Genomic DNA, 56,683 nt, shown 5'->3' with positions numbered 1-56,683 from the left:
TTTTCCGGAATGGAAAATAGCTTCCATACTATCTTCTGCTTCGTTCTGAACCAGTGGCCAACCGCCAAGACGTTTTAGACGATTTACCATTTCACAGAAGAGTTCTGCGGTTTTTTCTGTATCGTATTTGGCAGAATGCGCTTCTGCGTTACTAAACGGAATAGACGCCGCTTCACACGCTTTTGCTAAAACCGTTTGCCCAAACACCAAGCCTGCTAAGCTGGCGGTGTCAAAGCTAGAAAACGGATGGAATGGATTGCGTTTTATATCCACTCGCTCGATGGCCGCGTTTAAAAATCCGTGGTCAAAGGCGGCATTATGACCAACCAAAATGGCACGTTTACAACCAACAGATTTAAGCTCTTTTCGCACCTTGCTAAACATTTGGCCAAGCGCTTCGCTTTCTGGCATGTCTTGTCTATCTGGTGCAAAAGGGTCTATGCCTGTGAATTCTAGCGCTGCTTTTTCAAGGTTTGCGCCTTCAAACGGCTTAATCAAAAATTCTAGTGTTTCATGGATATATAAGTCGCCATTTTCATCCATTCTTAGGATACTGGCAGCCATTTCTAACAAAGCATCTGTTTTTTGATTAAAGCCTGCGGTCTCTACGTCGATAACAACAGGTAGGAAGCCGCGGAATCTATCTTTGATTTCATGGTTTGACAAAAGAAGGTCCTTAATTCTGCCGCTTGATCAACAGTAACGGTGTACAATAGGATCTGATCATAACACATTTGATAATGCTTGAACGAGATGTCTAAATGGGAATTCCCCAACAACTTCTAATTCGCACCACTTTTTTATTGCTAGCTTGTGCTCCCTTTGTACAAGCCAATGCCATAACCCATTACCAATCCGGAATTACCGATTCCGAATGGTTGCTTTCGGGTGATATTTTTTCGTGCAGTTTAACGCACCCTGTTCCTAATTATGGGGAAGGCCATTTTATTAAAGAAGCGGGCGAGCCGATGAAGTTTATTCTTCAGCCGCGCAATGAAAAGCTGGGACCGGGTCAAGTGTATATCCTTTCACAAGCTCCAGACTGGGCTCCAGGGTCTAAACCAGAAACGTTGGATATTTTGCCTTATCCTGGATACGGGTTAACGGTTGAAGTGGGTGGCAAGGTAGCTGAGCGTATGCTTAGCAGTTTGGATCGAGGTCGGCACCCTGTGGTGGCTGGAACCGCATGGGAAAATAACCGTGAAACAGTGGAAGTGGGCCTGTCCAATATCAACTTTGCCCCTGCTTACAATGAATTTAGACGTTGTTTGGCAAGCTTGTTACCGGTGAATTATGATCAAATTGCCAGAACAGCGGCACTGTTTCCAACCAATGGCGTTAACCTTACGGATCGTATCAAAGCGCGTTTGGATCTGGTGGCTTTGTACGTATCGTCTGATCCAAGTGTCGAGTACATTTATATTGATGGTCATACGGACATTGTTGGTTCTCGTCGAGATAACCGTGAATTGTCAAAGGAAAGAGCTGAAAAAGTCACCGCGTATTTATTAGAGAAGGGCGTGCCTGCAGCTAAAATCATTTCTCGATATCATGGTGAACGCTATCCATCAGCAAGTAATAATACGAGCCAAGGCCGAGAGCGTAACCGTCGTGTGACTATTCGTTTGGAAAAAATTGACGCAAGTTGATTGATAAATTTTCAGAACGCCTCAAATTTATTAAAAGAGCCTCGTTTCGCGGAATTATCTGCGTGAAACGGGGCTTTTTACTTGCTAAGCAAGAATCGAAATCTTACACTTACAGCCCCTTTTTTAAATTATTTGCGCCGCCATGTACTGGTTTGAAAGCATTGGCGTGGGAGCGCGAGCTCGTTGAGGAGAATAGAGATAATGTCTGACGTGAAGAAGGTAGTGCTTGCCTATTCTGGCGGCCTAGACACTTCGGTAATCGTGAAGTGGCTTCAAGAAGAGTATAACTGTGAAGTGGTTACATTTACCGCTGATTTGGGTCAGGGTGAGGAAGTTGAACCAGCTCGCGCTAAAGCTCAAGCGTTGGGTATTAAGGAAATCTACATTGAAGATTTGCGCGAAGAGTTTGTTCGTGACTTCGTTTTCCCAATGTTCCGTGCTAACACTATTTACGAAGGCGAATACCTATTGGGTACGTCTATTGCGCGTCCTCTGATCGCTAAGCGATTGATTGAGATTGCCAACGAAACAGGCGCTGATGCCATTTCTCACGGCGCAACTGGTAAAGGTAACGACCAAGTACGTTTCGAACTTGGCGCATACGCATTGAAACCAGGTGTTAAAGTGATTGCTCCTTGGCGTGAATGGGATCTAACGTCTCGTGAAACCTTGATGGCATACTGTGAGAAACACAACATCCCAGTGGATTTTTCTACTAAGAAGAAAAAATCTCCTTACTCTATGGACGCTAACCTACTGCACATCTCTTTTGAGGGTGATCAGTTGGAAGATCCATGGACAGAGCCAGAAGATGATATGTGGCGTTGGTCTGTATCTCCTGAAGATGCGCCAAATGAAGCAACCTACATTGAAATTGGTTACGAAAAAGGTGACCCAGTTTCTATCAACGGTGAAGCAATGTCACCTGCAACTATCTTGGAAACATTGAACAAGATTGGTGGCGCGAACGGCATTGGCCGTGTCGACATCGTTGAAAACCGTTTTGTTGGTATGAAAGCTCGTGGTTGTTACGAAACACCTGGTGGCACTATCATGATGCGAGCTCACCGTGCGATCGAGTCTATTACTCTTGACCGTGAAGCTATGCATTTGAAAGATGAAATGATGCCGCGTTACGCTAAATTGATTTACAACGGTTTCTGGTGGTCTGAAGAGCGTCGCATGATGCAAGCAATGATCGATACATCTCAGAAATACGTTAACGGTACGGTTCGTCTTAAATTGTACAAAGGCAACGTAACGGTTGTTGGTCGTAAATCGGATAACAGCTTGTTCGATAGCTCTATCGCTACTTTTGAAGACGATGCAGGTGCTTACGATCAGAAAGATGCAGCTGGCTTTATTAAGCTGAATGCACTTCGTATGCGTATCGCTGCTCAAAAAGGCCGTGGCTTTCTAGATAACAACAAGTAATTACGTGTTGTTATAGAAAAATAAGCTTTTAAAAAACGCTCCGTTCTTGCAGAATTGGAGCGTTTTTTATTTTTGTACGCTTGGTCAATGTTTATTAAGAATGTGTATTGAAAAGCATGTTCGCAATGAAGGAATGGAATAATGGCAATTTATAACGTGGGCTCGATTAACCTCGACCATCTTTATCGACTTGATCACTTTGTTCGACCTGGCGAGACAATGGCTTCTGATAGTTATCAGTGTTTATTGGGTGGTAAAGGCGCGAATCAATCTGTGGCTTTAGCGAAGGCTGGTGCGGATGTAAAACATGTCGGTGCAATTCATCACAGCGAGCAAGCGGTTATTGATCAGCTTGAGTCTCTTGGTGTCGACACTGGGTTAATTAAGCGCGTAGATGTGCCAACGGGTCATGCGATTATTCAATTAACTAAAGAAGCAGAAAATTCAATTATTTTGTACCAAGGTGCGAACCACGCGCTAACAGAAGAGCAAATCGATAACGTGCTTTCTAAGGCGAGTGAAGGGGATTGGGTTTTGTTGCAAAATGAAACCAACTTGATCGAATACACTATGCGTAAAGCGCAAGAAAACAAGGTTAAGGTTGCCTTTAATCCTGCGCCTATGGACGCAGAACTTACCAAGAAAGTACTTGGTTTTGTTGATTTGTTAATTGTTAACGAAGTTGAAGCCATGGATTTGATTGGTACATCAGACATAGATAGCACGATTGAGGCGTTTCCAAAAGCTTATCCTGAGCTTGCTGTGCTCATGACGCTTGGTAAAGCGGGTGTCTGCTATTTTGATGGGGAAGAGCACCTATCTGTAAAAGCATTTTCCGTTGACGCGGTGGATACCACCGCGGCGGGTGATACCTTTATTGGCTTTTGCTTGTCCTCTTTAATGAAGGGGGAAGATATGAAACAGGCGATTACTCGTGCTTGTGCAGCATCTGCAATTTGCGTGACGCGTTTAGGCGCTGCGCCTTCGATCCCAACACAGGATGAAGTGACGACCTTTCTTGCCAAGAACAGTTAGCCAAAATACATAGCCAACAACGAATAGTTAAAAGAGGAATTGAAACATGGCTCGTAAAATTATTATTGATACGGATCCAGGTATAGATGATGCAATGGCGATTTTTTTCGCCTTTCAAGCGCCACAGCTTGAAGTATTGGGGTTAACGACAACGTTTGGTAATGTGTCGGTAGAGTTGGCAACGCAAAATGCCATCACTTTGACTGAGATTGCGAAAGTGAATGTGCCTGTTGCCAAAGGCGTTGCCGTACCAAGCAAGATAGCACCTCGTCCGCACCCTGATTTTGTGCATGGCGCTGATGGCTTCGGTAATATCAACTGGCCAGCACCGCAGGGTAAGGCAATCGAGAAAAGTGCGGCGCAGTTTATCGTTGATACTGTACGTGAATACCCTGGTGAAGTAACCATTATTGCTCTTGGTCCATTGGGTAACTTGGCAAAAGCGCTTGAGATTGATCCAGAAGTGGCCAACTTGGTAGATGAAGTGGTTCTAATGGGCGGAACCGCGATTGAGTACGGGAATGTATCTCCTGTCGCAGAAGCCAACATTATGAACGACCCTCACGCGGCGGATAAAGTATTCACTGCGCCTTGGCAAGTCACCATGATTGGCCTGGATGTAACGCACCAAGTATTGCTGGATAACAGTGTGTTGGATCGTATCAAGCAAGCGAACCCAACCGAAGGTGGTTTCTTGTATGACTGTGCTCAGTATTATATTGATTTCTACAGCAGCCGTTTTGATATGGATGGTTGTTATTTCCATGATGCATCGACAATTGCTTATCTAATAGATCCAAGCATTTTTGGTGTAGAGTTGGGTGCTGTGCGTGTTGCTTGCGAAGGCATCGGCATTGGTCAAACGATTTTTGCGCCACAAGGTATGACTTTCCCTGAGCCACATTGGACAGATGTACCAATGACACAGGTTTGTATGGAAGTAGATAGTGAAAAATTATTAACCTTGTTTGAGACAACCCTGTCTTAAATCGTTAGAATGACACAATCAAACTTGAAGGCATGGTAAGTAACTTCCATGCCTTTTTTATTTATAAAGAGAAATATATGAAATTATTAGTTAGAAATCTTGCCCGTAATACAACAGAAGAAGAGCTAAGAAGCTTGTTTGCTGTTCATGGGACTTTGCAGTCTTGCACTATTGTAATGGACAAGGAAACGGGTGAGTCAAAAGGTTTTGCCTTTGTTGAGATGCCAAAAGTTGGCGAAGCCAAAGTAGCGATCAAAACGCTAAACGGTATGGATGTAGATGGTTCTAAAATTCGCGTGAAGAAAGCGGAAGACGCAGCGAAAAAATCAGCAGGCGACTCTGAATAACTCAAGATATATAAAGAGTAGATCGGCTGCTGTCCTAGCTTGTCTTTGTTATAAGCTAGGAGTGAGCGTCAGCAAATTCTTTGATAAATTCCCGATCTTTGTTTGAAATCGTATGATAAGACAGTTTTATGTAGTGCTTATTATGCTCGTTAAAGACATCCAGTTGTGGGTCGCACAATATTTTTAGTGTGGCTGTCTTCCCTTCATGAATTGCCTTCAGCTCTAGCTTTACTAATTTTGACCCTTGCAAACCTTCTGGGGCTTCCACTTCTATCATTTGTGTTGAAATGTGTGTGCAATGGATTGGCATTACTTTGCCGTTGGTTAAATACAGTGTGCCTGTCCAAAAACAACGGACATAAGGCGAATGTGAAATAGACATTGGTGTATCCTTTACTGAGTGAAGATCCAAGGTCGTATGACTCTTCTAGGGTAGCCATTATAGTGCAAGATAACAGGGAAGTGATAGCTAGATAAAAATGATATGAATCAAGATGTTGCCTATATCAGACGGACAACATCTTGATTAAAGAAGCATGGCTAAGGTAGGTTTTTTTAGCTTTGCTGCTGAATGGTTTCGCCCAATGCGTTGATTAGGCTATCTATTTCAGCTTGTTCGGTTGTAAAAGGTGGCGCTAGTTGAATGGTGTCGGCACCATAGCGTACATAGTAACCTTTTTCCCACATGGCCATGGCGATTTGGAACGGACGCTTAGCGGGTTCTCCATCAATAGGTGCAATGGTGATGCCTGCGGCAAAACCGTAGTTGCGAATGTCGGTAATGATTGAGCTGGCGTCTTTTAGCTGATGCACGCTGTTTTCCCAGGCTGAACTCATACTGTTTACTCGTTCAATCAATCCTTGTTGCTTGATTTCATTAAGGGAAGCCAAACCTGCTGCACAGGCAATAGGGTGAGCGGAATAGGTGTAGCCATGGGGAATTTCCAACATATAATCTGGACCACCGTTATCCATGAAGGTGTCGTAGATCTCTTGTTTGAAGGCCACAGCGCCCATTGGGATAACACCATTGGTTACTTGCTTTGCCATGGTAATCACATCAGGCGTCACCCCAAAAGCTTCTGCACCGGTTTTTGCGCCCATGCGACCAAAAGCGGTAATTACTTCATCAAAGATAAGTAAAATATTGTGCTGATCACAGATTTCACGCAAACGCTGCAAGTAGCCTTTTGGTGGCACAATGACACCAGCAGAACCTGACATGGGTTCAACAATCACCGCAGCAATGTTAGAAGCGTCATGCATCATAATGAGATTCAGCAAGTCCTCTGCGCGCTCTTTACCTTGTTCTGCCATGCCTTTAGAGAACTCACTGCCAGGTACTTGAGTATGAGGTAAGTGATAAGACTCTAAGCCTTGACCATAAAGCGTACGGTTTGCAGGAATACCGCCAACGCTGAAACCTGAAATCCCTGCGCCATGATAGCCTTTAGCTCGGCCGATAAACTTGGTCTTAGTGCCCATGCCTTTTTTACGCCAATAAGCGCGCGCAACTTTTAATGCGGTATCGACAGATTCAGAACCAGAGCCGGTAAAGAAAACACGGTTTAGTCCCTTGGGCATAAATTCAGTAATCTGCTCAGCCAGTAAGAAAGATTTTTCGTGACCAAATTGAAACGCAGGGGAGTAATCGAGAGTCTTAACTTGCTGTGCCACCGCTTCATTAATTGCTGGATTGCTATGTCCCAAGCCACAAGTCCATAAGCCAGACAAACCGTCAAAAATCTTTCTGCCATCACTGTCGGTGTAATAGTTGCCCGCAGCAGAAGTGATAATACGAGGATCTTTTTTGAATTGACGATTGCCTGTGTAGGCCATCCAATGGGCATCAAGTTGAGCTTGGGTTAAACGGTGACTCATGGCATTTTCCCTCTAAAAAATAAAATCTTAATAGGGTAAGAATGCCGAGCTGAAAAGGTTTAATAAATTCGATGTTATTTAAACTTAGGCTAGCCTTTAGTTAACTAAATCAGCTTGATTAGATTAGTTTGAAGTTTTGTCTTTGTACTCACACAAATCTTCGATAATGCAGGCATCACACTTGGGCTTGCGTGCCACGCAGATATAACGACCGTGAAGTATCATCCAATGGTGTGCATCCAAAAGAAACTCTTTCGGGACAAACTTTAGCAGTTTCATTTCAACTTCTAAGACGTTTTTACCTGGTGCAACTTTAGTGCGGTTGCTAAAACGAAAGATGTGCGTGTCGACAGCCATAGCGACTTGTCGAAAGGCCGTGTTCAAAACAACATTAGCGGTTTTACGGCCTACGCCAGGAAGGGCTTCAAGTTCTTCTCTTGTTTCGGGAACAACGCTGTTGTGTTTCTCGATAAGGATTTGGCAAGTCTTGATGGCGTTTTCGGCTTTGGCGTTAAATAAGCCAATGGTTTTGATGTACTCTTTGAGACCATCAACACCGAGTGCGAGCATGGTTTCTGGCGTGTTGGCAACAGGGAAAAGCTTTCGCGTGGCTTTGTTGACACTCACGTCCGTGGCTTGTGCTGAAAATAGCACCGCAATCAAAAGCTCAAAAGGCGAGCTGTATTCCAACTCGGTTACGGGATTTGGGTTTTCAGCTCGCAAGCGAGAAAAAATCTCGTAGCGTTTGTCTTTGTTCACTTTAAATAGCCTTTGTTCAAAATAAATTGCCTTTGTTTATTTTAATATTCCCTCCCCTTATGTCTTTGAAGGGGAGGGCTAGGGTGGGGTTATTTGGACCCCCTCCCAGCCTCCCCCTTGGCAGGGGGAGGAGTTTAAAGCTTTTTTATTCCTTCCCCTTATCTTCAAGGTTAGGATGGGGTTGTCTTGATCTTGGTGTAAAAGTTAACTTACTTGCCCGGTCACACGAACACGCTTTGATGCACTTGGGCCGTCTTTGGCTTTTTGTGCTGCGATGCGTTTTTTCTCACGTTCGTCTAGGTAGTTTTTACCGGCAATCAACAAACCTAAGCCAATAAAAGCACCCGGTGGTAAGACTGCGAATAAGACATTTGGATAGTCGTTAAAAACAACGATTTTCCAATGGGTTGCCATATCACCGAACAATAACGGCATATCGGAAAACAGTGTGCCTTGCCCGATGAGCTCGCGCATTGCGCCCAAGGTAACAAGGATAAACATGAAGCCCAAGCCCATCATAAAGCCATCCAATGCAGAAGGCAGAACAGGGTTGCGGCTGGCAAAGGCGTCAGCACGACCAAGAATCGCACAGTTAGTCACGATAAGTGGAATGAAAATCCCTAGAATTTGATACAGCTCGTATGTATAAGCCTGCATGATTAATTCGATACAGGTTGTGAACGAAGCGATGATCATCACAAAGGCTGGTAGGCGAACTGCATCCGCCACGTAATTACGAATGATAGACACCGCAATGTTGGAACCGACTAATACCACCAGAGTCGCTAAGCCAAGACCTAAGGCGTTAACGACGGTACTGGTTACCGCCAACATTGGGCATAAGCCAAGTAATTGAACTAGGGCAGGGTTGTTTTTCCAGATGCCGTTATAAATGATTTCAGCGTAATTGGCGCTTGGCTTGCTCTCTTCTTGAGTAGCGTCGCTTGCGGCTGTTTCTGCGCTCATTTTCATTAGTCTGTCCTAATACGCTAATAGCGTATCTTTGTGTTGATCAAAATAAATAAGAGTATTTTTTACGGCGCGAACCACAGCGCGAGGGGTAATGGTCGCACCGGTAAATTGGTCAAAGTCGCCACCGTCTTTTTTCACGCCCCAGCCTTTTAAACTAGGATTGTCTAACGACTTGTTGGCAAAGCTTAAAATCCATTTGGATTTCTTTAGGTCTACTTTGTCGCCAAGTCCTGGTGTTTCTTTGTGGCTAATTACTCGGCTGCCAGTTACTACGCCATTTTTGTCGATGGCGACCAGCATGTCTAAATTGCCGTTATAGCCACGAGGCGCAATGGTTTCGAAAATGATGCCAGAGACTTCACCATTTTTACGAGCGATATGGATTTTAATGCCTTCGTCGCTCCCCAATAAAGGATCTGCTGGCAGAATCGCGGTGTCTTTGGTTAAGTCGTTATCATACAGATTGGCTGGCAGTATTTCGTTGAAGGCTGAAATTTGCGCATCCAAAATATTGTTCTTAATGGTGTTATCAGTCAGCTGGTGGGTAATGGCAATAAGCCCCGCTGTCAGTACCGCGAAGATGCCCAGACCAAGACTGTTACGACGAATAGAGGCTAATAATTCCATTAGTTATCTTCCCCAATTTTTAAGCCTGTCTTAGCTTTTTTATGGCCATACGTTCTCGGTTGTGTGTAGTAGTCGATTAGCGGTGCGGCGAAGTTCATCAGCAAGACACCAAACGCCACACCATCAGGATAACCGCCCCAAGAGCGAATAATGTAAATCAAAATACCAATGCCCGCGCCATAAATCAGTTTGCCGCGATTACTGGTGCAAGAAGACACAGGATCGGTAGCAATAAAGAACGCGCCAAACATGGCTGCGCCAGTGGTTAGGTGAAAGAAAGGCGTTGCTGTATTGCTTGGGTCAAACAGATGAAAAACACCCGCCATGACCAGTAATGCACCCAACATGGCTGCTGGCGTGTGCCAAGTGATAATGCGTAACCAGATCAGTCCAAGACCACCTACCAGATAGGCTGCATTCACCCAAAGCCAGCTGTTTAAGCTTGGTCCTTGAAGTGCGGCAATGCTGCTGAATGCGGCTTGTGAATCTAAAAGATCTTTGTGTTTGAAGCCATCTAAGGGCGTTGCCATTGTGTAGCTATCGATCACTGGCAGCTGGTGAAAAATGGCTTGTAAGCTTTGCATGAAAGACAATGTCTCGCCTGCAGGAATCATGCTTTGTACGCCAAGCCATTGGCTCATAGGCACAGGAAAAGACACCAGTACAATGGCATAGCCGACCATCGCCGGGTTGAACGGGTTATTGCCCAAGCCACCATAGAGTTGTTTGGCAAAGATAATCGCAAAGGCGACAGCGGTGACTGTCACCCACCAAGGCACCACAGGCGGTAGGGCAACACCTAATAGTACGGCGGTTAATAGGGCGCTGTAATCTTTCAAGAAGAAACCAACAGCACGACGACGAATCGCTAAAATAGCGGCTTCACTTAATAACGCAGTGACGCAGGCAATCATTAGGTTGATTAGCGTGCCCCAGCCAAATAGCCAAGTCTGTACGACTATGCCAGGAACGGTCGCTAAAATGACCATCTGCATCACCCAAGAGGTGCGACGTCCTGCACGTTGTGTGTGGGGGGAGGTAATCCTCAATAATGCCATTTAACGATTCTCTTGCATGTTGGTTTGCGAATGAATAAGTTTTTCTAACAAGGCTTCGGCGCTCTGCAGACGTTGCTCGGTAGCCGCAATCTCTTGTTTAATGCTGTCTGCTTCTTCTGGCGTGCTTTCTAAACGCTTATTCAGTTTATTTATTTGCGCTTTGGCTAAGGCAACGGCGACTTTCTCTTTTTTAATCTGCGTTGCCAAATCCATTTCTGGTTCGGCTTTGGTTTCGTTGTTCGCAACCGGCTCCGCCGTTTTTTCTACTGGAGCAGGCGCGCCTTCTTCAGCTTCAAGAGCGGCTAGCTTTTGTTGTGCCTCAATAAGCTTTTTAGGCCATTCTGATGCCTCTATCTCGCTTTCCTCTTTGCCTTGGTCTTTTAAAAGCTGAATGTTTTTCTCTGCTTTTTTGATACCGGCTTTGGCGATAGCGAGATCGATTTTGCGTTTCTTCGCGGCCTCGGCATCCGTATTTTCAGCGGTTGGTGCTGCTTTTTCTGGAGCCGCCTTGGGCGCTGCTGTTTCTGGATTGGCTAACGCTTTTTCCAGTTCGTCGGCGCGCTGTTGTGCTTCTTTTAGCTGTTGGCGAATAGCGTCGGCTTCAGGTGCTTTAATCTCTTCCGCTTTTTTAAGGGCTTTTTCGACTTTCTTTACCGCGGCTTTCGCGATGGCTGCATCGATTTTTAGCTTTTTCAATTCATCGCTCATTGCGGCTTTTGGTTCAGCTGCTGCCGTATTTGTGCTGGGTTGAGCATTGCTGCTGAGCTTGCTGACTATGTCTTGAGCGGCTTTCAGGTCAGCTTCAAAAGCTGCAATCTTGTCTTTCAGTTCCTGATCATCAGGCGTCTCGACAAGTTGCTTCTGTAGTTTTTTCAGTTTTACGCCAATTAAAGCCACATCGACTTTGGCTTTTTTCAGCTCGTCACTTACTGGCGCTGGAGCGGCTTTTTCTGTGTTGGCGGCTGGAGCAGCTGGTGCTGCGCTAGGCGTTTTAGCCAATTGTTCTTCAAGTGCGGCAATGGCTTTTTCTTGATCAGTCACTTGCAGCTGCAAGTTGCTGATCTCTTCCACGTGTTCGTTTTCTTGTGCTTCAAGAAGCTGTTTTTGTAGCTTCTTCAATTTGGATTTGCCAATGGCGATATCCACTTTGAGCTTTTTCGATTCGTCGTTAGTTGCAGGCGCAGTGGCAGCCGTAGGAGCCGCTTTTGCAGGTGCGGCTTTTTTCGCATCGGTAGCCTTGTTGGTCGTTGCTTTCTGACGAGCAAGGCGCTTCGCTTCTTTTTCCGCGGCTTCTGCGTCTTGGCGAGCTTTACGTGCTTCAAAGCGTTGCTTGGCTAAGTCTGCTTTTACATTGGCTTCACGGGCTTCACGAATGCTGCTCTTGGAGTGGCGATAATACTGCACTAAAGGAATGCTACTTGGGCAAACATAAGAACAAGCACCACATTCGATGCAGTCGAATAAGTTGTGGTGTTCGGCTTTTTCGAACTCTTGGCTTTTACTGAACCAAAGCAGTTGCTGAGGCAATAAGCTCGCAGGGCAGGCTTGTTCGCACATTCCACAACGGATGCAAGCTTGTTCGGGTGCTGGCGCAGGCAGCTCTTTTTTGCTGGCGGCCAAGATGCAGTTACTGGTTTTCACTATTGGCACCGCAGCTGAATCTAAGGTGTATCCCATCATTGGACCACCCATGATTAAGCGGCTGAGCTTTTTAGATTCATAATCGGCGTATTCTAATAGGTGCGCGACGGGCGTACCGAACAGCACTTCGACGTTTTGTGGGCTTTTTAGCGCGTCGCCAGTCAATGTGGTAAAGCGTGAAATTAACGGTTTACCCTGAGTAATGGCATCGTGAATTGCGACACAAGTACCGACGTTTTGACATAGCACGCCGATGTCGGCTGGATATTGTCCACTTGGAACTTCTTTGCCTGTTAACAGCTGAATTAACTGCTTTTCACCGCCAGAAGGGTATTTTGTCGGTACAACGGCTAATTGAATGTCGCTATTGCGCTGAGTAAGTACAGTTTTTAAAGCAGCAATGGCAGTGGGCTTATTGTCTTCAATGCCAATGATTACATTTTCAGCTTCAACAAGGTGTTGCAGTATCTCGATGCCAGCAACCAGTTCTAAGGTCTTTTCACGGATCAGCATGTCATCAGCAGTGATGTAAGGCTCACATTCTGCCGCGTTAATAATAAAATGCGTGAGAGGGTTCTTGTGTGCGCCTTGCAGTTTGACTTGTGTCGGGAAGCCCGCACCGCCCATGCCAACAATGCCCATTTCAGACAGATAAGCCAGAACGTCTGTTTTACTGATGTCTTGCCAATTGTTTAGTGGCTCGAGGTCGGTCCATGTTTCGTTACCATCTGGCGTAAGGACAATACAAAGGTCACTTAACCCTGATGGGTGAGCAATCAGGCGTTCTTCTATCGCAGTAATGGTGCCAGAGGTTGGCGCGTGTAAAAAGCTGCTTAAAAAGCCATTATTAATGGCGATGGTTTCGCCTTTTAGTACCTTATCGCCGACTTTGACTAATGGTCGAGAGCTTTGGCCTATGTGTTGCCCAAGGGGTAAAATAAGCTCGCTCGGTAAACTTGGTTTGCCTAAGGGTAATTGCAAAGATTGCGCTTTATTTTCTGGCGGATGAATGCCGCCATGAAAAGAGAAAACTTTCGCTGTTTGTGGTTTTTCTGTTCGCATCAGTGTGCAACCTCCGCTTGGCGGTCGGTGGCAATAATATCTAATGAAGTCGCCGCAATACCCTGCGGTTTGTCCCAAGACCAAGTTTTCGCTGTCACGCCGATTTCTACCATATCAATACAATCTACCGGGCAAGGTTCGACACACAGGTCACAGCCTGTGCATTCATCTGCAATAACAGTGTGCATTTGTTTTGCTGCGCCTAAAATCGCATCCACAGGACACGCCTGAATGCACTTGGTGCAACCGATGCACTCGTCTTCACGAATAACCGCAACGCGTTTTGCGCTTTCTGTGCCGTGATCGCCGTCTAGTGGCACCGCTTCCACATCTAATAAATCGGCCAAGGCCTGGATGGTGCTTTGTCCGCCAGGAGGACAATGGTTGATCGCTTCGCCGTTAGCGATGGCCTCGGCGTAAGGGCGACAACCCGGATGACCACATTGACCACACTGTGTTTGTGGTAGAAGGGCGTCGATCTGATCGACGATTGGGTCGCCTTCCACGTGAAAACGTACATTGGCATAACCCAAAATAGCGCCAAAGATAAGCGAAAGAAGTACTAAGATTCCGATAGCGAGCAAAACAGTCAACATGGCCAGCTCCTAAATCTGTACAAGGGCGGTAAAGCCCATGAAAGCAAGTGCCATCAAGCCAGCGGTAACCATGCCAATCGCAGAGCCTTTAAAGACAATTGGCACGTCCGCCACGTTAATGCGTTCACGCATGGCAGAGAATAGAATCAGTACGAAAGAGAAACCAACGGCCGCACCAAAACCATAAAGAATCGATTCAACAAAGCCATTCTGTTTGCTGATGTTTTGTAATGCCACCCCTAATACCGCGCAGTTTGTGGTGATAAGAGGTAAGAAAATCCCCAATACTCTATAAAGCAGAGGGCTGGTTTTATGAACCACCATTTCAGTGAACTGTACAACAACAGCGATGACCAAGATAAAAGAAATAGTTTGTAGGTATTCAAGACCAAATGGCTGAAGTATGTAGGTATAAGTCAGGTAACTGCATAGGCTCGACAAGGTTAAAACAAAGGTTGTCGCCATTGCCATGCCAATCGAGGTTTCTAGTTTCCCGGACACGCCCATAAAAGGGCACAGGCCCAAAAACTGCACCAGTACAAAGTTGTTAACCAGAATAGTACTGACCAGTATCAGGAGATATTCAGTCATCTCAAATCCAAAGTATGCGGTGAATATTATGTGGTTTTAGATACCTTAAGAGAAAAAGCATCTGTGAGCGTAACTATACCAATCTGCTTATAACTAACAAAGCTAAAAATCTCGCATTTTTAGTCCGATTAAGTATATAGATAATAGGTTACGCTTATATAATTTCGATTTATGTTTCTATATTAATGCCAATGCTCACCTTATTAAGAATCTTTCTTATTTACTAAGGTGAGCATTGGTTTGCATTGCTTGTTTTGGCTGTTTAAGCCGGTATTTTGTGGCTTACATTACTCGTTGGCCAGGTTTTGCGCCAGCGTGAGGCTCTAGTAGGTAAATTTCTTCACCGCCTGGACCGGCCGCCAATACCATGCCTTCGGACATGCCAAACTTCATCTTGCGTGGTGCAAGGTTCGCCACCATCACCGTGTGCTTGCCTTCTAAGTCTTCTGGCTTATAAGCTGACTTAATGCCAGAGAATACAGTGCGTGTTTCACCACCAATGTCTAACGTCAGTTTTAGCAGCTTATTGGCTTTTTCAACGTGCTCGGCTTTAACGATTAAAGCAATGCGCAAATCTACTTTGGCGAAATCATCAAAGTTAATTTCCGCTTCAATAGGTTCTTTGCTTAGTTCCGTTTCTACTTGAGTCGGTTGCGCTGCTTCTTTTGCTGCTGCTTCCGCCGCGGCTTCTAGCTTGCCTTCTTCGATAATGGCATCGATTTGAGTTTGCTCAATACGACCCATTAACGGTTTGAACTTATTCACAGTTCGACCAAACAACAATTCGCTGCGGTTGTCCCATGTTAGCTCTTTATCAAGGAAAGCTTCTGCGTCAGCAACCATGTTTGGTAGAACCGGTTTTAGGTAAGTTGCCAATATGCTGAATAGGTTCAAGGCAACGGTACAAACATCCTGAACTTTCGGTAAAGTTGCTTCGTCTTTTGCCAATACCCAAGGTGCTTGAAGTGCAATGTATTCGTTCGCTACGTCAGCAAGACGCATGATTTCACGAATGGCTTTACCGTATTCGCGGCTTTCAAAGTGCTCAGCAATAACATCGCCTGCATCAACGAAAGATTGAATCATTTGCGCTTCGCTCACTTCGCTGGCTAATTGGCCATCGAACTTCTTGTTGATGAAGCTGGCTGTACGGCTAGCAATGTTAACGACTTTACCAACCACGTCAGAGTTCACGCGTTGCAAGAAATCACTTAGGCTCAGATCGATATCGTCAACACGAGAGTTCAGCTTGGCAGCGTAGTAGTAACGCAAGTATTGCGGATCCAAATGCTTCAAGTAAGTGCGCGCTTTAATAAAGGTGCCGCGCGATTTAGACATTTTCTCACCGTCAACGGTTACATAACCGTGTGCGTTGACCGCTGTTGGTGTGCGGTAGCCAGCACAATCTAACATGGCAGGCCAGAACAACGCGTGGAAGTTGATAATGTCTTTACCGATAAAATGGTAAAGCTCGGCGTCGGAATCTTTCGCCCAGTAATCATCAAACTCTAGACCTTCAGTGCGATCACACAGGTTTTTAAAGCTCGCCATGTAACCGATTGGTGCATCTAGCCAAACATAGAAATACTTGCCCGGCGCATCTGGGATTTCAAAACCAAAATAAGGTGCGTCGCGGCTGATGTCCCATTCTTTCAAACCAGAATCTAACCACTCAGATAGCTTGTTAGCTACTTGGTCCTGTAAGGTGCCGCTGCGGGTCCATTTTGCTAGGAAATCTTGGAAATCTGGCAATTTAAAGAAATAGTGCTCAGAGTCTTTTTCGATCGGTGTCGCGCCAGAGTAGACAGAGCGAGGATTGATCATTTCCATTGGCGTGTAAGTCGCAGAACAGACTTCACAGTTGTCGCCGTATTGGTCTTCTGCTTTACACTTAGGACACGTTCCTTTGATGAAACGGTCAGCTAGGAACATTTCTTTTTCTGGATCGTACGCTTGTACGATAGAGCGAACAGCGATTTTGCCATTATCACGAAGGGCTTTGTAAATGCTGTTTGAGAACTCACGGTTTTCTTCAGAATGCGTGGAATGATAGTTATCATAACCAATCAAGAAGTCGTTAAAGTCCGTCATGTGTTCTTGGCGAACACCCTCGATTAACTCTTCTGATGTAATGCCATTTTGCGCGGCTTTAATCATAATCGCCGTGCCGTGTGCATCATCCGCACACACTGCTGTACAAATATGGCCGCGCATTTTTTGAAAACGCACCCAGATATCGGTTTGGATGTGCTCCAGCATATGCCCTAAATGGATAGAGCCATTTGCATAAGGAAGGGCGCTGGTGACTAAAATTTTGCGTTGCGTTTGTGCCATTTTTGATAAGCCTACTGGATTAAAAAAGGTCGGGTATTCTATCAATAAATAGGCACAGATGACGAATGAATAAAGCGCCTAAAGGATAGATAGTCTTAGAAAAGCGACATTATAAGTCCCAATCCCGCGTGTGCAAGCGCTAGTCTGCTTTCCAAGTCTTGCTTTTCTGCAATTTGCCCCCACACTTGGCGTAACGTTATAAATTAAACTCTCTTTAATATTACCGCCTTACAAGGATTCCCCGATGCTAACTGATGCCCAACTACAGGCGACTTTAGAAACCCTTATTGATGAAAACAGCGGCCAACCTTATGGCGCTGCTTGGCAAGTGGTAAGTGACGACAATCGCGTACATGTTACTTTGACGCTTGGTTATCCAGCGCAAAAGCAACAAGCAGAATTAGAAGCCAAAATAAAAGACCTAATGGCAGATGCCCGTAATTTGGTGTTAGACATCGACTTTAAAGTCGAAAGCCAAGCCACACAAGGCAGCATCGCAGGGTTACAAGGCGTAAAGAACATCATCGCTGTGGCCTCTGGTAAAGGTGGTGTGGGGAAATCCACGACCACAGTTAACCTTGCACTTGCCATGGCAAAAGAGGGTGCTCGCGTGGGTATCTTGGATGCCGACATTTATGGCCCTAGCCAAGGCATGTTATTGGGCTTTGAAGAGGGTACTCGCCCGCAGGTACGTGAAGACAAATTCTTCGTGCCGCCTACGGCCTTTGGTGTACAAGTGATGTCCATGGCCTTCCTGACCACCAAAGACACACCTGTTGCGTGGCGAGGACCAATGGTAACTGGCGCGCTCATGCAAATCTTGACGCAAACTGACTGGGATAATCTGGATTACCTTTTCATCGACATGCCACCGGGCACAGGCGACATTCAATTAACGCTTGCACAAAAAGTACCAGTGGCGGGTTCTGTTATTGTTACCACGCCTCAAGACATCGCACTGCTTGATGCTCGTCGTGGTATAGAAATGTTCAACAAGGTGAAAATCCCAGTGTTGGGCGTGGTTGAAAACATGTCGACGCATATTTGTTCTAATTGCGGTCATCATGAAGCCATTTTTGGCGACGAAGGCGGCGCGAGCCTAGCCAAAGAATACGATGTCAATGTATTAGGTAAACTGCCACTAAGCCTAGCGATCCGTGAACAGAGCGATGCAGGCCGACCAATCGTGGTAAATGCTCCCGAAAGTGATACTGCAGGCATTTATCAGTCGATTGCTCGCAAGCTTGGTGCTACCCTTGCATCCCAGAAAAATGAACAAACAGCGATGCCTATTATTGGCATGAGTGACGATTGAGGAAAAGTAATGCGTTTGTGTGACCGAGATATAATTAAAGCCCTAGACGAAGGTTCCATTGTGATCGAACCGCGCCCTGACAACAGCGTTATCAGCGGTGTTTCTGTTGATTTACGATTGGGCAACTCGTTCCGTGTTTTCCAAGGTCACCCAGCGCCTTACCTTGACCTAAGCAGCTCAAAGGCTGATTTAAGCAAAGTCATCGAATCTGTCATGAGTGAAGAAATTCTTGTCGAAGACGGCAAACCTTTCTTCATCCACCCGGGTGAACTTGTACTTGGCGTGACCAAAGAATCTGTTACTGTGCCAGACAACCTAGTTGGCTGGCTCGATGGTCGTTCTTCCTTGGCGCGCCTTGGCTTAATGGTCCATGTTACCGCGCACCGCATCGACCCAGGTTGGAGCGGCGGCATCGTATTAGAGTTCCTTAACGGCGGCAAACTGCCTATCGCCCTAAGTCCGGGCATGACTATTGGTGCCATCAACTTCGAAACCATGTCGGGCTCTGCGGATCGTCCTTATAACAAGCGTGATAACGCTAAATATAAAGACCAGACCTCAGCGGTGGGTAGCCGGATTTCCGGTGACAAATCCTAGATCTTTTTTAAGATCGACTAGAAAGAGGCTTCGGCCTCTTTTTTTGTGCCTAAATTCCCTCCCTTTATGTCTTCCAAGGGGAGGGCTAGGGAGGGGTTATTTTTTAGATCTTCAAGCCTGTTTGCTGCTTCTCAGTGTTTCCTAGTTTGCAAGCTTGGTTCCGCTCTGCTGAGCGGGTAGCTTTTGTCTAGCGACACAAAAGTAACCAAAAGGTCGCTTTATCAGGCTATCGCCCAAACGTCTCATTCATATTATTTATTACAGGTTAAGCAAGACGATTTTTATCGTAAGGCATAGATTGTTTTTGATGATGTTAGGAAAGGTATTCTTAACTGACTCTGAAACGCCATAAAGTCGCGCAACTTCGTCGCGTCGAACTGACTTCATATGTGATGCTGGTTTTTGTAGGGCGGATGAGGAAGGTGCGACCGCTTTCTGTAATATAAGAGTGCCGGAGAAAGCGAAGCTTTCATTGTGTAGTCGTTGTTTTTGTAGCTTGATTTCGTATGTTTTTAGGTTGATAAATGTACAGTTTGTTGACATCAACGTCTGAGATAGTGATACTAAGCGTGTAGATGACGTGGCGGTAGAGGCATCCCCACATTAAAAACACCAACCTCATTTGAAGTCGCGGCGGTAGAGGTATCCCCGCAATAAATAGCATCAACCTCAATGGAAGTTCTACTCGAAAAGCCCTTATGTTATAAGGGCTTTTTGTTTTTTATAACAAGGATAGTTATGAAAATCAGGCTGTTAACAGAAGCTGCTTATAATCGAATAATTACACTTAAAGAAACCATGAGTAAAAAAGATCGTGGCTATGGTGTGATTCCAATCAAGATTCAAAATATCACCTTTGCGATTCCATTCAGAAGTAATATGGCTCATAAACATGGGTTTAAAACTATATTCCACAATGGCGTATGGAATGGTGTTGACTACTCCAAAGCCATCATCATTACAGAAGACGATCTACAACCCAAATCATTTAAGCTTCGTAGCGAGGCGGAATACCAAAAAGTAAAAAATAACAAAGACAAAATTCAACGGCAATTTGAGAAGTACGTAAACGACTATGTCTCACAGGCCAAATTGGGAAAGCTCCCAAATCTTCAACGCTTTGGCTATACCACGTTGGTAAATTACCATGACGAGCTTGGGGTAGGGGGATAGCAGCTGATAGATGTTCATTATAAGTAAACGTTATCAGTAAAATGGAACAGATCGTGAGATCTAAAAGACGAGTATTGCTTAATGCTCAGGATTCCAGTAAAAAAGTAAAAATAAAGGCAAATCCCCGATAGATAACGCGCCGTTCAACAGGCGATTATAGTCATGGCTTCGCCATTGTATAACCGCTTAGTAGTTATTAGGTGTAAAAGCTCCAATACTATCCACATGGAAAAGAATCATGAGTATAAATAGTAAGGCAAAGCGTGATAAGAAGAAAAAGGAATCACAGAAAAAGTCAAATCTCTCAAAAAACAATCGTTCATCGCGTAAATCAATTCAATCACTGGACGACATTTTTGACCCTGCAAAACTCACGACTCCACAAACAATAAATGAAGACATTCTTAAATTTTGTAGGAAAATCAGTGATACTTCGCCGACTTTTATTGAAATAACTCCAGAGCTTTGGTCTCGACAGTCCTGCTGTGACTTGAATGTGCATGAATACATAAAACTCAATGGAGGCTCGATTGTTTGTGGGTACAAGCTTTGGTATAACGAGCCAGTTTATATTGAGGGCGAAAGGCACGCTGTCTGGTACGGCGATGGGGAATACAGAGATATAACATTCAATAGTGATGGCGAGGAAAAAATTCTTTTCATCCCTGATATTCCAGAAAAACAAAGCTCGCTTGAACTCAACGAAAGAAAAATTCGCTGGTGCAAAGATGAGGCAACAAGAGCTCTAATTAGTCAGCATGAGTTTTTTGAGCGCATGACTCCATTTCAAAACATGAGCGACACAACAGCATGGAATACCATGCTGACATATGAAAATTGGAAAGCGGGCGAACGAATGTCGAGTCTTGTACCTGTTATTGCTTAAAAAGTGGTTTAGCATTAACAACCAGTTCAAACCGTTCGCTACGCTCACTGGTACTGGTTAAAGCCCCGCCCCTTAACCAAACGTTAAGTTTCTAGGTGAATTATGGACGATAAACTGAAGCAATTGACTGCGCTAGCAAGTCATTTTGTAGGTGAGCATTTTGATTACTGTAAACCTTTACTTGATCAAGACTATCAAGGTATGCATCCAGTTGTCAGGTTTATAAGTACTCAACTTTACCTATCCTGCCAGTTTAGCACTGAGAGTTCACTTCTATTATTGCGACATGGACAAGAGTGGGATTCTGAAATTATCAATAGATCTATCATTGAGGGAGTCGTAAAATACATATTCATGCTTCAAGGTACAGAAGATGAAACTATTGAAAAGGTGAAAGAATATTGGGAAATATTACCTAGTTATTCTGCAATAAAAAGAAGTGATAGGGTTAGTAGTTTACTAAAAACAGTAAGCTCTAATGAATTACATAATTGGAAATCAATTGACGACTTAAAACTTGAAGACTCCGATATAGACTCAATTCGTGAAGGTACAAATAAGCAGCAGAGAAAACTACTTGAGCAAAAGTGGTCATTTAGCAATATCATTCAAGGTTTTAGCAAGTCTGGTGATGAAAGGTTAATGCCTTTAGTTCATTTAGCTTATAACTTTGGTATGAGCAGTCATTTAATTCACAAGGATGGTGATGGCGTAGCAATGATTTGGGAGCGCTGTACTAGAGAGATCGAGCGCCAAGAAGCAGTTAAGCTCGCTCATATTGCTAGAGCTATTTCTGACCTTTGTTCTTTTGCAGAAGCTAGAACTGTTATTTTGCATCAACATTGTAATACTAAGTATGACTTTATAGATAAATTAAGAGATTCGTACTCTCCTTTATTTTCTGAATTGAAGGATTTGTTAAAAGAGTTCAACAAAGTCGAATACGAAACTTAATAAGGTATTTAAACAGAAGGATTGGTAATGCAAAAAGTTAAAGAATGGATGTGCACCAATGCCATTAGGCTTACTTCGCTAATAATTGCAGGGTATTTTTTCTATGTTTTTCACTTGAGTGTTGGTTTTCCACCTAATACAGAGATAAATTCGTCATCTCTAGCATATTTAATAATATCTATATTTTTCTTTTTATTACCGTTAGCCAAGAAACTTAAGATAGGTACTCTTCTAGAGTATGAAGTAAAGGTTGCAGAGCTTAAGAGTGAAGTTAAAGAATTCAAAGACGAAACACGCCAGATATTATCAATGCAAAACATGATGATAAATACAGTCAGCAATACTATTAGCCAAAATATAAATATTACTCTTCCAGGGCATGGTGAAATAGAAGAAGCTAAAGAGGAGTTAGATAGCACTATTAAAGAACCTACACCCAAAGAAGAGTTGGAAGCAGAAATTGAAGCTTATCTTGCTTCTGAAGGTTCAGACCTTAATTTTGCACTTGCAAAATTAAGGATAGATATTGAGAAAGAGTTACGACGAATATTAATTAAACGATTGGACACAGACGATCCAACGAAGTTGAAAGGAAAGTTTTTATCTAACCGTTCTCTTTTTCGTGAGTTCACAAAACTTTATCCTCAATATAGTGGTATGCATAGCTCATTCGATTACATTCTAAAAATCTGTAATGCTGCAATACATGGTCAAAATATTTCGCAAAATCATGCTCATGAGGCCATGGAAATGGGGTTCAAAATTCTAGATGAGTTTAAAAAAGTTGAGAGTTGGTTATAACAAAGTAATCTTGCGGAACTCCGTGAACTCTCATCTGGTTTGCAAAAACACGCAAACAAGCCGTCATCCCACTCCGTCGCGAAAATTGCGGCGTTAATAATTAATTCGACGCAATCCCAATTGCGCGATCCTATGGAGTTTCAGAGTCATTAACGAAAAGATCTTCCCCAGCAGCATAACCAATCTATGCCTTACGATAAAAGTCGTGTTGCTAGGAGTGATGTTAAGCAAAATAAATGAGACGTTTGTGGCGATATCCCGAGAAAGATATCTTTTGGTTACTTCTGATTTTCATCTATAAAAAATTCTCTTTTGGTAATTGCATACCTAGTTTTAGTCGGCTATTTTATTGCCCCTAAAAATGGATTAAAGTGCAAGGTGGTATAATGGAGCGTTTTTTAGCTATTTTGATGTTATTTTCAGCATCAGCATCAGATTTTTTGGGTTTTTTTACCACTGACTTGTATCCAGTGGATGGGTGTAAAGTTATAAAAACTGATTCAATGTATTCAATGAGTCAAGTTGGCACTTATAACCAATATAATGATGGACGGCATTCATATCTAAATGAGATCGACGCAAGGCCGCTTAAATCTGATACACTCAAAAAAGCAGTTGGAAATGGTTTTAATGCAATTTTGGGTTATCAGTTTAATGTTTACGGCGGCTTTTCTGGAAATCAAGGACAGCTTGTTAATGGGTCTTTAGGTGTTGGTGTTTAGACTGCTACAGCACGTGGAGTTCCAGTAAACATTATTTGTAAATAATATAAATGAGACTTTTGGTCGAAAGCCACGATCTCCCTTTAAATGAAAGCTTCGCTTTCAGCGGCACATTACGCTGCGCTTATGATGCCCTACATTTGGTTTAAGAGAACAACCCCATCCTAATCTTCCCTTTGGAAGACAAAAGGGGAAGGGACGAACCTACTAGTAGGATGGGCTCTGATATTTATTCCATTTCGTTTAGCAGTTTGCGCCAGCCAACCACATTGGCTGGGCCTTTTAGGCGAATCATGGTGTTGCGAATAAATCGTCCTATAGGGGATCGACCTAAGCCAGCGAGCTTGATGATTTTATTGGACTCTTTTACCGTCCAAGTCACTCTGGCTGTGCGTTGTTGCTGATAGTGTTTTAGTGCTTCGGCTAGTTCATATTGCTCCAGTGCATCGGCTAAACAGTTGATGTCTTCTAAGGACATGCCAGCGCCTTGCTGCAAACTTGGCGGACAACCGTGTAAGGCATCGCCCACCAACACAACGCGATTAAACAAAGATTCTGTGTTTTTCACTGTTTTTAACTGACCTAGAACGATGGGCTGCTCTGGCGTTAGGTTGTTAATACAGTCTGATACTGGCGAAGCGTAATTGGCAAAGATGTCTTGAATGACTTTATAGCTGGGCAAGGACGCGAATTTACCATCTTCATCGATAATCTGACCGTAACAATAGACTTCCTCCTCACTGATTGGGTAAATCATGAAGGCAGAGTCATTACCTACGTAGTAAGTCGGCTGAATGCCAGCGACAGGTTTTTTCGTGATGTATCGCCAGTTTGTTACCTTGTGAGAAAGGGGAGCCGAGTCGACTTGTACCATTTGTCTAACCGCAGAGTTAATACCATCCGCAGCGACTACTAAATCATACGAGGTCGTCTCACCAGATTGGAACGTAACCAGTACTTCATTGTTGTCTTGTTTAATATCTTCAGGCCAAGAGTTTAGCTGTACATCTGCCGCCATGTCTTTTCTTAATATAGACATAAGGTCATCGCGCTTTAACGCCACAAATGGCGCTTTATTTAATGGCGCTGTATGCAACGACGCGGAAGCCAAAGTCTTGCTGGATGGCAGGGCATACTCAACTTGATCAACCTGATATGCAAGATCAAGCACGGGTTTACTTAAACCAAGTTTTTTCAAAGCCAGCATAGCATTAGCCGGTAAACAGATTGCTGCACCTTCACTACCCAGCATTGATGACTTTTCAATGATATCGACAGTGAACCCCAATGGTTTCAAACGACGATACAATGCACAACCTGCTACCCCAGCACCGACAATTAACACTCGCATTCAATTACACTCTTTGTTGACTTAAATTGCATGTATTTTATAACTAGTCGTAACCAAGTATCGAGGGGGAAGCGTAATGAAATTATATATGCGAGAAGGAAAGAACCGCGCTTTATGAGAAAGTCAGACCGTTTATTTCAACTCACTAATATTTTAAGAACACATCAACCGATTACCGCTAAGGCATTAGCGGAAAAGCTGTCGGTTAGCGAACGCACGATTTACCGCTACATGGATGATCTTTCAGTCGCTGGGATTCCTGTCTATGGCGAGGCGGGGGTTGGTTATTTTCTTGATGAAGGGTTTGAATTACCGCCTTTGACGTTATCCGAGAAAGAGCTGGAAGCGCTCATATCCGGTGTCAACTTTGTCGCAGCGCTAACCACGGATTCGCTTTCTCAAAGTGCTAAATCACTTCTCGCAAAAATAGAGGTCGTTTTGCCCGAGCGCCGCGCTCAGCAGGATGATAAACGTATCATTCGCGTTCCTACCGTAGGGCAAAAGCAGATTGAACGAAGCATTTGGGGTGCGATTCATGAGGCCATTCAACAACAAGCTCAACTAAGCATGTGCTATCTCAATGTAGATGGCGATGTCACGCAAAGAGAGATTCATCCATTGGGACTATTTTATTGGGGCGGTAAATGGACGCTTGGGGGTTGGTGTTTTAAACGCGATGAATACCGCGACTTTCGTATTGATCGCATTCTGTCTCTAGCACCTGCGATGGGTGGAAATATACTACCGAGCCATGTTTCCCTATCGGATTATATAAAACTGCGACAAAGCCAAAGTTACTGACACAAGGCTGTCAGTAGGGTTGATCTACAGTGAACGTTCAATCAAACGAGGGCGTTAATTATGATTAATCCAATGACTTTTTCTAATATGGGCGGCGTCGAAATCGCTTTTTTTAAACTGAAAGCAGGCGTTACTGAAGCTGACTTGGTCGTGCTTTCTCACCGTGTTGAAGCCGAATTTCTCTCACAGCAATCAGAGCTGGTGGCCCACTGCCTTTTAAAAGGCGCAGATGGGATTTTTGCCGACATTGCTATGGCCACTAGCCAAGCAAAGGCCGAAGAATATTGCCAGCAATGGTTAACTCATCCTGTTGCACTGGAGTATTTGGAACTCATTGATCAAGCCTCAGTAGAGATGACTTTTTGGACACGTATTAACTAGTTAGATTGGGGCTTAAGTCCATTTACGATGTCACTTTTTGCCCCATAAAATGCCGTGTTTTGGCCTATGAGTGATCATGGGCCAACTCATAAAATACTCCCTATTCAGTCAGCTAAGCATGACATCAATAGGGAGTAGGCAGTGTTGAATAAACAAATGGTGGTCATTGTCATTGGGGTTTTGATTACATTTTGGGCGTCTTCTATTAAGGGCAGTTACCAAGTGTATTTTCTCGACTTGGTGCAATTAAGTGGTGTGAGTCGAGGGCAGTTTGCCTTAAGTAGTTCTATTTTTGGGTTGGCAATAGGTGTGTTTTCGCCGTTTGTTGGCTGGGTGAGCGATCGTCTTGGTCCGGCATTGACCATCTTGTCTGGCGGGCTGACGGCTTCTGTTGCTTTTCTTTTGATGGCGTTGCCATTTCATTTTTGGTCGTTTGTTTTGCTATTTGGCGTGCTGGCGGCTTATTCCTTGTGTGCCATGACATTTGTGCCATTAGCGGTATTAGTCGATCGCATTTTTGCCCATCAAAATAAAGGCATGGCTTATGCAGCCATTACCAATGGCACTGCGATAGGTTTTATGGTCTTGTCGCCACTATGGGTTTGGCTGCATGGCTTTGTATCTTGGCAAACATTGAGCATTGCGATCGCTGCGGTATTTATCCTGATGATTTTGCCGGCCATGATTGTCTTATGTGTAGCGTTTCCGAAACAGACGTTTGCGTCGTCTAACGATCAGGCAGCAGGCGGAGATACGCCTTGGCTGTATCTATTGCGCCAACCTTTGTTTCTCTTGCTAGCATTGTCGTTTGGTGGCTGCGGAGCGTCCATGGCCTACATTGATGTGCACCTTGTTCCTTTGCTACAGGAGCGCTTTATCGATGGTGCGCCTGTGGTAGTTGCGACGTCTTTGAGTGTGTTGGGGGCGGCGGAGTTGCTGGGGGCGTTTGCGGTGGGGTATTTGCTCCGTTTTTCGCCAGCGGCCTTAATGCTGGCTTGTCTATACGGGCTGCGTGCGCTGTCCTTAGGCGTTTTATTGTATGCCGACACGCTTGTCGCCGTGTTGCTATTTGCGGTGGTCTTTGGCCTTAGTTACATGGGAACCGTGATTGCTACCTCGCTGATCTGTTTACAAGCCTATGGTGCTCATGTAAAAGGCAAAATCTTTGGTTGTTTATTCAGTGTGCATCAGGTGTTCGTGTTCGCCATTATTTGGCTAGGCGGTGTCAGTTATGACATGACGGGCAGCTACCAATGGATTACTTATGTGGTGATCGGTTTATCGTGTGTGTCTGTTTGGGTAGGGCTGCTATTGTGGCGTGTGAGAGTATTTAACACAGTGCCTCAGAGTGGTGCCTTGTCTTAACGGGGCAGCGTTTGATATTTCTTTTTCCAAGCTAGGCGTAAGGCTTTGGCTTGGGGAAAGCCCGCTTGATAGGCCGAGGCTTCGATGGTGTAGCCTTTGTCCAAGTAACTTTTCGCCATCTCAAGACGTAGCTCTACTAGATAATCTCTCAGGGTTAACCCCGTTGCTTGTTTAAACTCACGCTGTAAATGTCGGGTGGAAACGCGAAACTTGGCGCTTAGTTCGGTTAGGGAGAGTTTCTCTGTCAGCTGTGCTTGCAGATAGTCTTGCACATCATGGATCAAGGGTTGGATGTGATTGCGGTAATTGACCAGTGCAGACATTTGCGGATCGTTGGCCATACGGCGGCGATATACCACTAATTCGCGAGCAATCTCCATGGAAAATTGTGCGCCAGCCGTGTGTTGAATCAGCGCTAGCGCTAAATCGATGCCTGCGGTGACGCCGGCGCTGGTGTAAATATGTTGATCCTGCACATAAATGCGGTTGGGAATAATCGTGGCGTTGGGAAAGCGCGTTGCCAGCTCTGTGGTGCGTTGATGATGTGTGGTGCAGGCTCGTTTTTCTAATAGCCCCGCCATGCCTAATAAGAAAGCCCCTGTACAAACACCCATAATGGTGTGGCTTGGGCGTGTGATGGCGCTTAACCAGTCGATGCATTGTTGGCTGATCGGATCGCTGTAAATCGCTTCATGGTAGTTAGAGCCAGATACGATAATCATGGCATTGTCAGCGATGTGGTCGGGCAGAGGGGAGATCTCTGCAAGGGTTAGCCCTTCATGGCTTTTGATCACTGCGTTTGGACTAATAAAATGCAGCGCAATGTTTAGGCCACGGCTTTGCGCTTCGTGAAAGGTTTGGCAAGGCCCTGCTAAATCGAGCAAGTGCACATCTGGGGTTAGTAAAAAATATATATCAATAGCCTGAGACACAGAGTACCTGCCAATCGTAAAAGTTGAAATTAATGCTCAATGGCCTTGTGGTGTTTAATACTTTAACTACAAGTGGTTCTGTGGGCGTTGTGATTGAGCGAGTACAGTCACTACCAAAATAAAACCGCCTTCTTTTGTAAAGTAAGCCGAGTGTTTGCCAACTGGAAAGTAAAAACCATTTGGATAAACTTCATCGCAACGACGGCTTAAGTCTGGATTGTCGGCTAGCATTTGAAACCCAGTCAATAATGTGTGTTTATAGTTTTGCCTCTGTGCTTCAGAAAAATTGTGGACGGTATAGCTTTTGATTTTTTGTAAATGAGTCTGAGCCAATTTACCTAGTTGGTATTTTTTCTTTTGCGTAGTGGGTTACAAGGCGTTTAGGAAATCTTCGCCATCAACCACATTGCCTTGTACCAAGTCTTGTTTAGCTGACTCGAAACAATGTTTAAGGTAGTCCGTTTTCATTGCTTCTAGTTCTTCATAGTCTCTGATAGACATTACCACAACGGCATCTTTGCTGTTTTTGCTAATTTTAACTGGCTCACGTTGGGCGCTTAGCAGAAGTTCACCAAAGTTACGCTTGGTATCATTTGCTGTTAATGTTCGCATATTCAATCTCTAAATTTGGAACTAGAGTAATAGTATAGTTGGTCGCATGAAGTGATCAATCTAATTAAATCGTGCGATTTGTGCGAAAAGCAAACGAACAAAGCATTTAAGATGGATTCCCAACTCTTGGCATTTTTGCATCGATTGGCAAAAGTTACCTCGCCCAGCAGAGCGGAATAAAGGTCAGGAATCCCAAGTGTTTGAATGGAATCTACATTCCCACCGGGGTAGATTCGATAGCTCAATAAGAGCTTGATTCCCACCTTCGTGGGAATGACGTGTCTTCGGCTTATTTTGCACTTTGGAAGTCAGTTCGACGCGACGAAGTTGCGCGACTTTATGGCGTTTCAGGGGCAGTTAAAAATATCCTTTCTAACACCACCAAAAACAATCTATGCCTTACGATAAAGCTCGTGTTGCTAGACATAACCTTAACCAAAATAACTGAGACGTTTGGGCGATAGCCCGAGAAAGCGAATTTTTGCTTTCCTTTAAACTGAAGTTTTTTGGGTGCTAGCAAAAAGTTACACGCCCAGCGGGGCGGAATAAACTTGTAGCTAAAAGTCATTGAGAAGTAACAAATATACTTGAAGACCCAAAGAACAACCCCATCCTCCGCCTTCCCCTTGGAAGACAAAAGGGGAAGGGACTAAGCCCTCGCCCAGCGGGGCGGAATAAACTTGTAGCTAAAAGCCATTGAGAAGTAACAAATATACTTGAAGGCCCAAAGAACAATCCCATCCTCCGCCTTCCCCTTGGAAATAAAAAGGAGAAGGTTAGGGGGTTAAAGGAAAACCCTTATGGCTGTTAGGCGTTGAAGTAGGGGGATTTCATACCTTTACTTGCTTCGGCCACGACGTCACCATCAAATAATTTAATGCTGAGGCTGGCGTTTATTGATTTGGCTATATCGGACAACATGCCTTCTGCGTAGGCGCGGGCGTTTTGTACTGAGTCGAACTCGTAGAAGCCGCCTACGGAGTGATTGTTGATGCCGCTTAGCCAAGTTTTATTTCGAAGCCCGGTGACTGTTTGCATTGCTGGGTTAGCTTCCTGCCATACTTCTTCAGTAAATGGTGCTGATACTTGAAGTTCAGCGTACAGAAAAACACGGTTTGGTTGGGTCATTGTAGACTCCTTAGTATAAAAATTTAGTGGGATTTTGATTAAGGGGTTAGTTTCGGCCTGCGATTACGCCACCATCCACATCCCAAATAGCGCCAGTTACCCAGCTTGAATCACTGCTTAGTAGAAAGTTAATGGTCTTGGCAACATCTTCGGCTGTGCCAATTCTTCCAATTGGATGGAAGCCATCAAATGTCGCGAGTGTTTCATCGATTGCACTTGGGTCAATGAAGGATTCGTAAATAGGGGTTTTTACCACTGCAGGAGAAACCGCATTAACGCGAATGTTCTGGTCAGCTAATTCCATTGCCATATGTTGTGTGAGTGCATGCAGACCAGCTTTAGCCATTGAGTAAGCCGACGATGGTGTGGCTTTGATGGCTTGTTTTGCCCACATTGAGCCAATATGTACAATTGAACCGCCGCCATTAGATGCCATGTTTTTGGCGACGGCTTGAGATATAAAGAATGCCGCACGGTTCAGTTCCTGATACGCATCGTAATCTTTATGATCGTGTTCTAAAAATGCCGTTGGTTTGAATTTACCCGCTGCATTTACGAAATACTCTATATGGCTGTCATGATTAGCGACAAAATCCAGTATGCGTTGAACGTCATCGGTTTCGTATAAGTTTGCTTGCAGCGTTTCAATATGTCCCAATTCGGCAAGTTCCTGTTTAGCGGTCGCAAGTTTTGTCGTGGAGCTGCCCACAATGATTGTTGGAATGCCACGTTTGAGTAGTTGCTTTGCTGTCGCAAAGCCCATTCCGCTAGAGCCGCCTAGAATTAAAGCGTAAGAACTATTTATGTTTTTCATTTGATTATCTCTATAGGTAAATATTAAAGTGTGGAAGTAGATTACAATCCCCGTAGACTATTGAAAATTAGGCACAATTTGGTGCGGTAGGTACTTATTGGTATATCTTTATGAAAGAACAGGAAAAAATATTTCCAAAGAAGTCTGCACCTGAAAAAAGTGCGCGTATGGTTGAGACTATTTATGGTTGTAAATGGTCATTAACCATCTACCAGCTGTTGGCAAATGACATTAATCGACCTGGGGCCATGGTCCGAAGTGTTGAGGGGTTAACGACGAAGGTGCTTAATGAATGTCTGAGAAAAAATACAAAATTTGGTATTTTGGAACGCGTTGACTTTAATGAGGTACCACCTAGAGTGGAATATCGTGTGACTCGCTTTGGCACAAAATTTCTTCGAATTCTTGATGAGCTGGAAAAGTTACAGAACGAGATTGAATGTGACATTGCGTAGTGGCGTTTTTCGGCATTAGGATTGAATATGTTCACTAGAAAGCTTTTCTATTTACTGGTGTTTCTTTTATTGCAAGGGTGTTCGAGTATTATGCCGAATTTAGGGGTTACTAATGGGAAGTTGGCGGATTGTCCTAACTCGCCCAATTGTGTGAGCAGTCAGACTCAAACCAATGATAAGCATTTTATTGAACCTATCGTTGTGAAAGGTTCCAGTGTCGACGCTCATGACAAGGTGTTGGCCGTGCTGGAGTCTTCTAAACGCGCTAAGGTGGTGGTGAATGACGCAGATTATATTCACGCTGAATTTACGTCTTTGGTGTTTCGTTTTGTGGACGATGTGGAGTTTTTGTTCTCGCAAGAGCGAAATGGCGAAGTGACGATCGATATTCGCTCGGCGTCACGAGTTGGTCATTCTGACTTTGGGGTGAATCGAAAACGTATGGAAGCCATTCGCCGTAAAATCAATCGATAGTGTGATAAGTGATTAATTTATCGGCGCTCTATATTGTTTATAGAGCGCCTTTTTGTTGGCAAATAGGTCTATATCGTTAAAGCGTTTGTGCATTCTTCACTTCGTGCTCGATGCTTTGGCTGGGCTCTGAGTGAAGCCATTGAAAAAACATTACGATGATAATGTGGCGATTTTAGCCAGTGAATCCTTGTCGCATCGATTTTCTCAAAATGGCAGCGCTCCTGATTTCGCACATAAAATTTGGGGCTCTTTTTTAGAGTCTCTGGATGACTTTAGAAAATATGTTAATGAGATAAGCAGCCATAAATAACCTATTTTTAGGTTTTCCATTTAAAAGCGCTCGATGTCTATACTCAAGCGATTTTTGGCTTCTCTATAAAACTTATAGGTAATAATGGAAACGTCAGATAAATTGAACAAAATCCGTGGTTATTTACAAGTGAATATCATATTAACGGTTAAGGCACTATTTCAGTGTTTATTTTTGGGCTTTTCCATATAATCCTTTCGTAGTGGCAAATAGCCTGGTTAAACCGAACAGAGATTCAATGTTGGGTGACTCTATTTCAAGTCTTTGGGTGAGTTCGTAGATAATGCCTAAAATAGAGTCTAACTCTATGGCACTTTCGTTTTCGACATCTTGTAGCATCGAGGTTTTGAATGCGCCTAGCTTTTCGGTTTCTTTGTGTCGACTTTCTGGTGTTGCGGCGATATGGCAGCCAATTTTTTCGCCTAAAACAGCGGCTTCACTCATAACAGCAGAGCAATACTTTCTCACAAGAGGGTCTTGAAGAATGTGATCCACGGTCGCGCCTGTGATCGCACTGACAGGGTTCATCGTCATATTTCCCCAAAGTTTATACCAAATAGCAGACCGAATATTTTCGGAATAATGGCAGTCAAAACCTACATCGGTGAGTAGGTTGGTGAGCATTTGGACTCGGGCTGATTTTCCTCCATCAGGTTCTCCAATAACCAGTTTGTTTCCTGCTTTATGTTGAATCAGTCCAGGCTCGGTGCGAGTGGCAGAGGCATGAACGACGAGACCAATAATATTTTCGTAGGTAATTGCTTGGCTATTGGAGCCTTCGGGATTGACGGATTGAAATGGGCGATGAGTTTGTGCTTCAAGGTCTTTGAAAAACCACCAAGGAATGCCATTCATCGCGGAAATAATGATGGTGTTCTCATTAATAAGTGGCGCTAGAGTGGGTAACACCTGTGCTAGCGCTGGCGTTTTTAACGCAATGACTATGATATCTTGCACACCTAGCTCGCTAGCGGATTCAACGGCAACACAAGGGCGCTGAATTCGCACTCCATTTTGTTCTAGCAGCCAACCATTTTTATTGAGTGCCTCTAAGCTTTTTCCTCGCGCCAATGCATTCACATTAACGTTCTGTTTTGTTGCAAGACGAGCGCCAAGAAAACCACCAATAGCACCGACACCTACGATACATATATTCATTTTGCTTTCCTTTTTGATCCGTATATTTTTTTATAATAGAACTCTTAATAGATGACAGTACTAGTTGAAAGGTATGTAATGACCTTTAAAAAATAGCCCTTACGAGAGTCTTAGGGCTATTTTTTTATGGCTAGGCCTATACTTGAATAATAAGTAACTATTTAGTTTTTGAATGAGGGATCTTGTTTCTCAACAAGGCGTTTCATTGCTGCAAACACATCTTCACCCGCACCAAACTTAGGATCAAAGTTAAGCGACTGAGCGGTACACTTTTTACAAATTTCTTCTGGGATTTGTCGAACTGCTCCCATGGACGTCGATGCAATTTGAACTTCACAGGCACGGTTTACTAACCACATCAATGAAAAGGCTTGCGCTAAAGTTGACCCCATTACAACTGGTCCATGATTACGAAGCATTAACAAAGGTTTTTTACCTGCGTTTTCTAAAATGCGCAGACCTTCATCCATATGCAAAGTAATACCTTCAAAATCATGATAAGCGACTTTATCCCACAGTTGCGCAGAGTAGAAGTTACTGTAAGACAATCCATCTTCTAGGCAACATACAGCCAGTGTAGGAGTGGTATGAACGTGCATAACGCAATGGGCATCTTCTACCTTGTCATGGATAGCGCTGTGGAAAGTGAAACCTGCAGGATTAATAGGCCAATCGGAGTGACCAATAATGTTGCCTTCTATGTCCACTTTAACCAAGTTTGACGCGGTGACTTCACTGTAATGAAGCCCAAATGGGTTGATCAAAAAGTGATTGTCTTCCCCAGGCACGCGCAAGGAAATATGGTTGTAGATGGATTCATCCCACTTTAAGTAGGCAAAAATGCGATACATAGCCGCTAAGTCAACGCGAGCCTTCCATTCAGTGTCGCTGAAGCGTGTTGGATGTTCATAATTGCGAGGTGTGAAAGTCATATCGTTTCTCTTTTATTATTGAATTCATTAACATGTTAATTAAGTGTTTTAGTGAAAAAAACCAAAATAACTATAGTGGTGTTCCATATTTTTTATATAGCTGTTGTTGTGCAAAATAATGACTTATTTAGGGAGCATGCGATCAAGTCGGTAACATGAGACAATCTTGCCGACTTAATCTGGCTGCGATTTCTGCCGATCATCAACCATCTTTCTTCGACGATACCGAATTTACCAGAAAGCGCCGTAAAACCCGCAAAGAGCTTTTCCTTGGACGGATCAATGAATTCACGCTACTGCCCTGATCCAAAAGCGGCAATGGTCGGCGTCTTAGGCTATCGCAGAATAGAGCAGCACAAAGAAGCTAAGGATAGAAAAGTGAATCTCATTAAAAGCGTTGTTGTGGCATCGTATTATCGTTATTAGGGTGCTTAGAACTCCTTAAAATCGTCATTTAAACGGATTAACTCCGTGAAGACCGTGTCATCTGATCCAATCACAACAAATTTTCAAGATCAAACAGTATAGAGAGTTTGTTGTCATTTTTTGGAAGTCCTTTATAGGCGGTTCTACGGAACCCAAACTAGCATTTCAATATTCCTCCACTTTTGCTCTGATGCTCGCTTTTAGTATTCTATACGGATGGGGTGCATTATTAATGCGAGGGGCCTCTTCCAAACGCGGTACCTTACTTAGCATCTCAGCCACTAACCGATTTTGTTGCATAACGGAAGTCTGGGCTTATTGGAATGGCTTGTTTGCATATACCTAAAGAAAAGTAAACTAGGCTTGCTTAAATTTGTGTTATACCTCAGGGGCTGAGCACGTTTGCCTCGTTTAAAGCTTAAATAAGTGCATGAAAATATTAAGGCTTACATTTAGTTATTAAATTTAATAAAAAAACTGGCTATAAAAACAAAAATAAATATGGTATAGCTCAATGATTTTTATGTAATCTTCGTAATTATGAACAGTAAACAATTAACCTTTTTTTTAAAAACGGCTGAGCTAAATAGCATTGCGGCAGCGGCAAGAGCGTTAAATGTAGCTCAGCCGAGTATTAGCTTGCAACTGGAAAACTTGGAGCATGAACTTGGTGCTATTTTGTTTGATCGCAGCTTTCGCGGTGTGGTGTTAACGCAAAGTGGGCAGGTTTTTCATGCTCATGCAGAGTCTATTCTGCGTCAAATGGAACAGGCTAAATGCGATGTACAACAGTTGGAACAAGAGCCATCGGGTGTTTTGTCAATAGGAATGACACAACCAATCGGCAATATTATTTCTGTTCCTCTATTGGCCTTGGTTGATGAGCGTTATCCAAAGATTACACTAGATCTTCATGCCGGCTTGTCTTATAACTTGTCTAATCAATTACTATCAGGAGAAATAGATATGGCAATTTCATCGCCTGATGGATCAGATATGAGTCAAATACGCCAAGTTAAGTTATTCCGAGAGAAGCTATTTCTAGCGGTTGGTCGTGAGACCAAAGTGGCTTCATATAGAAAGTTAATTGATCTAAAGACGATTAGATTTGCTGAATTGGCTCACCACGAAGTGATTGTTACTAGTCCCCGTGATTCGCTTGGATATGTTTTGAGTCAGTATGAAGAGGAAACGGGTATTACGTTGCCTCATAAAGCTGCGTTTGGTCAATTAATGACAACACTGCGTTATGTAGTGGATGGACATGGAGTATTGCTATCTCCTACATCTGCTTTCTATCATTTGTTGCAGACTAATCAAATACAGGCGATAGAAATTGTTGAGCCAACCTTATGGCGCGAGGTGTGCTTATCTACTGCCGTTGATCGCCCACAATCGGCTTTATTAAATGCAGTCATTCCACTCATAAAGGAAGTCACAAGAGCAGAATGGGAGTCAGGACGCTGGCAGGGGGAGCCGTATTTTTAAAGGTTAGCCTTTATTCTCTTGAGCTAGCTCCGAAAACACATCGTGTGCAATATTTTTGAATGTCTGAAAGGCAATTTGTTCTTTTAATGGCCTACTGCACATAAGAAATATATTTCGTTTGATAGAAGTGACGTCTTTTAAGTGTATTTCTTTAATTGAATATATATTTTTAATAGTGGACACAGGGAAGTGAGGCAGTGCCGCAAGAAATTTTCCAGAAGATAGCATTTTCATGATCATGATAGCATCATTGCGAAAGACGACTTTTGTTTTTGCGTTAGGTATTCCGTATGAGGCAAGCATGTCTGTTGTTTGCTTTTCGAAATAAGAAGCGATCCCTAAGCTTAGCCAGTCGAGGCCGGCAAAATCATCAATTTTGATATTTTTTTTATTGGCCAGTGGATGGCTCTTTCCACAAAAAATGCCAATCCTATCTTCGTGAATTAACTCCGCGTGGAAGCTATCAGATACGTTGTCTGCAGGGTGAGGGGCGATGACAATATCGAACTCATCATTCATTAATTTTTCTATTGCACTAGAAGGGTTTAAACAGGTCACTGTAATAGCGATATCAGGCTGCTCGACCAACATTCTTTCAATAATCATGGGTAAGGCTTCCATAGAAAGGAGTGGCCCTGCGGCAAGGCGCAAATTTTGCTTAATGCCCAATTTAAAGCGAGAAACCTGTTCTTCTGCAGAGCCTAGTGTGCGGGTGATGGCTCTCCCTTCTCTCGCTAAAGATTCGCCAATGGGGGTACTTGATACACCGAAGCGACTTCTTGTAAATAGTTGTGCTCCAGCCTGCATTTCAAGGGTTGCCATGGCTCTTGTTAGAGTGGGTTGGGCAATGTTCAAATGCTCCGCAGCCGCCGTAATCGATCCTTTTTCAAGAATGACAGATAGATAAATAAGATGTTTTGATTCCATGTATGCGGACCTATACAGACGATTTAATATTCTAATTTTTTTGATCAGCTGGAAAGCCAGCACACTCATTGAAAATACGCGCGCTACAATGGCGACACTTCTCTTTATCGATGTGTTGCAGAATTCCTATGATGGCATCCTTCGTATTGTTTGTTAAGTAATTGACGAGGAATGATTTGAAAACAGGCATGGACTTAACTTCATCTAAGACTGTACCTTTTAATGAACAAATCCTAATGCAGCCACCTAAATTCTCAATCCGAGATATTTCAGATTCGAGCAAATGAACACCTGAAGCATCCATAAAATTGATGCCTTTGGCAACAATAATAAGGTGCTTTATTTCATCCTTAGTGAGTTTACCGATTTCTTTTTGTACGTAATCTACGGAGCCGAAATATAATGACCCATCTATACGAATGATTTTAATTTGTGGGCAAACCTCTAGGGAGTGGCGATGAATATTGCGAATGATCCTGTTTTCAGTGTTCTGTATGGGAGCAACTTCAATAATTCTAGGTCTTGAGGTTCTGCGCAGATAAAAGCCGATAGATAAAACGATGCCGACATAGATCGCAAGCTCTAACTTTATAAAGAGTGTTGATAGAAACGTGCCTAATAGAATGATTGCTTCAGCACGGCTGAGTTTTAAGGTTTCTATGATTTCCTTTCTATTAATCAAATTCCAAGCAATTAACAGTACGCTTCCGGCCATGGCTGGAAGCGGTAAATAAGACGTTGCAGTGGGGATAAGAGCAATAACCATCGCCACAATAATGGCCGCGTATACCGCTGAGAGTGGGCTGATTGCGCCAGCATCATAGTTGGCTCCAGAGCGAGTAAAAGAGCCTGAGCTTGGGTAGCAAGAAAAAAAGCCGCCGATGATATTTGACATGCCTTGGCCAATAAATTCCTGATTGCCATCAATTATCTGTTTTGACCGAACCGAAATAGCACGAGCAATGGATACTGCTTCAATGAGTCCAAGTAATGCCACTGCAAAGGCACCTGAAAATAGATTATGCAAATTTGAAAATGAAACATCAGGTAAAGATAACTGAGGTAAGGTTCCTGGCATGCTTTGTACCATAGCAACGCCATGAGATTGGCCATCCAGCAGTAGGCATACAATGCTGCCCAAAATCATACCGATTAATAAATTGGGAAGTTTTTTATGAATCAGCTTGATGATCACAGAGGTCGCTAACGTAGTAAGACCAATGATTAATGCGTACATATTGAGTTCGTTGGCGTGTTGGGCTAGGGCACTTATTTCATCAATGAAAGAAAGGTTTGAGGCTAACTTGATCCCGAAGAAGTGTTTTATTTGGCTGGTGGCGATCAAGATAGCGGCGCCAGTGGTGAAGCCAATAATGACGGTATGAGAAATAAAATTCACTAATGCTCCGAGTCGAAGAGCACCTAAAGAGAACTGTATCAGTCCGGTTAAAAACGAGAGCGTCACCACGATAGTCATCTGCTCTGTAACGGAGGAGTAGCCAATTTGCTGCACCACAGAAGCAACAACAATAGACAACGCCGCCGTGGGGCCTGAAATCATATGGAATGAACTACCGAATAGGGCGGCAACAGAGGCTGAAACAATGGCAGTATAAAGGCCAATTTCAGGTGGAAGACCAGCGATATAAGCGTACGCAACGCCTTGCGGAAGTACTAAAATTGCCCCAGTTATCCCCGCTAGGAGATCTTTTTTTACCGTTTCGGGCGTTTGCTGTTGCAGACAAGAATGGAAAGGAAATAAAACCGATAAGATGGCGTGAAGCATGATGATTCCATTGGGTATCAAGAGAGTTATTTTATTATTAGATGTATTTTGGACCGGGGTAGCGCTGTCCATTTCGAAGAATAATAAAGCAGAAGCAATGAATCTTAAAATGTTAAATGAGACAGTCAATCAATCATTAATGAATGGAATACTGATTTTAGTATTCATTAATGATCGATTAATATCTCAAAATCGTATTTTACGGATATAAAAAATAGGGGTAGATTGTTTCTAGCTAGACAAAAACAATAAAAGATAAGCGGAGAGAAACAATGTACAAAACTACAAAATTATTACGACATGGACTGTGTGTAGCTGGCTTGATGTTTTCTAGTATCTTTGTTGCTTCGGTGAGCCACGCTGAGCAAATTGGTATGGAGGCCGCATCGCCGAACAGTATTTTAGGTATGGTTCCTCAAGCGATGGCACCCTACTGGTCCCAAAGTGGTATTGATGTTCAGTTATCATTGAATCAAACGCTAACAAAGTCTCTTCTTAAAATTGCTCAGGGTAGCTTAGATTCAGGAATCGTTCCGCCACCTGCATTTACGGCCTTACAGAGCGGGAACGGTCCGTATACAAAAATCTCGGATAAGGCAACAGAAATATCTGGTAACGTTCGAGGTTTATTTACTATTCCGGGAAGTTATTATCACGCTATTACGCGAGCAGATTCTGGCATTAAAAGTTGGCCGGATGCCAAAGGCAAACGTATTTTTATCGGTCCACCAGCCGGTGCAGCGAATGCTCAAATTGTCTCACTAATTGAAGCCGGTGGTCTTGCAGAAGGGGACTATGAGGCGATCAAAGCGCCTTGGGGAGCGGCCACACAAAGTTACCAAGATGGCCAATTCGATGTGTATGTTGGGACTTTTGGTCTAGGTTCTCAGGTCGTGGCCGAGTTGAGTCTGACGAATGATATTCGAATCTTGGGGGTTCCTGATGAGAAAATGGTGCCACCAAAAGGTACGGGTATGCAAGCGGCAGTCATTCCTTCAAATACTTATTCAGGTCAAGTAAATGAAGATCCTGTGATCACTTGGCAAACAGTCATGATGATGGCAGCGAATAAAAATATGTCTGATGACACAGCTTACACCTTGACGAAGGAATACATTAAAAACCGTCTGGCTTTAGCAGAAGCCAACTCAATTTTTAAAGACCTTCCAACGACGGATTACTTTGCCGGCATTAATGCTCCTTTGCACCCAGGTGCTGTGCGTTATTACCAAGAAATTGGTGTCGAAATTCCTGCCGAGCTAATGCCTAAGTAGTCGTCAAATATTCCTGTATTTAAAGATATTACTAATTAAACGGAGGTGCAGACCTCCGTTTAAGGGAGCTTTTTATGTCGTCCTCTCAGTTATCGTTAAAGCTAGTCACGTTAGCTATTGGTGTTCTGAGCTTTGTTATTTGCCTTTATGGCCTTGCGAATGTTGTTCCAGCGATTGGTGACTTTCGTCTAGGGCCCTTTCCTATGGTCGCTTTTCGTGCCTCTTTTTTTGCTTTATGTGTCATCACTATCGCTCTATCTATGTACGAAGGCTATTTAAAAGGTAAAACCAACCTCCCTGTCGCTGTATTTAGCATGATTTTAATGTTTGGCATGTTGTGGTGTTGTTGGTCGTTTTATCAAGTGAGTAGTGAGCTGGATGATGGCATGTTCTTGTTTGGTTCAAATGAGATGTGGATCGCGCTTCTTGCCTCAATGGGCGCCTTGTTTTTTTGTTGGCGCATATGGGGGGTGCCAGTCGCATTGTTGGGTCTTGTGGGTATTTTATATATGGCAACAGGTCAGTATTGGCCTGGCCCGCTGCAGACGGTAAGTCATGATATCAATGAAACCTTGGCACAGAATCTTTTATACAGTTTAGATACGGGGATTTTGGGGAGTACCTTTGCCATTGTGATCACGACGGTATTTCCTTTTATTATCCTTGGCGCTCTACTAGAAGGGGTTGGCGCTGGTGATTCTATGATTCGCATTGCGTTTCATTGGATGCGAAGAACCGCTGGTGGTCCCGCCCATGCGGCTGTGTTGTCTTCAGCCTTGTTTGGAACAGTTTCAGGTAGTGCGGTCGGCAACGTGGTAGGAACGGGAGTGATCACGATTCCCATGATCAAACGTCGGGGATTTTCTGCGAACTTCGCGGGAGCCGTAGAATCGTCCGCATCCACAGGGGGGCAGATCATGCCGCCTATTATGGGCGCGGCCGCACTGGTTATGGCCGATTTTGTTGGGGTGAACTACTTGACTGTCATCTCCGCTGTTCTAGTTCCTTCCATCGCCTATTACATCAGTTTGTTTGCCATGATTGTGTTTGAATCTCGTCGTCTGAATATTAAAGCGGACGAAGAGTTTGAAGGTATTGATAAACCAAGCAAGCAAGACTATCTCAATCTACTATTAATCTTCATTCCTCTTTTTATTATTGTTGTATTGCTCTTGTATGGTTTGTCTCCATCAGGTGCTTCTATTGCCGCCTTGGTTTGTTTGTTCCCGTTAAGTTTACTCAATCCAGAGATTAGGGAAAAACCGGTTGCATTGATAAAAAGTCTTGCTGTGGGTGGTCGAACCTTTGCTGGGTTGTTGATGGCCATTGCGGCGGTCAGTATTGTGATATCGGCTCTTTCCGTAACGGGTGTACCTGTTAAGTTCAGCGTGTTGTTATCCACTATTGTCTCCAACTCTCTTTTGGTGTCGCTATTACTTGCCGCGTTTTGTTGTATTGTGTTGGGAATGGGAATGCCAACTTTACCTGCCTATGTCACCGTGGCAACGATCGCCATCCCTGCGATGGAACAGCTTGGGTTGGCGCCTCTTACCGCGCATATGTTTGTATTTTTTATCGCAGTAGGGTCGGCCATTACGCCACCGGTTGCGATTGCCGCGTTTGCGGCGGCCAGTATTGCAAAAGGTGGCCCAGTTGGCACTTCGGTACAAGCCTCTAAAGTGGGCGTGATGATCTTCATTATTCCATTTACTTTTGCTTTTAACCCTTTATTGCTTACTGTTGCCGACTCAGGTGTGAGTTTTGAGTTAATTCCTTGGTTATGGCTATTAGTGAAACTAGGGGTTGGGATTTTATTGATGGCCACAGCCTTAACCGGCTTTCACAAGCAAAAATTGCGCTTTTACGAAATTGCGGCGCGATTGATTGCGGCGGTTCTTTTGTTCTCACCAGGTCTTTTGTGGGATCAGATTGGCATATCATTAGCCATTTTATTATGGGGTTGGCATTTACGTAATGACTTAACAATAGTACAGCGTTTTAAAGGGGCAAAAAAATGACAAATATAATCTACATTGTTGCTGATGATCTGGGGTATGCAGATCTAGGGTGTTATGGCGGACGTGAAGCTCAATTTGGTCAAGTGTCACCTAATATCGATAAATTAGCGGAAGATGGCATGATCTTTCTGGAGGGGTATTCAAACTCTCCTGTGTGTTCTCCAACCCGTTTTGCTCTAATGACAATGGCCTACCAGTATCGGTTACGCGGGGCACTAGAAGAGCCAATGAGCAGTAAAAGCAGACACAGTCGAATATTGGGTTTACCTCCTCATATTCCTACATTGCCATCTCAGCTAAAAAAGGCAGGCTACTACACTGGATTAATGGGCAAATGGCACTTAGGTTATCCACCTAGCTTTGGTCCGAGAGCCTCCGGTTATGATGAGTTTTTCGGTATTATGGCTGGTGGCGTTGACTATTTTTCACATAAAAGTGGTTATGGTGATCATGATCTTTGGGTAAATGAAGAAGAGCATCAAGAAATTGGTTATTTAACGGACCTTATTTCTGAGCATTCTTTAGACTTTATTAACCGAAGAGCGACGGAAGCACCGGGCATGCCATTCTTCTTGAGTATTCACTACACGGCTCCTCATTGGCCTTGGGAAACACGGGATGACGCCCATTTGGCGGACAATCTCTCCACCTTGTTTCACCTTGAGGGTGGCAATATTCATACTTATCGAAGAATGATCCACCATATGGACGAAGGGATTGGCCGTATCATGGAAACATTAGAAAAGCATGGTATTGCCGATGACACACTCATTGTTTTTACGAGCGATAATGGTGGTGAACGTTTCTCTGATAATTGGCCGTTAGTCGGTGGGAAAATGGACCTGACCGAAGGTGGGATACGCGTGCCTTGGGTAGTGCGTTGGCCCGGTGTGGTTAAAAAAGGCACCGTAAGTATGCAGCATTGTATGACAATGGATTGGTCTCGTACGCTTCTTGAAGCTGGAAAAGGGGGATTCGATCCTGATTATCCGGTCGATGGCGTATCCTTATTACCAGTATTAACGGGGGAAGTTGAGCAATTTGAACGTCCTTTATATTGGCGGATGAATCACCGTAAACAGCGAGCATTGCGCCTTGGTGATTGGAAGTATTTGAAGGTGGATGAGCACGAATATTTATTCAATATTACCAATGATGCCCGTGAAAGAGCCAATCTGGGTAAAAAATACCCAGAAAAATTGGCCGAGATGAGACAGCAATGGCTTGATTGGGATGCCACTATCCCGCCTATTCCAGATGATGCTACCGTTAACCTTGGCTATAGTGTGGCGGATATGCCGCAACGGTAAGTGTTTTTCTAAATCACCTAATATCTTCAATGTGTTTTGGTGTACTTTTTTAATTATGGCTTTTATTTAAAAGCCATAATTATTTTTAATGGCATTCTGTTTGATATATCTTTCGCTGCTTTTTTAAGTTTACAATGAACTTTTTTCTAAATTGTATACGGTTAAACTCCCTTCTGAGCAAACTAAAGAAAGACAACCTACGGTTTTGCTGGAATTTATATATACATCAAATTGTGTCATTAGAACGTCCTATATTTGTCACCAAAATAAGCGTTTTTTCTACAAATTCATTGTATGACTGACTCGCTGCTCAATTGTCTGCTTTCCATTACTCTGACTGATTCTTGGCGGTTTAGTGCGTTTTATAACATAGCAGATAGGTTGTTTTTAGCACCCAAAAATTGGCCAGAAAACCGCTGTTATGCTTGGGGTGGCCGCTTTTTTGGCTGCCGTTGAATCAAAGAGTGTTTGCATGATTCTCACTGTATATTTATGCGCATATTTGCATTTTTAATATAGGCTGGCAATGCATAGAAGAAATGATTAGGGGTATAGAGTCAGAGTAAAACAACAAGGCGCTCTATATTATTTATAGAGCGCCTTTTTGTTGGCAAATAGGTCTATATCGTTAAAGCGTTTGTGCATTCTTCACTTCGTGCTCGATGCTTTGGCGTAGGTCAGTTGGTAAGTGTAGTGCGTCCCCTAGACGATCTAGGTAATGGCGTTCTTCTGTTGTGTCGATATCGATGGCGAGCATGGAGACAAGGTAGATCTCTGTGGCTTGCTCTTCACTTTCTGATAGGCGTGCAATGGTGATTGGGTCACTGTCAGCACGCAGTTGCTCTATAAGGAATCTTTGCTCTTCTGCATTGATGCCAAGATCACGAATTTGTTGTTCGATCCGAGTTTGTTCGCTGGTGTCGATGTGGCCGTCAGCTTTGGCAGCGCTGATCATGGCTCGTATTAAGATCAGGCGCATGTTTTCGACTTGTTTTGTTGGCTTTTCTTCAGCAAGGTCAAAGATGCTGCCAGCAGGTGCGGCGGGGATGTTGGATGAGCCGAAGCTCTGATTCGGTTCAATATTGGTTCTTTGTGTCATGGATTGGTTTTCTTTGTGAGTCCGCCACGCCTTGTAAGCTATTCCACCCACGGCAGCCATGCCGCCATATTTGATGGCTTTACCGCCCATTTTACGGGCTTTTTTGTTGGTTAATAACATGGCGGCTAATCCGCCTGCGGCCGCGCCCCCCATTAACCCACCGGGCATTGAGCCTGATTTGGCTTTACTGACGGCTTTGTCTATTCCAGAACCTGTTGAACCCATAACGCTGCTTAGCAGTGAGTTGATATTCATAATTTATAATCTCCAATTTACTTATCGGTTATTTCTTCAGACTGGAGAAGCTTGGGAGAGTTCATCAGGGGCTGTTTTGTTCCCTTTCTTTTACTCTTTAATTACGTTATTAAAAGGGCGTAAATATCTGATTTTTGGTTTGATAGCCTAAGCGAGTTGAAATGGTTTATGTGTTTGCTTTTTATGGCTTTCTAAGTCTGATTACTTTTGGTTTCTATGGTATGGATAAGTCGGCCGCTAAGCGTGGCAAGCGCCGAGTGCCTGAGTCGGCTTTGCATTGGTTGTCTTTTTTAGGTGGTTGGTTTGGTGCTCTGTTGGGACAAAAAATGTTTCGGCATAAGACAAAGAAACCGCGATTTCTAGCGGTGTTTTGGTTGACGTGTTTAGTGAATATTGCTGTGACTGGTTATGGCTTCTATTATTTTTCGTTGTTTTGATTTGGGCTTATCTCGTTACATTATGTAATTGCCGTAGATTTTTTATGTAAACTCCATTGATAATCAGCACTTAGATGACGGGGTTGTGTTGCTCGCCTTTTATATTCTCACAATGACATGGCTATGTTTTAGGTGTGCGGCTTTATGAATAACAAAGAACTCAATATTGACCTTGCTGATGTAATGGAGCTGATGCTGGACGCAGTTTGTATTGTTGATCGCAATGGTTATTTTGTCTTTGTCAGTGCGGCGTTTGAAGCTATGTTTGGCTATTCGCCAGAGGAAGTGATTGGAACACCTATGGTGCGTATGGTTTATCCAGCAGATAAGGTAAAAACGTTGGATACAGTCGATACGATTATTTCTGGTGAAATACAACCGCGCTTTGAAAATCGTTGGGTACGTAAAAACGGTGACGTGGTTAATGTGCTGTGGTCCGCTAGGTGGTCTGAAGAGCATCAAGTTCGTATTGCGGTTGCTCACGATATTACAGAGCGTAAGAAGATGGAAGCGCAGTTGTTATACGCGGCTGGTCATGATGATCTAACTGGTCTGCCTAATCGAACCTTGCTGTTAGACCGTTTGCAGTCGTCTCTGTCTCTGGCTGAACGAGAACGGGTTGGTTTGTCTGTATTGTTTATCGATGTTGATGGTTTTAAAGAGGTAAACGATGCCTGCGGGCACGCTGTTGGGGATTTACTGTTACAGCAAATTGCTAAAAGGTTAGGTGATTGTGTACGTCAATCTGATACTGTGGGACGTTTGGGTGGTGATGAGTTTTTGATTATTCTCAACAAGGTTCACAGCGATGCTGCGATGTTGTCTGTTGCAGAGAAAGTTCGTGCTGAACTGGCTAACGAGTTTGATATTGATGGCGTGGTGGTAAACGTGTCGGCGAGTATTGGAATAGCTCGTTTCCCAGAAAACGGTAAACAACCGTTGGACTTAGTGCAATACGCGGATCAAGCTATGTATAAGGCTAAAAATGCGGGCGGTAATCGCATCATATTAGCTGCCTCTGAATGATATCTGCCTCTATCTCTTCTTTAATTTAGCAAATATACTGGAAATATACCTTTCGACAGATTTGAGTTTGACGATTTACTTTCTTCGGGCTGATTTCCGTTTTACTATTTGCAGATTGGTTAAAAAAATAAATTCTTGGCCTTGATGGTACCGCTGTGAAGATCGGTATCTTAATCATTTAACGACATAGGAAACAATAATGGCGGCTTTTGGTAGCGTGTTCATGCCTAAGATGGCATTGGCAACATTCGAAAATGGTAAATGGAATGAAGAGAGTATTGTGGCATCCGATAGCATTCAATTGCATCCAGGTGCTCACGTCTTACATTACTCAAGTACGTGTTTTGAAGGATTAAAAGCGTTTCGCCATGAAGATGGTAGTGTGCATGTGTTCCGTATGGATCAAAACATTAAGCGCTTAGCGCAAAGTAGCCGTCTTTTGTCTTTGCCTACTATCAACGAAGAACAAGTCGCTAAAATGATTTTGGATGTGGTTGCTGAATTCGGCAGCGACGTTCCTGAGCCACCAGGGTCTATGTACATTCGTCCTACTCATATTGGAACAGAAGCGGCAGTGGGTAAAGCGGCTGCACCAACAGCAACTTCTATGCTGTATGTATTATTGTCTCCAGTAGGGGATTACTTTACTGGCGGTGCGAAAGCGCTTCGTCTTTTGTTGGATGAAACGGGTATGCGTTGTGCTCCTCACATGGGCATGATTAAGAGTGGTGGTAACTACGCAAGTGCGTTGGGCCCTATCTCTAAAGCGAAAGAAGAAGTGCAAGCAGACCAGATTTTGTTCTGTCCAAATGGCGACGTACAAGAAACTGGTGCCGCTAACTTCTTGTTGATCGATGGTAATGAAATCATCACAAAAGGTTTGGATTCTTCTTTCCTACATGGCGTCACGCGCTCTTCTATCTTGACACTTGCTGCGGATCTGGGAATGACTGTGACTGAGCGTGATTTGACAGTTGCTGAATTGTTAGAGCGTGCTGCTAAGCCAGGAGTGGAAGCGGTTCTGTCTGGTACAGCTGCGGTATTAACCTCGGTTGGTACGTTTATCCATAACGATAAAGAGTATCAAGTGGGTACTGGTGAACCAGGTCCTATTGCTCAGAAGCTTCGTCAAGCATTGAATGATATTCAATGGGGTAAAGCAGAAGACAAGCATAACTGGTTAACGAAAGTTTGCTAAGCGGTTAGAAAAGGTTAGTTAGAAAAAAAGGCTGAAGTGATTCACTTCAGCCTTTTTTATGATCGGCAGTCGGTGGTATGGCTTTAGAAGCTTAATCGTGCTGTTGCAGACAGAATGTTGTAATCGTCTGCTATCTGATAGTTGCCTGCCAAAGAGAAATTTTGTGTGAAGTAATAACCTAAGGACAATTTAGTGTTGTCAAAATAGTCTTGGTCTGAATACATTGTGTATGACAATCTTGCTTCAACACGATCGGTAAGCGAGCTATTCAAGCCAACTCTGAAGCTAAAATCAGAATCTTCATCATCATAGTCATTGTAGTGAACCAGTCCATATATTTGGCTAGCTCGGCCAATACCTGCAGAAGCGCCTATACCGAATTTCAAGATATCAGCATCGTTAAAATCGATAGATTCTATTGAAATAAGTGGAATAACGAGTGTATCGATAGAGACAGTAAATGCGGAATAGTCTCCGTCATCTGCACCACTATCATAATCAATGTTACCCATTGTGTAGTCAATAAACGTCAGTGGAGAAGCGTTCGCGTTCATAGACAAGGAAATTGCAGCCGCTGCAACTCCTGTTGCAATAATATTTTTCATATTTTTCTCCGAAAATTCTAAAGGTGTGAATCTTTATCATGTGCTAACTTGATTCCTACCTCCACGTAATCGGTTCTATTCGGGCAAACTTTAATCAAATATTGTAAAGTTTTGAGTTGTTGCCCTAATCTCTCACCCAAGGTGATGATATAAAAGGCAATCTATATCAGAAAATTTTTGATCAGTGGATACAAACTCCTCTAATGAATGAAGAAGGCATTATGAAAAAAGCAATGAGACAACTTTGTGCGCCATTATTGGCTATGTTTGAGTCGGGTGTTGGCGAATACGAATACAAAAAATCTCACCGCATAATATTGATTGTATTAGGGGCACTGTGTTTTGTGATTGCGTCTGCTTCTTTGGCTGTGACTATCGTAACGGAGGAAGCGGCGGGAGTTATTCCTATTTTATTATTTTCGCTTACCGGCTTGGTCTGTGAAATTGTTGGTTTACTCGGCAGTGACAGAGCTGTAGCAAGAATTTGGAAGCGAAATTAAGAGTCTGCTAAATAAAACGGCCATTGGCCGTTTTATTTATGTCTATGACAGTATGACAGGTTATTTTTGATCTTTGCCTTTATGGCGAGGCATGTCGTTTGCGCATTTTTCCTGACGGTCTTTTTGTAATTCAACGAATTTGTCTTTTTGTTCAGGCGTTAGGATGCTTAGCATTTTGTGTTGCTTGCTGAGCATGTCAACTTGACGTACTACTTGTTTATCAGAAAATGCTTGGGCAAGGGCGGTTGCTTTTGCTGGATCAAAGGTGTCCGCTAGCAATAATTCATTCATTTTCTGGGTGCGTTCGGCTCTCATTTCTGCTTTTGGTTTGTCTTCTCTGACATGTTTTTTCATTTCAGCTTTGTTGGCTTGGCGCAATGCTTTGAATTGATCTTTTTGTGCATCGGTTAAATCTAAGTCTTTCATTATGCTGCGATCAAAGCCAAACCCTGGGCGGCATTCGTCATGAGGTCCCTTGTGGCCTTTTCCGCCAAAGGCAAAGGCACTCGTGCTTACGATTAGAGGTAGTACAACAGACGCTATAATAAGTTTTTTGGCTATTTTCATGGGACTTTCCTTCCATACTAAGTAATGGCTAGAGTAAATAAATACTGCGCTTTGCAGGCATGGAAGTAGAATAGAGGTTGCTAGGTAAACTGACGTCTGCTCAAAGTAAAGTATCGTAAATGCCACGCTGCGGTGTGTTTTTCGACGTAAAATGGGTTTGTTGATTTATTGTGTCCGTCTTGTTTTAGGGATTTTTCATGCCTCATATTTTGATTATTGATGACGATGTTGAGTTGAGCGATTTGCTTAAGGAAGTGTTGTCCTTTGAAAACTGCGTCGTATCGACCGCTTATGATGGTATTGAGGGCTTGGCTACCATGGAGGATAGCGTCGATTTGGTGTTGCTTGATGTGATGATGCCTAAACTGAATGGTTTTGAGACGCTTAAGCAGTTACGTGAAAAATGGGATGTGCCTGTGCTGATGCTGACCGCCAAAGGAGAAGAAATCGATCGCGTCATAGGCCTAGAGTTGGGGGCAGATGATTACTTACCTAAGCCTTTTAGTGAGCGTGAACTGTTGGCAAGAATTAGAGCGATTCTAAGACGCACCCAAACCAGTAAAGGCCAGACGCAAAATGAGGCAGTCGTGTATCGGGATGTTAAATTGTATCCCGGACGCTTAGAGGCTTTTTGTAACGGTGAATTGTTGGATTTGACCAGTACGGAGTTTGCGTTGCTGCATTACTTCATACTGCATCCAGGTAAGGTGTTAACGAAAGAAGAGCTAAGTTTAGACGTGCTTGGTAAAAGGCTGGCGGCGTTTGATCGTGCGATTGATATGCACGTATCCAATCTGCGCAAAAAATTACCTGATTGGCCTAATGCAAAGCCGCGTATTAAAACTTTGCGTGGACGTGGTTATTTGCTGGTGGAGGGCGAATAGTGAGGCTTCCCAAAATCACCAGTTTATATGGCCGCATCTTTGCTATTTTCTGGTTCACCATGTGTTTGGTTATTTTGGCAGTCTTGGCTTTGCCACACTTTGACCCACGCAAACCTCGTGATATTCCTCCCCCATATTATGAGCGGATGCTGGAAGTTCGAGACAGAGCTGAGCGTGTTTTTGCCACTGAGCAAAGTATAGAGTCTGTGTTGCATCATTTGGAAGCTTGGTCTCATCGAGGCGGTGATAATAGATTACGGCTTTTTATTACCGATCTTGATGGTAATGTGATCACCACAGACCGTCGTCCAGACTTTAGTTATAAGGCGCTGCGCAACTTTGTCACGACGATTGATAACCCCCAGAACCCTCAACAAAGGCTGTATGGGCGAACTATGATTTCGGGACCGCTTCCTGTTCGTCTGGCGAAGGGGGATTACTTTTTGTATGTTGGCACCCGTTGGAGTGAGCCACCACATTTTTTGATTCAATTATTTGATCATCCATTGCGCTTGCTATTGGCTGTAATGTTGGTCAGTACGCCTTTGTTGCTTTGGTTGGCATGGGCGTTAAGTCAGCCTGCGCGTCGGTTGGAGAAGGCCGCGCAACGAGTGGCGCAGGGGGTATTTGAAATCGATCCAGAGCTTGAAAAAGGTACGTCTGAATTTCGTCAGGCGGGGGCAAGCTTTAACCAAATGGTTGAGGCGGTCAATATGATGATCTCCCGCCAACAACGCTTATTGTCTGATATTTCCCATGAACTTAGGTCGCCTTTAACTCGGTTGAGAATGGCACAAGCATTAGCGAGAAGAAAGTTAGGGGAAAGTTCTGATTTGACTCGCATTGATACTGAAGCTCAGCGATTAGAGCAGATGATAGGTAAGCTATTGGAGCTATCCAGTATGCAAGTGGACAGTCATTTGAATCGTCAAGCTCAACCGCTTTCTAGTCTTTGTGGTGAATTATTAGAAGACAGCCAGTTTGAAGCTGAGCAAATGGGAAAAGTGCTCAGCGTTTCTACTATTCCTGAGTGTTTGATTGTTTGTCACCCTGAATTATTAATGAGTGCCTTAGAAAATGTTATTCGGAATGCGATCCACTATGGGGAACATCAGATTCGAGTTTCTTTAGACGCTAAGGCAGATACCTTGCTTATTCAAGTGGAAGACGACGGTGAAGGTGTTCCTGATGATGAGCTGGACTCCATTTTTCGACCTTTTTATCGTGTTTCAACCGCGCGAGACAGGCACAGTGGTGGTACAGGCTTGGGCTTAGCAATTACTGAAAACGCTATTCGTCAGCATCAGGGAAGCGTTCACGCAGCCCGCAGCGTATTGGGTGGATTGTTGGTTGAGATAAGATTGCCCTTGCATGTGAAGTAAGAATTTCGAATTAAGGGAAAGCATTAGTGGACAAAGTGAGTAATCCGGCTCATATTAGAAGCAAGCTCGGCTGGTGTTTATGGTTTTTTACTGTGCGCTGCTTTGTAGCTTTCCCAAAAATTATAGGTAATACATGATAAATACAGCAAAAGAGTTCCTTTTACAGCGCATTAGTATTTTTGCCAGTCAATCCTTTGACCCTAATTCTGATTCGCAAGTAGTTGGATTACTAAAAAGTAAATTCAATATCCGTTTACCACAAAGACGCTCTATCAATGAGTCCTTGTCTTCTACCGTTAGCGATCATGAAATTATTAGTTTGATTTTGAAATATCGCTCGATGAATTAATGATACCTCGAGTCAATTCGCGTTTTCTTTTTTGATACACACAAAAATAGCGTTGCCAGAAAGCTGTTCCCAAGCCACGATTTTGTCGTGCTCGTGTTCAAACACATGAACATCAAAATACGGTGCTAAAAGGTTTTGCAGCTCTGTGAAACTTAACGCTACCATTGGGTGCTCATCTGTCCAGTGCTGGGTTTGATCGAGTGTTGTTTTATCAATGCTAAGCTTGAGAGTTTGTTGTTCGCCTTCGCCTCGATAAAACCAAGAAGACCCAAACGAAAAAATACTGTTTTCATAGTCGACGCGGTGTTTCGCCGATAGCGTATTATCGATGTGGTTCTTGTCTACGGAGTTGAAACAAAATATCCCGCCAGTTTTAAGCGCTTTATGAGTGCTCTCTATACAGCTTTTTAGGTTGTTCAAATTACCACTGTAATGAATAGAATAAAGAAAACAGGTAATGAGATCATAGGGTTCTGCTGTCGTGTAATCGCACATATTCCCTAGAGTAAAGAGTCCATCTGGGCAACGCTGCAAAGCCAAATCTAACATTGGCTGATTAATGTCTAAGCCACTGCATTCATAGCCTTCATACTGAAAATGCTGGATATGTGGTCCGGTTCCACAAGCCAAGTCTAGATGGCGCTTACCACCATTACCGAAAATTTGGTGAAACCTATGAGCGCTATTACTTTGTGCTTGATAGTTAATATCGGCACACATTAAATCGTAGTAGCCGGATAAGTCCGTGTAGAGCGCATTGTCTGACATGTTTTGTTCACTTGGAGAGGGAAAAATGATGGCGCATCATATAGTAGTTTGTGGATTTTGCGAAGCCGAAAAAAAACAGGAACAAGGTTGCCCTCTGTTCCTGTTTTTTTATAGGTCTTTCTTTGTCTTGTTTAGACGAAGATAAAGAATTTAGCGATAAACAAAGCCGCTAGTAGATAAACCGCAACACCAACTTGTTTGCCTTGGCCTGATAGCAGTTTGATAACCGCGTAACTAATAAAAGATAACGCGATACCATCTGCGATTGAGTAGGTTAGTGGCATTGTGAAGGCCGCGATTAACACTGGCGCCGCTTCTGTAATGTCATCCCAGTCAACTTTAGCTAGACTGCTTGTCATTAGTACTGCTACGTACATCAGAGCGCCTGCAGTAGCGTAAGCAGGAATAGAACCAGCTAGTGGTGCGAAGAATAAGCTAAGGATAAACAATAAAGCCACAACCACAGCGGTTAAGCCAGTACGGCCGCCAGCAGCAACGCCAGATGCGCTTTCAATGTAACTTGTTGTAGAAGACGTGCCCAATGCTGCACCTGCAACTGTTGCGCCAGAGTCAGCCAATAACGCTTTTTTCAAACGAGGCAGTTTGCCGTCTTTGTCTAGTAGGCCACCACGTTGGCCAACACCGATTAGAGTGCCTGATGTGTCAAATAAATCGACGAAGAAGAAAGCGAAAATGACACTTAACATGCTTATTTGGAAAGCACCTTCGATGTCCATTGCTAGGAATGTTGGTGCAATGGAAGGTGGTGTAGAGATTAAGCCACCAAATTCATTTTGACCAAATAGCATAGATAAGACAGTCACAAAAAGGATGCCGATCATTACTGCACCAGTCACGTTTAAGTACGCTAAAGCACAAATAACAAAAAAGCCTAGTAGACCATAGATAGCAGAGGGAGAAGAAAGATCACCCATTGACACTATAGTTGCAGGGTTTTTCACAATGATGCCTGAGTTTTGCAATGCAATCATGGCTAGGAAAAGACCGATACCCGCAGCGATGCCAAGTTTAAGTGAAGACGGAATGGCGTTAATAACCCATTCGCGAATTCGAAAAATACTGATAAAGATGAAAAGAATACCGGATAGGAAAACTGCGCCTAGAGCTTGTTCCCAAGTGTAGCCCATGCCTAATACTACACCGTAGGTGAAAAAAGCATTGAGTCCCATTCCTGGAGCTAGGGCGATTGGGTAGTTTGCGTATAACCCCATAATCAAGCAACCAACAGCGGCAGCAAGACAGGTCGCAACAAATACTGCGCCTTGGTCCATGCCAGCTTGGGCAAGAATAGAAGGGTTAACGAAAATAATGTAGGCCATTGTTAGGAAGGTTGTGATACCACCAACAACTTCATTGCGTACCGTGGTGTTGTGCGCTTTTAGTTGAAAATAACGTTCGAGCATGAGGGGACCTTAATATTCACCGAGGGAAGTGTATTAACTGATCATTTGGTCAGTCTCTTATTTCGGGCGCAAGTATAAAAAAATAGGTCAAATTTGGGAGCTAAATCGCAATAAATAATCACTTTTATACTGAATATAAGCGAAAAAATGGCCATTCCTTGGCTTTTGGGTGTTCTTTAGGTGTACTAAGCGTTGCTTAGTTTGTTAAAACTATAACCGTGTGACTTGGTAACCACTGGCTTTGAGTTTTTTCAGTAGGCTGTCTGGACCGGCCAGATGCATGGCGCCCACCATAATAAATTCGACGTTATCGTCGTTTAGCATGTTTTCAATTTGTGGTATCCATAGGTTGTTTCGCTTCACTAATAATGAGTGATAAATGTCTGGGTAGTCTGTTTGAAAGTCTTCTAGTTCTATTTTTGCCATGGTTTCTACATCGCCTTTTCGCCAGCTTTCACGTAGATCTGTCATGGTTTTTTGCATGTCTTTGATATCGTCAAGTGCGTAGTTAATTACCGCGTTGTTGTCTTGTTCTTGTAGGTCTTTCAGTACGTCTATTTGTGTCTCTGGTTCTTCTAGCCAACCTTGGGCTTTTTGGTCTTTCTGAGCTTTTTGTGCATAAAACTGATCAACCCCCTCACTGGTAAATCCGAGGTACTTGAGTTCGATTAGGCTAAGTGAAATAGCCAGCGCGCTTGGTTTGAGGTTTTGTACTGCTGTGATAGGGATTTGTCGGCTATCTAGATAGGCTTTAAGCGAGCTAAATGTGTCAGCGGATAGAATTTCGTCGATGGTCGTGCCATCCGAATAGGACAGCGCTTCCTGCATTTTTTGTTTAAATCCCGGTTGGCTTATGGTGTCCATATTGGTTTCAAATACTATCTTATTGGCTGCTTGGTAAGCTTGTTCGTATTCTTTAGGGAGCGGGTAGTCCTGAGGTGTGAGCAGGTGAATAGTGCCGCCAATATAAAGTGTGTTGGCACCAGAAGTCACTTTCCAAACGGAAGCTGCTTGAGTTTGGAAGCTGGCAGCAGCGAGTAAAGTAAGGCCAAATTTCTTGAGAAGTTTCATGCTTTTCCCTGACTAAGGTAAGTGAATGGCCGTCATTGTGTGGTGAAGTTAGGTTATTTATTCAGGCCGTTGTGGTGGCGAAAAGTGTTATTATGCCGAATCTCTGTCAATACTAGTGTAGTAAATCTTCGATGAAAAAAGAGTTCGTGTCTATAGGGCTAACCAATCCTAAAAGTATTTCCAATGTTGGTTCTGTTATGAGAGCCGCTGGTTGTTATCAGGTCAACCAAGTTTTGTACTCGGGCCAACGTTATGATCGTGCTTCGAAAATGTCCACCGACACCAAAAAAGCGTCGTCTTCTATTCCGTTAATAAATATTGAATCACTTGGTGTGACAACCATGATAGAGGCGGTAGAGGAAGGAACCAAGATTGTGTGCGTTGATTTAATTCAAGGCGCAACGCCCTTGCCACACTTCATACACCCTGAAAAAGCGTTGTACATCTTTGGGCCAGAAGATGGGACTATTGATCAGAAAGTCGTCGACCGCGCTGACTATGTGGTCTTTGTTCCCACTATTGGCTGTATGAATCTTGCCGCTTCAGTCAATGTATTACTCTATGATCGCTTGGCGAAATCTGACCGTGCAGATGCAGGAGATGAGCTTATCCGTCAAAGCAAAGACGTGAATAACAATGTAAAGGTTCGCAATAGCATTTGAATGCGTTGTGTCAGCATGTTTGTTTGGTCGTTTTCTTATCCAATATTTTTCATATAGTTAACAGTAAGTTGACTGTGATGGTCTGCTATCAATGCAAAAATATCATTTCAATCTAATGGCGTTATTTGGAAAGAAGGTAAAAGTCTATTTTAACAATTAAGACCTTCCGTACGGTTTCTTTGTCGCCAGAATGAAATTTGTTTGATGAGATAGAGGGAATGCATCCAGATGAAGCCTTTGAGAATTGTGGTACTTGCCTTTGGGGCTTGCTTCGCGACATTAAGTTACGCTGAGAAGTCATCTGTACCGCTAGAGCCCTTAAGCCTAGAGCTTGAATTAGGGCTTATCTCCACGACTGGCAATATGCAAAGTACTGCTTTGAAGACTAAAGCAACAATAAAACAAGATTTTAGAGAGTGGAAAGCAAAATACCAAGCAGACGTTTTATATAAACGCGGAAAAAATAATGACGATGAAGAGACCCAAACAACGGCCCATAAAACGTTTTTGTCTGCCCAGAGTGACTATAAACTAGCCAAGGAGAATAGTTCGGTGTTTGTTTATGGTTCTTACACTGATGATAGGTTTAGTGGCTACGAGTATCAAAACACCTTGTCAGTTGGTTATTCCGGCCGAATATATGAGGATGAGTCTTCTTTTTTAGATTACAGCGCTGGGCCAGGTTACTCGTTTAGTCAAACAGATGCAGGGGAAGAGGAAAAAAATGCGATTATTCATATTGAGCTTCAATATGAATATGAAATTAACCCTAATGTGACGTTTCAACAGGGCATAAGTACCGATACCGCTCTAGAGAGTGATAAAAACTCTACGTCTAAATCTGAAACCTCTTTTAATGTAAAACTTAGGGATAACCTGCAAATGAAAGCCGTTTATAGCCTTACCCATAATAGCATCGCATTAGAAGACAAAAAGAAGACTGATGGCATCGCAAGTGTTATTTTCTCTTATTCTTTCTAGTGTCATTCCTACAAACAATTGAGATTGTCAGCACATGCGTTATCAAGGAATAAAAGTTACATTGGTAACGGGGTTTTTAGGCGCAGGTAAAACGACGTTAATTCGTCATTT

59 protein-coding genes (2 of these 59 running past the window's edge) are annotated in these 56,683 nt (G+C 43.5%); 32 read left to right on the top strand and 27 right to left on the bottom strand.

Annotation, left to right across the window (positions count from 1 at the left end; genetic code table 11):
- Positions 1-666: the 5' portion of a ribonuclease T gene (gene rnt, locus C1X04_RS12590; protein ID WP_110573812.1), read on the bottom strand. Its footprint begins 3 nt before the window's first position; 666 of the gene's 669 nt are visible here — the first part of the coding sequence; its start codon is at positions 664-666; the stop codon falls past the left edge of the window.
- A 95-nt stretch (positions 667-761) separates the two neighbouring features.
- Here rnt and C1X04_RS12585 point away from each other — a divergent pair, with 95 nt between their 5' ends.
- The 5 genes from C1X04_RS12585 to C1X04_RS12565 all read left to right on the top strand — a co-directional run bounded on the left by C1X04_RS12585 (position 762) and on the right by C1X04_RS12565 (position 5,453).
- Entirely contained in the window at positions 762-1,649 is an 888-nt protein-coding gene (locus C1X04_RS12585; protein WP_137170121.1) for an OmpA family protein, read from the top strand.
- A 201-nt stretch (positions 1,650-1,850) separates the two neighbouring features.
- A complete protein-coding gene (locus C1X04_RS12580; protein WP_110573806.1) occupies positions 1,851-3,083 on the top strand; it encodes an argininosuccinate synthase in 1,233 nt (410 codons plus the stop codon).
- 141 nt (positions 3,084-3,224) lie between these two features.
- Positions 3,225-4,118, top strand: coding sequence for a ribokinase (locus C1X04_RS12575; protein ID WP_110573804.1), 894 nt, complete (start codon positions 3,225-3,227; stop codon positions 4,116-4,118).
- A gap of 46 nt (positions 4,119-4,164) precedes the next feature.
- The gene (locus C1X04_RS12570; RefSeq protein WP_137170120.1) at positions 4,165-5,106 is read left to right on the top strand and encodes a nucleoside hydrolase; all 942 of its coding nucleotides are present in this window, start codon (positions 4,165-4,167) and stop codon (positions 5,104-5,106) included.
- Positions 5,107-5,183: 77 nt separating this feature from the next.
- On the top strand, positions 5,184-5,453 hold the full coding sequence (locus tag C1X04_RS12565) for an RNA-binding protein (protein ID WP_137170119.1): 270 nt from the start codon (positions 5,184-5,186) through the stop codon (positions 5,451-5,453).
- A 55-nt stretch (positions 5,454-5,508) separates the two neighbouring features.
- On the opposite strand, the gene C1X04_RS12560 is transcribed toward C1X04_RS12565, so the two are convergent.
- The 10 genes from C1X04_RS12560 to metG form a co-directional block, all read right to left on the bottom strand.
- Complete coding sequence (locus C1X04_RS12560; protein ID WP_110573795.1) at positions 5,509-5,835, bottom strand: hypothetical protein; 327 nt, start codon at positions 5,833-5,835, stop codon at positions 5,509-5,511.
- Between the two features lie 173 nt (positions 5,836-6,008).
- Positions 6,009-7,334: an aspartate aminotransferase family protein gene (locus C1X04_RS12555; RefSeq protein ID WP_110573793.1), complete on the bottom strand. Its 1,326-nt coding sequence runs from the start codon at positions 7,332-7,334 to the stop codon at positions 6,009-6,011.
- Between the two features lie 123 nt (positions 7,335-7,457).
- Positions 7,458-8,093: an endonuclease III gene (nth, locus tag C1X04_RS12550; RefSeq protein ID WP_137170118.1), complete on the bottom strand. Its 636-nt coding sequence runs from the start codon at positions 8,091-8,093 to the stop codon at positions 7,458-7,460.
- Positions 8,094-8,297: 204 nt separating this feature from the next.
- Positions 8,298-9,059 (bottom strand): electron transport complex subunit E, encoded by a 762-nt coding sequence (locus tag C1X04_RS12545; protein ID WP_254682381.1) that lies wholly within the window; start codon positions 9,057-9,059, stop codon positions 8,298-8,300.
- Positions 9,060-9,074: 15 nt separating this feature from the next.
- Positions 9,075-9,692: an electron transport complex subunit RsxG gene (rsxG, locus tag C1X04_RS12540; RefSeq protein ID WP_137170117.1), complete on the bottom strand. Its 618-nt coding sequence runs from the start codon at positions 9,690-9,692 to the stop codon at positions 9,075-9,077.
- Positions 9,692-10,750: an electron transport complex subunit RsxD gene (gene rsxD, locus C1X04_RS12535; protein WP_137170116.1), complete on the bottom strand. Its 1,059-nt coding sequence runs from the start codon at positions 10,748-10,750 to the stop codon at positions 9,692-9,694. The genes rsxG and rsxD overlap by 1 nt, the downstream gene beginning before the upstream one ends.
- A complete protein-coding gene (gene rsxC / locus C1X04_RS12530) occupies positions 10,751-13,453 on the bottom strand; it encodes an electron transport complex subunit RsxC (protein ID WP_137170115.1) in 2,703 nt (900 codons plus the stop codon).
- Positions 13,453-14,049 carry an electron transport complex subunit RsxB gene (gene rsxB, locus C1X04_RS12525; protein ID WP_110573782.1) on the bottom strand — a complete coding sequence of 199 codons (597 nt, stop codon included), beginning with the start codon at positions 14,047-14,049 and terminating at the stop codon, positions 13,453-13,455. The genes rsxC and rsxB overlap by 1 nt, the downstream gene beginning before the upstream one ends.
- A gap of 9 nt (positions 14,050-14,058) precedes the next feature.
- Complete coding sequence (gene rsxA, locus C1X04_RS12520; protein ID WP_137170114.1) at positions 14,059-14,640, bottom strand: electron transport complex subunit RsxA; 582 nt, start codon at positions 14,638-14,640, stop codon at positions 14,059-14,061.
- 282 nt (positions 14,641-14,922) lie between these two features.
- The gene (metG, locus tag C1X04_RS12515) at positions 14,923-16,974 is read right to left on the bottom strand and encodes a methionine--tRNA ligase (protein WP_110573778.1); all 2,052 of its coding nucleotides are present in this window, start codon (positions 16,972-16,974) and stop codon (positions 14,923-14,925) included.
- 244 nt (positions 16,975-17,218) lie between these two features.
- Between metG and apbC the strand changes: the two genes are divergently transcribed.
- The 7 genes from apbC (at position 17,219) to C1X04_RS12480 (ending at position 23,422) form a co-directional block, all read left to right on the top strand.
- The gene (gene apbC, locus C1X04_RS12510; RefSeq protein WP_137170113.1) at positions 17,219-18,289 is read left to right on the top strand and encodes an iron-sulfur cluster carrier protein ApbC; all 1,071 of its coding nucleotides are present in this window, start codon (positions 17,219-17,221) and stop codon (positions 18,287-18,289) included.
- Positions 18,290-18,298: 9 nt separating this feature from the next.
- Positions 18,299-18,886 carry a dCTP deaminase gene (dcd, locus tag C1X04_RS12505; RefSeq protein ID WP_110573774.1) on the top strand — a complete coding sequence of 196 codons (588 nt, stop codon included), beginning with the start codon at positions 18,299-18,301 and terminating at the stop codon, positions 18,884-18,886.
- Between the two features lie 738 nt (positions 18,887-19,624).
- A complete protein-coding gene (locus tag C1X04_RS12500; RefSeq protein ID WP_137170112.1) occupies positions 19,625-20,059 on the top strand; it encodes a hypothetical protein in 435 nt (144 codons plus the stop codon).
- Between the two features lie 238 nt (positions 20,060-20,297).
- Complete coding sequence (locus C1X04_RS12495) at positions 20,298-20,945, top strand: hypothetical protein (protein WP_137170111.1); 648 nt, start codon at positions 20,298-20,300, stop codon at positions 20,943-20,945.
- 102 nt (positions 20,946-21,047) lie between these two features.
- Positions 21,048-21,899 carry a DUF5677 domain-containing protein gene (locus C1X04_RS12490; protein ID WP_137170110.1) on the top strand — a complete coding sequence of 284 codons (852 nt, stop codon included), beginning with the start codon at positions 21,048-21,050 and terminating at the stop codon, positions 21,897-21,899.
- Positions 21,900-21,926: 27 nt separating this feature from the next.
- A complete protein-coding gene (locus tag C1X04_RS12485; protein ID WP_137170109.1) occupies positions 21,927-22,700 on the top strand; it encodes a hypothetical protein in 774 nt (257 codons plus the stop codon).
- A gap of 386 nt (positions 22,701-23,086) precedes the next feature.
- Positions 23,087-23,422, top strand: coding sequence for a hypothetical protein (locus C1X04_RS12480; RefSeq protein ID WP_137170108.1), 336 nt, complete (start codon positions 23,087-23,089; stop codon positions 23,420-23,422).
- Between the two features lie 229 nt (positions 23,423-23,651).
- Here the strand turns inward: C1X04_RS12480 and C1X04_RS12475 are convergent, their stop codons facing one another.
- Positions 23,652-24,773: an FAD-dependent monooxygenase gene (locus C1X04_RS12475; protein WP_137170107.1), complete on the bottom strand. Its 1,122-nt coding sequence runs from the start codon at positions 24,771-24,773 to the stop codon at positions 23,652-23,654.
- 114 nt (positions 24,774-24,887) lie between these two features.
- Here C1X04_RS12475 and C1X04_RS12470 point away from each other — a divergent pair, with 114 nt between their 5' ends.
- From C1X04_RS12470 to C1X04_RS12460, 3 genes are all read left to right on the top strand, one after another.
- Entirely contained in the window at positions 24,888-25,574 is a 687-nt protein-coding gene (locus C1X04_RS12470) for a YafY family protein (RefSeq protein WP_137170106.1), read from the top strand.
- A 60-nt stretch (positions 25,575-25,634) separates the two neighbouring features.
- On the top strand, positions 25,635-25,955 hold the full coding sequence (locus C1X04_RS12465; protein ID WP_137170105.1) for a hypothetical protein: 321 nt from the start codon (positions 25,635-25,637) through the stop codon (positions 25,953-25,955).
- Between the two features lie 141 nt (positions 25,956-26,096).
- The gene (locus tag C1X04_RS12460; RefSeq protein ID WP_137170104.1) at positions 26,097-27,320 is read left to right on the top strand and encodes an MFS transporter; all 1,224 of its coding nucleotides are present in this window, start codon (positions 26,097-26,099) and stop codon (positions 27,318-27,320) included.
- Here C1X04_RS12460 and C1X04_RS12455 read toward each other — a convergent pair.
- From C1X04_RS12455 to C1X04_RS12435, 5 genes are all read right to left on the bottom strand, one after another.
- A complete protein-coding gene (locus tag C1X04_RS12455) occupies positions 27,317-28,252 on the bottom strand; it encodes a GlxA family transcriptional regulator (protein ID WP_137170103.1) in 936 nt (311 codons plus the stop codon). The genes C1X04_RS12460 and C1X04_RS12455 overlap by 4 nt on opposite strands.
- Positions 28,253-28,318: 66 nt before the next feature.
- Positions 28,319-28,585, bottom strand: coding sequence for a type II toxin-antitoxin system RelE/ParE family toxin (locus C1X04_RS12450; protein WP_137170102.1), 267 nt, complete (start codon positions 28,583-28,585; stop codon positions 28,319-28,321).
- Between the two features lie 36 nt (positions 28,586-28,621).
- Positions 28,622-28,864: a type II toxin-antitoxin system Phd/YefM family antitoxin gene (locus tag C1X04_RS12445; RefSeq protein ID WP_137170101.1), complete on the bottom strand. Its 243-nt coding sequence runs from the start codon at positions 28,862-28,864 to the stop codon at positions 28,622-28,624.
- Positions 28,865-29,671: 807 nt separating this feature from the next.
- Entirely contained in the window at positions 29,672-29,992 is a 321-nt protein-coding gene (locus tag C1X04_RS12440) for a YdhR family protein (RefSeq protein ID WP_137170100.1), read from the bottom strand.
- Between the two features lie 46 nt (positions 29,993-30,038).
- Complete coding sequence (locus C1X04_RS12435) at positions 30,039-30,806, bottom strand: SDR family NAD(P)-dependent oxidoreductase (RefSeq protein WP_110573762.1); 768 nt, start codon at positions 30,804-30,806, stop codon at positions 30,039-30,041.
- A 110-nt stretch (positions 30,807-30,916) separates the two neighbouring features.
- On the opposite strand from C1X04_RS12435, the gene C1X04_RS12430 reads away from it, so the two are divergent.
- Both C1X04_RS12430 and C1X04_RS12425 read left to right on the top strand, forming a co-directional pair.
- A complete protein-coding gene (locus C1X04_RS12430) occupies positions 30,917-31,261 on the top strand; it encodes a helix-turn-helix domain-containing protein (protein ID WP_110573760.1) in 345 nt (114 codons plus the stop codon).
- 27 nt (positions 31,262-31,288) lie between these two features.
- Complete coding sequence (locus tag C1X04_RS12425) at positions 31,289-31,735, top strand: DUF1499 domain-containing protein (protein WP_137170099.1); 447 nt, start codon at positions 31,289-31,291, stop codon at positions 31,733-31,735.
- Between the two features lie 478 nt (positions 31,736-32,213).
- Here the strand turns inward: C1X04_RS12425 and C1X04_RS12415 are convergent, their stop codons facing one another.
- Entirely contained in the window at positions 32,214-33,203 is a 990-nt protein-coding gene (locus C1X04_RS12415) for a 2-dehydropantoate 2-reductase (RefSeq protein WP_137170097.1), read from the bottom strand.
- A 161-nt stretch (positions 33,204-33,364) separates the two neighbouring features.
- Positions 33,365-34,135 carry a class II aldolase/adducin family protein gene (locus C1X04_RS12410; protein ID WP_137170096.1) on the bottom strand — a complete coding sequence of 257 codons (771 nt, stop codon included), beginning with the start codon at positions 34,133-34,135 and terminating at the stop codon, positions 33,365-33,367.
- 282 nt (positions 34,136-34,417) lie between these two features.
- Here C1X04_RS12410 and C1X04_RS18495 point away from each other — a divergent pair, with 282 nt between their 5' ends.
- Together C1X04_RS18495 and C1X04_RS12405 are read left to right on the top strand one after the other, a co-directional pair.
- Positions 34,418-34,561 carry a hypothetical protein gene (locus tag C1X04_RS18495; protein WP_175404943.1) on the top strand — a complete coding sequence of 48 codons (144 nt, stop codon included), beginning with the start codon at positions 34,418-34,420 and terminating at the stop codon, positions 34,559-34,561.
- Positions 34,562-35,101: 540 nt separating this feature from the next.
- A complete protein-coding gene (locus C1X04_RS12405; protein ID WP_137170095.1) occupies positions 35,102-36,049 on the top strand; it encodes a LysR family transcriptional regulator in 948 nt (315 codons plus the stop codon).
- 3 nt (positions 36,050-36,052) lie between these two features.
- On the opposite strand, the gene C1X04_RS12400 is transcribed toward C1X04_RS12405, so the two are convergent.
- Together C1X04_RS12400 and C1X04_RS12395 are read right to left on the bottom strand one after the other, a co-directional pair.
- Entirely contained in the window at positions 36,053-36,976 is a 924-nt protein-coding gene (locus tag C1X04_RS12400; RefSeq protein WP_175404942.1) for a LysR family transcriptional regulator, read from the bottom strand.
- Between the two features lie 31 nt (positions 36,977-37,007).
- On the bottom strand, positions 37,008-38,891 hold the full coding sequence (locus C1X04_RS12395; protein ID WP_254682260.1) for a SulP family inorganic anion transporter: 1,884 nt from the start codon (positions 38,889-38,891) through the stop codon (positions 37,008-37,010).
- Positions 38,892-39,034: 143 nt separating this feature from the next.
- Between C1X04_RS12395 and C1X04_RS12390 the strand changes: the two genes are divergently transcribed.
- The 3 genes from C1X04_RS12390 to C1X04_RS12380 all read left to right on the top strand — a co-directional run bounded on the left by C1X04_RS12390 (position 39,035) and on the right by C1X04_RS12380 (position 43,364).
- Positions 39,035-40,036 carry a TAXI family TRAP transporter solute-binding subunit gene (locus C1X04_RS12390; protein WP_254682259.1) on the top strand — a complete coding sequence of 334 codons (1,002 nt, stop codon included), beginning with the start codon at positions 39,035-39,037 and terminating at the stop codon, positions 40,034-40,036.
- 74 nt (positions 40,037-40,110) lie between these two features.
- Positions 40,111-42,054 (top strand): TRAP transporter fused permease subunit, encoded by a 1,944-nt coding sequence (locus C1X04_RS12385; protein ID WP_137170093.1) that lies wholly within the window; start codon positions 40,111-40,113, stop codon positions 42,052-42,054.
- Positions 42,051-43,364: a sulfatase gene (locus tag C1X04_RS12380; RefSeq protein ID WP_137170092.1), complete on the top strand. Its 1,314-nt coding sequence runs from the start codon at positions 42,051-42,053 to the stop codon at positions 43,362-43,364. Before C1X04_RS12385 ends, C1X04_RS12380 begins: the two co-directional genes overlap by 4 nt.
- 628 nt (positions 43,365-43,992) lie before the next feature.
- Here the strand turns inward: C1X04_RS12380 and C1X04_RS12375 are convergent.
- On the bottom strand, positions 43,993-44,718 hold the full coding sequence (locus C1X04_RS12375) for a tellurite resistance TerB family protein (RefSeq protein ID WP_137170091.1): 726 nt from the start codon (positions 44,716-44,718) through the stop codon (positions 43,993-43,995).
- A 161-nt stretch (positions 44,719-44,879) separates the two neighbouring features.
- Here C1X04_RS12375 and C1X04_RS12370 point away from each other — a divergent pair, with 161 nt between their 5' ends.
- The 3 genes from C1X04_RS12370 to C1X04_RS12360 all read left to right on the top strand — a co-directional run bounded on the left by C1X04_RS12370 (position 44,880) and on the right by C1X04_RS12360 (position 47,379).
- The gene (locus C1X04_RS12370; RefSeq protein WP_137170090.1) at positions 44,880-45,155 is read left to right on the top strand and encodes a DUF1294 domain-containing protein; all 276 of its coding nucleotides are present in this window, start codon (positions 44,880-44,882) and stop codon (positions 45,153-45,155) included.
- A 144-nt stretch (positions 45,156-45,299) separates the two neighbouring features.
- Positions 45,300-46,181: a sensor domain-containing diguanylate cyclase gene (locus tag C1X04_RS12365; protein WP_137170089.1), complete on the top strand. Its 882-nt coding sequence runs from the start codon at positions 45,300-45,302 to the stop codon at positions 46,179-46,181.
- Positions 46,182-46,380: 199 nt separating this feature from the next.
- Complete coding sequence (locus tag C1X04_RS12360; RefSeq protein WP_110573749.1) at positions 46,381-47,379, top strand: branched-chain amino acid aminotransferase; 999 nt, start codon at positions 46,381-46,383, stop codon at positions 47,377-47,379.
- An 83-nt stretch (positions 47,380-47,462) separates the two neighbouring features.
- Here the strand turns inward: C1X04_RS12360 and C1X04_RS12355 are convergent, their stop codons facing one another.
- On the bottom strand, positions 47,463-47,984 hold the full coding sequence (locus C1X04_RS12355) for a hypothetical protein (protein ID WP_137170088.1): 522 nt from the start codon (positions 47,982-47,984) through the stop codon (positions 47,463-47,465).
- 221 nt (positions 47,985-48,205) lie between these two features.
- On the opposite strand from C1X04_RS12355, the gene C1X04_RS12350 reads away from it, so the two are divergent.
- The gene (locus C1X04_RS12350) at positions 48,206-48,484 is read left to right on the top strand and encodes a hypothetical protein (protein ID WP_110574451.1); all 279 of its coding nucleotides are present in this window, start codon (positions 48,206-48,208) and stop codon (positions 48,482-48,484) included.
- Positions 48,485-48,544: 60 nt separating this feature from the next.
- Here the strand turns inward: C1X04_RS12350 and C1X04_RS12345 are convergent, their stop codons facing one another.
- A complete protein-coding gene (locus C1X04_RS12345) occupies positions 48,545-49,051 on the bottom strand; it encodes a CpxP family protein (protein WP_137170087.1) in 507 nt (168 codons plus the stop codon).
- Between the two features lie 197 nt (positions 49,052-49,248).
- Between C1X04_RS12345 and C1X04_RS12340 the strand changes: the two genes are divergently transcribed.
- From C1X04_RS12340 to C1X04_RS12330, 3 genes are all read left to right on the top strand, one after another.
- Positions 49,249-49,935, top strand: coding sequence for a response regulator (locus tag C1X04_RS12340; RefSeq protein ID WP_110573743.1), 687 nt, complete (start codon positions 49,249-49,251; stop codon positions 49,933-49,935).
- The gene (cpxA, locus tag C1X04_RS12335; RefSeq protein ID WP_137170086.1) at positions 49,935-51,317 is read left to right on the top strand and encodes an envelope stress sensor histidine kinase CpxA; all 1,383 of its coding nucleotides are present in this window, start codon (positions 49,935-49,937) and stop codon (positions 51,315-51,317) included. The genes C1X04_RS12340 and cpxA overlap by 1 nt, the downstream gene beginning before the upstream one ends.
- Positions 51,318-51,450: 133 nt before the next feature.
- On the top strand, positions 51,451-51,666 hold the full coding sequence (locus C1X04_RS12330) for a hypothetical protein (RefSeq protein ID WP_110573739.1): 216 nt from the start codon (positions 51,451-51,453) through the stop codon (positions 51,664-51,666).
- 12 nt (positions 51,667-51,678) lie between these two features.
- On the opposite strand, the gene C1X04_RS12325 is transcribed toward C1X04_RS12330, so the two are convergent.
- From C1X04_RS12325 to C1X04_RS12315, 3 genes are all read right to left on the bottom strand, one after another.
- Positions 51,679-52,434: a class I SAM-dependent methyltransferase gene (locus C1X04_RS12325; protein WP_137170085.1), complete on the bottom strand. Its 756-nt coding sequence runs from the start codon at positions 52,432-52,434 to the stop codon at positions 51,679-51,681.
- 131 nt (positions 52,435-52,565) lie between these two features.
- Positions 52,566-53,858 carry an NCS2 family permease gene (locus C1X04_RS12320; RefSeq protein ID WP_110573735.1) on the bottom strand — a complete coding sequence of 431 codons (1,293 nt, stop codon included), beginning with the start codon at positions 53,856-53,858 and terminating at the stop codon, positions 52,566-52,568.
- Positions 53,859-54,068: 210 nt separating this feature from the next.
- Positions 54,069-54,929, bottom strand: a complete 861-nt coding sequence (locus C1X04_RS12315) for a TraB/GumN family protein (protein WP_110573733.1) — start codon at positions 54,927-54,929, stop codon at positions 54,069-54,071.
- Between the two features lie 131 nt (positions 54,930-55,060).
- On the opposite strand from C1X04_RS12315, the gene C1X04_RS12310 reads away from it, so the two are divergent.
- From C1X04_RS12310 to C1X04_RS12300, 3 genes are all read left to right on the top strand, one after another.
- A complete protein-coding gene (locus C1X04_RS12310) occupies positions 55,061-55,591 on the top strand; it encodes an RNA methyltransferase (RefSeq protein ID WP_110573731.1) in 531 nt (176 codons plus the stop codon).
- 228 nt (positions 55,592-55,819) lie between these two features.
- Entirely contained in the window at positions 55,820-56,572 is a 753-nt protein-coding gene (locus C1X04_RS12305) for a YdiY family protein (protein ID WP_110573729.1), read from the top strand.
- Between the two features lie 34 nt (positions 56,573-56,606).
- Positions 56,607-56,683: the beginning of a GTP-binding protein gene (locus C1X04_RS12300; protein WP_137170084.1), read on the top strand. 961 nt of this gene lie beyond the right edge of the window; 77 of the gene's 1,038 nt are visible here — the first part of the coding sequence; its start codon is at positions 56,607-56,609; its stop codon lies off the right edge, out of view.

It is taken from the genome of Marinomonas sp. FW-1, from assembly GCF_005222245.1.
In the GTDB taxonomy this organism is placed as follows: domain Bacteria; phylum Pseudomonadota; class Gammaproteobacteria; order Pseudomonadales; family Marinomonadaceae; genus Marinomonas; species Marinomonas alcarazii.
Note: the sequence above shows the minus strand (reverse complement) of the source record. Positions and strands in the feature narration are given on the sequence as shown.

What these genes read in the sequence shown, in the direction of transcription:
- C1X04_RS12585 (WP_137170121.1), top strand. Translation starts at nt 762, where the DNA reads ATGGGAATTCCCCAACAACTTCTAATTCGCACCACTTTTTTATTGCTA.
- C1X04_RS12580 (WP_110573806.1), top strand. Translation starts at nt 1,851, where the DNA reads ATGTCTGACGTGAAGAAGGTAGTGCTTGCCTATTCTGGCGGCCTAGAC.
- C1X04_RS12575 (WP_110573804.1), top strand. Translation starts at nt 3,225, where the DNA reads ATGGCAATTTATAACGTGGGCTCGATTAACCTCGACCATCTTTATCGA.
- C1X04_RS12570 (WP_137170120.1), top strand. Translation starts at nt 4,165, where the DNA reads ATGGCTCGTAAAATTATTATTGATACGGATCCAGGTATAGATGATGCA.
- C1X04_RS12565 (WP_137170119.1), top strand. Translation starts at nt 5,184, where the DNA reads ATGAAATTATTAGTTAGAAATCTTGCCCGTAATACAACAGAAGAAGAG.
- C1X04_RS12560 (WP_110573795.1), bottom strand. Translation starts at nt 5,835, where the DNA reads ATGTCTATTTCACATTCGCCTTATGTCCGTTGTTTTTGGACAGGCACA.
- C1X04_RS12555 (WP_110573793.1), bottom strand. Translation starts at nt 7,334, where the DNA reads ATGAGTCACCGTTTAACCCAAGCTCAACTTGATGCCCATTGGATGGCC.
- C1X04_RS12545 (WP_254682381.1), bottom strand. Translation starts at nt 9,059, where the DNA reads ATGAGCGCAGAAACAGCCGCAAGCGACGCTACTCAAGAAGAGAGCAAG.
- rsxG (WP_137170117.1), bottom strand. Translation starts at nt 9,692, where the DNA reads ATGGAATTATTAGCCTCTATTCGTCGTAACAGTCTTGGTCTGGGCATC.
- rsxD (WP_137170116.1), bottom strand. Translation starts at nt 10,750, where the DNA reads ATGGCATTATTGAGGATTACCTCCCCCCACACACAACGTGCAGGACGT.
- rsxC (WP_137170115.1), bottom strand. Translation starts at nt 13,453, where the DNA reads ATGCGAACAGAAAAACCACAAACAGCGAAAGTTTTCTCTTTTCATGGC.
- rsxB (WP_110573782.1), bottom strand. Translation starts at nt 14,049, where the DNA reads ATGTTGACTGTTTTGCTCGCTATCGGAATCTTAGTACTTCTTTCGCTT.
- rsxA (WP_137170114.1), bottom strand. Translation starts at nt 14,640, where the DNA reads ATGACTGAATATCTCCTGATACTGGTCAGTACTATTCTGGTTAACAAC.
- metG (WP_110573778.1), bottom strand. Translation starts at nt 16,974, where the DNA reads ATGGCACAAACGCAACGCAAAATTTTAGTCACCAGCGCCCTTCCTTAT.
- apbC (WP_137170113.1), top strand. Translation starts at nt 17,219, where the DNA reads ATGCTAACTGATGCCCAACTACAGGCGACTTTAGAAACCCTTATTGAT.
- dcd (WP_110573774.1), top strand. Translation starts at nt 18,299, where the DNA reads ATGCGTTTGTGTGACCGAGATATAATTAAAGCCCTAGACGAAGGTTCC.
- C1X04_RS12500 (WP_137170112.1), top strand. Translation starts at nt 19,625, where the DNA reads ATGAAAATCAGGCTGTTAACAGAAGCTGCTTATAATCGAATAATTACA.
- C1X04_RS12495 (WP_137170111.1), top strand. Translation starts at nt 20,298, where the DNA reads ATGAGTATAAATAGTAAGGCAAAGCGTGATAAGAAGAAAAAGGAATCA.
- C1X04_RS12490 (WP_137170110.1), top strand. Translation starts at nt 21,048, where the DNA reads ATGGACGATAAACTGAAGCAATTGACTGCGCTAGCAAGTCATTTTGTA.
- C1X04_RS12485 (WP_137170109.1), top strand. Translation starts at nt 21,927, where the DNA reads ATGCAAAAAGTTAAAGAATGGATGTGCACCAATGCCATTAGGCTTACT.
- C1X04_RS12480 (WP_137170108.1), top strand. Translation starts at nt 23,087, where the DNA reads ATGGAGCGTTTTTTAGCTATTTTGATGTTATTTTCAGCATCAGCATCA.
- C1X04_RS12475 (WP_137170107.1), bottom strand. Translation starts at nt 24,773, where the DNA reads ATGCGAGTGTTAATTGTCGGTGCTGGGGTAGCAGGTTGTGCATTGTAT.
- C1X04_RS12470 (WP_137170106.1), top strand. Translation starts at nt 24,888, where the DNA reads ATGAGAAAGTCAGACCGTTTATTTCAACTCACTAATATTTTAAGAACA.
- C1X04_RS12465 (WP_137170105.1), top strand. Translation starts at nt 25,635, where the DNA reads ATGATTAATCCAATGACTTTTTCTAATATGGGCGGCGTCGAAATCGCT.
- C1X04_RS12445 (WP_137170101.1), bottom strand. Translation starts at nt 28,864, where the DNA reads ATGCGAACATTAACAGCAAATGATACCAAGCGTAACTTTGGTGAACTT.
- C1X04_RS12440 (WP_137170100.1), bottom strand. Translation starts at nt 29,992, where the DNA reads ATGACCCAACCAAACCGTGTTTTTCTGTACGCTGAACTTCAAGTATCA.
- C1X04_RS12435 (WP_110573762.1), bottom strand. Translation starts at nt 30,806, where the DNA reads ATGAAAAACATAAATAGTTCTTACGCTTTAATTCTAGGCGGCTCTAGC.
- C1X04_RS12430 (WP_110573760.1), top strand. Translation starts at nt 30,917, where the DNA reads ATGAAAGAACAGGAAAAAATATTTCCAAAGAAGTCTGCACCTGAAAAA.
- C1X04_RS12425 (WP_137170099.1), top strand. Translation starts at nt 31,289, where the DNA reads ATGTTCACTAGAAAGCTTTTCTATTTACTGGTGTTTCTTTTATTGCAA.
- C1X04_RS12415 (WP_137170097.1), bottom strand. Translation starts at nt 33,203, where the DNA reads ATGAATATATGTATCGTAGGTGTCGGTGCTATTGGTGGTTTTCTTGGC.
- C1X04_RS12410 (WP_137170096.1), bottom strand. Translation starts at nt 34,135, where the DNA reads ATGACTTTCACACCTCGCAATTATGAACATCCAACACGCTTCAGCGAC.
- C1X04_RS18495 (WP_175404943.1), top strand. Translation starts at nt 34,418, where the DNA reads ATGAATTCACGCTACTGCCCTGATCCAAAAGCGGCAATGGTCGGCGTC.
- C1X04_RS12405 (WP_137170095.1), top strand. Translation starts at nt 35,102, where the DNA reads ATGAACAGTAAACAATTAACCTTTTTTTTAAAAACGGCTGAGCTAAAT.
- C1X04_RS12400 (WP_175404942.1), bottom strand. Translation starts at nt 36,976, where the DNA reads ATGGAATCAAAACATCTTATTTATCTATCTGTCATTCTTGAAAAAGGA.
- C1X04_RS12390 (WP_254682259.1), top strand. Translation starts at nt 39,035, where the DNA reads ATGTACAAAACTACAAAATTATTACGACATGGACTGTGTGTAGCTGGC.
- C1X04_RS12385 (WP_137170093.1), top strand. Translation starts at nt 40,111, where the DNA reads ATGTCGTCCTCTCAGTTATCGTTAAAGCTAGTCACGTTAGCTATTGGT.
- C1X04_RS12380 (WP_137170092.1), top strand. Translation starts at nt 42,051, where the DNA reads ATGACAAATATAATCTACATTGTTGCTGATGATCTGGGGTATGCAGAT.
- C1X04_RS12375 (WP_137170091.1), bottom strand. Translation starts at nt 44,718, where the DNA reads ATGAATATCAACTCACTGCTAAGCAGCGTTATGGGTTCAACAGGTTCT.
- C1X04_RS12370 (WP_137170090.1), top strand. Translation starts at nt 44,880, where the DNA reads ATGGTTTATGTGTTTGCTTTTTATGGCTTTCTAAGTCTGATTACTTTT.
- C1X04_RS12365 (WP_137170089.1), top strand. Translation starts at nt 45,300, where the DNA reads ATGAATAACAAAGAACTCAATATTGACCTTGCTGATGTAATGGAGCTG.
- C1X04_RS12360 (WP_110573749.1), top strand. Translation starts at nt 46,381, where the DNA reads ATGGCGGCTTTTGGTAGCGTGTTCATGCCTAAGATGGCATTGGCAACA.
- C1X04_RS12355 (WP_137170088.1), bottom strand. Translation starts at nt 47,984, where the DNA reads ATGAAAAATATTATTGCAACAGGAGTTGCAGCGGCTGCAATTTCCTTG.
- C1X04_RS12350 (WP_110574451.1), top strand. Translation starts at nt 48,206, where the DNA reads ATGAAAAAAGCAATGAGACAACTTTGTGCGCCATTATTGGCTATGTTT.
- C1X04_RS12345 (WP_137170087.1), bottom strand. Translation starts at nt 49,051, where the DNA reads ATGAAAATAGCCAAAAAACTTATTATAGCGTCTGTTGTACTACCTCTA.
- C1X04_RS12340 (WP_110573743.1), top strand. Translation starts at nt 49,249, where the DNA reads ATGCCTCATATTTTGATTATTGATGACGATGTTGAGTTGAGCGATTTG.
- C1X04_RS12330 (WP_110573739.1), top strand. Translation starts at nt 51,451, where the DNA reads ATGATAAATACAGCAAAAGAGTTCCTTTTACAGCGCATTAGTATTTTT.
- C1X04_RS12325 (WP_137170085.1), bottom strand. Translation starts at nt 52,434, where the DNA reads ATGTCAGACAATGCGCTCTACACGGACTTATCCGGCTACTACGATTTA.
- C1X04_RS12320 (WP_110573735.1), bottom strand. Translation starts at nt 53,858, where the DNA reads ATGCTCGAACGTTATTTTCAACTAAAAGCGCACAACACCACGGTACGC.
- C1X04_RS12315 (WP_110573733.1), bottom strand. Translation starts at nt 54,929, where the DNA reads ATGAAACTTCTCAAGAAATTTGGCCTTACTTTACTCGCTGCTGCCAGC.
- C1X04_RS12310 (WP_110573731.1), top strand. Translation starts at nt 55,061, where the DNA reads ATGAAAAAAGAGTTCGTGTCTATAGGGCTAACCAATCCTAAAAGTATT.
- C1X04_RS12305 (WP_110573729.1), top strand. Translation starts at nt 55,820, where the DNA reads ATGAAGCCTTTGAGAATTGTGGTACTTGCCTTTGGGGCTTGCTTCGCG.